The following is a 57,671-nucleotide window of genomic DNA, read 5'->3' on the forward strand; positions in this document are numbered from 1 at the left end:
GCAAGCAGCAGGGCTACCGCAAGTGAAGCAAGGTCAAACGTCGAGGTAACGGTTACTGTAAAGTGAACAGTTTGAATTGGCTGTAGTATACCGAGCCAAGAGTTATAACATGATGAACACAGCAGTGTATAATCGGATGAAAGATAAGGTAATGGCTTCACAATTCGACCTCATCGTGTACATTCAATGTGTACATTCAATAGCTAGGTTTCATTGCTGCGCATATGGCTAATACGTATGTACAATAAGTGCGCCAAATAAGCCAAGTACGCCAAGTACGCCAAGTACACCAAGTACGCCAAGTACACCAAGTACACCAAGTACACCAAGTACACCTATATTTGATAAGGAAGGGACTGCATATGACTGCGGTCCCTTTTTCGTGTGACGATCGATGGAGATGAACCATGAAGAGTCTCCCTTAAACGCATTTTATTTCATCATTAATACATTGTTATATGAAATTAATTTTATAAATTGTGACCAATGAGCTAGACTGTGGCAACATTGAATCTGTAAAATGCGGATTGGTATAATGGGGTTCATGCTCAGCGGAGACGGGTATTAGAGCGCAGGCGGTATGTATACACTGATTCACGGTACATTCACTATGTTGCTCGTAGCCTGCCATGAAGGGAGTGTAGTACGCATGACAAGAGATGCCTATTTTGACAATTTAAAATTTCTGCTCATTGCTCTCGTCGTTGTTGGGCATATGATTGAGCCTCTCTATGACGATCCGTGGCTACGGCCTGTATATGTGTTGATCTACACGTTTCACATTCCATTGTTCGTCCTGATCTCCGGTTATTTTGCCAAAAATATCGGCACTGGTGACTATTTCACCAAGGTGATTAGTAAGCTGATCATTCCGTATTTGATCTTTGAGACGCTGTATTCGCTGTTTGACTACTGGCTGTATGACAGATCCCAGCTTATTTTTTCGTATTTTACACCGTACTGGTTAATGTGGTTTTTCTTTAGTATGATTTTGTGGAAAACGGCAATGCCGTATATGATTCGGATCAAATATGCATTGCCGCTGTCCATTGTACTCGCTATTCTGGCTGGTTATGCAAATGATGCAGAATACTATGCTAGTGTGTCACGTACAATCGTCTTTTTCCCATTTTTCCTAGCTGGATATACTATGGATCGTACATGGATTACGCGACTTCAATTACCTATCGTGAAAACAATATCGGCTTTGTTGCTCATAATAGCTACTATATTGATTGCAGTCTATGCGCCACTTATTGTAAAAGAATGGCTGTATGGCAGTTTCTCTTATGAGTCGCTTGGTCATAATGAATGGTCTGCTGGTTTATATCGGATCGGTGTGTATGCGCTCGCGATTGTTATCGGTGGGGCTGTCATGAGTTTAACCCCGGCACGTCCGCTCGGTATGATCTCGGATATGGGTAGCAATACACTGTACACGTATCTGCTGCACGGTTTTATCGTGATGGCGATTACGGCAAGCGATATGTACAGTTGGCTTGGAACGGAGACAACAAGATGGCTTGTCATACCGATGAGTTTATTGTTAACGGTATTGTTATCACTTGGTAGCGTGCGCGTTGCTTCTGCCTGGCTCGTAGAACCCGGTGTAAAACGGATATTTAAACGCCACAACAGCCGTACAGATATGGGATAACAGAACAATAAACGTACAATCTGTAAAATGCTTCAACCGAATCTGTAAATTGTACAGTTCCATGATTGGGAAAAATTGCGTTATACTAAAGCATGTACGCAAACGTGTGTAGATGTAAGAGACACTTCACTACGGGAAGGAAATGAGGGGAAAGGACGACTTCTAGTGTTAGCGATCTCCTAACACGAGGTTCAATGAAAGAGTGATTTTTGCTTCAGCAAAATATCTTTCCTCTTCTAGTGTTAGCGATCTCCTAACACGAGGTTTAATGAAAGAGTGATTTTTGCTTCAGCAAAATATCTTTCCTCTTCTAGTGTTAGCGATCTCCTAACACGAGGTTCAATGAAAGAGTGATTTTTGCTTCAGCAAAATATCTTTCCTCTTCTAGTGTTAGCGATCTCCTAACACGAGGTTCAATGAAAGAGTGATTTTTGCTTCAGCAAAATATCTTTCCTCTTCTAGTGTTAGCGATCTCCTAACACGAGGTTTAATGAAAAAGTGATTTTTGCTTCAGCAAAATATCTTTCCTCTAAGCCGAGGAATCTACTATATAATCCTACTTCATAGATTCCTGGGCGAGACGGGAGTCTGTCCCTTATTCCTTACCAGACTGGTGTATGTCTCAAAATCTAAGTTTGCTAAATACGCGGTTATCCATTCACATCAGCCATTAACGAAGGAGGAATTATTGATGCTTCATTTGCAATCGACAACAACGCTGTCCAACGGTGTAGAGATGCCGTGGTTTGGTCTTGGTGTGTATAAGGTAGAAGAGGGCGAGCAGGTCGTGAACTCGGTAAAATGGGCGATCGAAGCGGGCTATCGCAGTATCGATACGGCAGCGCTGTATCAAAACGAAGAAGGTGTCGGTCAAGCGATTAAGGAATCCGGGGTAGCGCGTGAAGAACTGTTCATTACAACGAAAGTATGGAACTCTGATCAAGGCTATGATACGACACTGCAAGCTTTTGAGCAGAGCCTAAGCAAGCTCGGTCTGGACTATATTGATCTGTATCTGGTGCACTGGCCCGTTAAAGGCAAATATAAAGAAACGTGGAGAGCATTGGAGCAGCTGCATGCCGATGGAAAAGTACGCGCGATCGGGGTATCCAATTTTCAAATTCATCATCTGGAAGACGTACTTGCAGATGCTAAAGTTCGTCCTGTCGTCAATCAGGTCGAGCTGCATCCGCTATTAAGTCAGGTAGAACTTCGCCATTACTGCAAGGAACAGGGCATTCAGATCGAAGCTTGGGCGCCGCTGGCACAGGGAAGATTGCTGGATAATCCGGCATTGCAGACGATCGCGGATCAGCATGGCAAGTCCATTGCGCAGGTGCTGCTACGCTGGGATATCCAGAGCGGCATTGTAACGATTCCTAAATCGATTAATAAAGAACGCATTGTGCAAAATGCAGACATTTACGATTTTGAGCTGTCTGATGCGGAAATGAAGCAGATCGATGATCTGAACGAAAATCGTCGTTTTGGCGCTGACCCGGACAACTTTGACTTTTAAATAGAATGGATCATCAGCAAGGCGATACGACATAAACGCATACAGTCAACATACAAACAGTAACATACAAAAAGAAGCGATCTGCCGTTGAATGGCGTCGCTTCTTTTATATTTGTCGATGGTATGGTCGGTGTACATTGTGTGATGCTGGTATGTGATGCTATAGGATACCTGTAGCGGGATCGCTCACGTTTCAGGCAGCTGTGAAATAGAATCGTATCGGGCTGTTACACCGTAGAATATTGGTTTTGTTTGCAAATGACCCATACGCTGTTTTTAAATTTTGAACTGATCAACGACTTGCTGTAAGGAAGTCGACATTTGCTTAAGCTGGGAGGTTGTTGACACCATTTCAGCTAACGAAGCTGTTTGTTCTTCGGTCATCGCGGATACTTCCTGGGTGAAAGCAGCCATATCCTCGGTAATCCCGTTGATCTCCTGTAACGAAGCACCGACCGATTGATTGCCTTTTGACATTTCAGCTACCGAGTCAGCGACTTCGCTAATTTGTACATTGAGCTGTCCAATCTGACCCATAATCCGATCAAATGTTTCGCCCGCTTCGCCAAGCATAACGACACCGTCATCGACCTGGCTTGTCGTAGCGGTTACCAGCTCGACAATGCTTTGAATCGCCGTCGTCATCGATTGAATAATCCCGGTAATTTCCTGCGTGGAGTTAGATGACTGGTCAGCCAGCTTACGAATTTCTTCAGCGACAACGCTAAAGCCGCGTCCATGTTCACCTGCGCGAGCTGCTTCAATTGCTGCATTCAGTGCGAGCAGATTCGTTTGCGTGGACGTTTGCGAGATATAACTTGTAATGGATAAAATTTGCTGAGAGCGCTGAGATAGCTCGGTTACACTGGACTCAATGGCACGGAATGCTGTCGCCATGCTCTGTACGCTTTGAACGCTATTTTGAATCTTTTCTCCGCCGACCGTGGCGAGTTGCTTAGTTTGTTTGGCCATACTGGCTACAGCTTCACTGGTGTCTGCAACCATTCCCAGTCCTGCAATCGATTGTTCGACTACTGAAGAAATATCTTCTGTACGTGATACCTGACGTTCGGAGCCTAAAGCAATTTTTTGAATCGACTGGGCAATCTCATCGGAAGCACGTGAATTTTCATGCGCCCCTTTTTCAAGCTGTTCGCTGGCGCTAGCGAGCTGTAAGGTGCTCGATTGAATATCTTTAATTATGCGTTGCAGACTAACGAGCAGCGCATTGGTCGCCTGTCCCAGGTCTTTGACTTCGTCATTCGTGTTCACTTCGATCCGTCGTGTTAGATCACCGCCGGATGATGCGATATCATTAATCGTATGGGTAACGAGACGCATATTGCGTGTAATGCGGTACGCTATAATCGAACCGACGAGCATCGAAAGTATAATGACAATACCGAGGATAACATACAGCAATATTTTCAAATGGACGTTACTATCGTGGAGTGCAGCGACACGTTGATCGGTGAGCTGGTTCTCTGTTTCTAAAAACGTAGTCATATTAGCACGGAAGCTGTCCATATTCGTTTTACCTGGATCATCGACGAAAAATTGTTGGAGCGCGGCGGTGTTATTTTGCTGACGTAATGTAATGACCGGATCACCTGCGGTGCTAATCCAGCTCTCGATATTCGTTTTAATTTGATTTAACTTTTGCTGTTGAGCAGGGTTATCTGCTAACAGTGTATACAAATCGTTATAATTAGATTGCCACTGAGACTTACCGGTGTTATACGGATCAAGATAATTCTCATTCCCTGTAATCACAAACCCGCGTTGCCCGGTTTCCATATCGACAATGTTCAGGCGAATATCGTTTGCCAGCTTGTGCACATCCATATCGTGGCCGGCAATATAAACGATACTTTGCTCTAATTCGTTCATTTTCGTATGCATGATGACAACAGCCACGGCAAAGCAGCACATAATAAACAAATAACCTGCCAAAATTTTACTTGCAATGTTCAATCTAATATTCATAGGTCACCTCATGGAATAGTAGTAAGAAAGTATGGTTTGGAAAAGCTAGTAGGCAGAAAAAGGAAATAAGAACTAGGCTTAAAGTAGTGGTATCTGTCTGTTTTTAAGTTAACCTCATTTTGTAATGTTTAATCGACTACAGCCTATTTTCTTTTTCTTGATCTTCTCGTACAGATATGATTAACTTCTTCATATCCCGAAACGATAACGGATTATAAAATACATCATTCAGGGCAGTCAAAGGAGTGGTCGAGCTGGACAAGCTACAGATTAAACGGATAACGACAGAGGATAAGGAACGTTATGAACAGACATTAGAGCTACGTGATATCGTGTTACGACGTCCGCTCGGTAGGAGCATCCAGCAAGATCGTCTGGACGGCGAGGATCAGGCTATTCATCTATGTGCACTGTATGCGGACAAAGTGGTCGGTGTGCTGTTGCTCAAACATGTAGATGACCAAACTGTGCAGATGAAGCAGGTAGCGGTAGACGAAGCATTGCGTGGTCAGCAGGTGGGACGTCGACTGGTACAATATGCTGAACAGGTGGCTGTGAACGAGGGGTATGGATATATGATGCTGCATGCAAGACAGGTTGCGATTCCCTTTTATGAAAAACTGGCGTATGAGAGCTATGGGGAATCCTTTACCGAAGTAGGCATTCCACATCGCGCGATGCGTAAACGATTAGTAGATCGAGAGGTAACGGAAGGAGGCACAGAAGGATGAGTGAGCTTTATTTTGATTCTTCTTATTTGACAAGCTGGACGACAGTGTTAGAGGATAAATTTATACAGGATGGACAGTATTATGTGGTGCTGAAAGAGACGGCGTTTTATCCGCATGGAGGTGGTCAGCCCTGTGATGGAGGAACGATCGACGGCATTCCTGTACTGGATGTGTCTCGTGTAGAAGGACGAATCTGGCATCAGCTGCCGAGTTTACCGGAGCAGGAAACGGGTGCAGAGCTGTATTGTGAGATCGATTGGCAGCGCCGATTCGATCATATGCAGCAGCATAGTGGACAGCATCTATTATCAGCCACCTGTCTGGAGGTGCTGAACGCACCTACGCTGAGCTTTCATCTGGGCGAACAGGAGTGCACGATTGATATTGAGATGGCTGAGCTGGAGCCAGCCAGATTACAGGCGGTCGAGCGACAGGTGAATACATACATTTATCGCAATCTGCTCGTAAGCAGTTATACGGTGGACGAGGCAGAGCTGGCTAACATGACGTTGGTCAAATCACCGAGTGTATCCGGACGTATACGCATCGTTGAAATTGAAGGCATCGAGTATAATGCGTGTGGTGGTACGCATGTATCGCGTACAGGTGAACTCGGTATGATCAAGCTGTATAAGGCGGAGAAAAATAAAGGCCATGTACGGATTTATTTTCGCTGTGGCTGGAGAGTGTTAGACGATTATACCGACAGTCTGGCGGTGAATGACGCCATCGCCGCGAGATTCAATACCGGACGCAAAGATATTATAGGACGTTTTGAAAAATGGGACGAAGAGCAGCGACAGCAACGAGACGAGCTGGAACGTCTGCGACGGGAAAATGATCAGTTTGTACTAAATCAGCTACTCGGTCAGGTGCAGTCTGATGGTGCCTATCCGCTGGTGCAATATGAATGGGATTCACGCTCGCTTCAAGATTTGCAGCGGATTGCGAATATGTTGCTGGAGCAAGGCGAATGGATCATACTGCTATCCTCAGCAGACGAGCGTAAAATGGTGCTCGCTCAGCAGGGGCATCCCCATCTGAAATGTGGTGCTTTTTTCAAACAGCATCTGGCTCACTTCAGCGGTAAGGGTGGCGGTAATGATCGCATGGCTCAAGCGGGATTTGAGTCGATAGAGCAGTTGCGGGAATTTGTACATTTTGCGCAGGAGCAGTTATATGGGGACGATAAGGTGTGAATGAGGGGATTTGATCTTGAGTAAGGTGTAAGCGTACTTCTTGGATGTTCTTTTAAAAAGAACAAATTCGTAGGCTATACTATACGATTATTACTACATTATAAAAGCTTTTTCCCAGCATATTAGCGTATTCTTCGTTTAACATGCCTGTGGAAAAAGCTTTTATTTAGCTATTTTCTAACACAGGATTCAATGAAAAGTGATTTTTGTAAAAGCACAATAGGTAATCATATCCGAGCACGGGAATCTACCTTCAATTTTAATCTGTAAATTCCTATGCGAAACGGGAGTCTGTCCCCTTATTCCTTCTCGAAGTAGTGCCTGTCCCACAATCTACATGTGCATCCTAATCGTTCATCAGAAGAACTAATAGAACCTATAAGGCATTCTAATTGACCGTTTACGTGCACTATGATACCTTCAAATAAGCAGAATAAATCTGAGCACTATACTAGGAATTAGCATATTGTCGGAGATGACAAATGCTAGATGATGGGGTGGATATCGTTGGAATTTCAAGCAACTAACAGTCCTTTTACAGCGGAGCAGGCCGAGCTTCTAAATCGTTTATTACCTGGATTAACGGAAACACAGCGCATCTGGCTGAGCGGATATTTGGCAGCTTCTTTGCAGGCTGGTACAGTGGTAGCTTCCGCCGGAGCAGCATCGTCCACAGCCGTAGCCGCGCCAGTTGTGCCAGTAGCTGACGTACCGAAAGATGTAACCGTATTGTTCGGTTCACAAACAGGTAACGCACACGGGCTTGCGAAAAAGCTGGCACAACAGCTGACGACACAAGGTTTTGACGTTACACTATCGTCGATGGGCGATTACAAAACGAACAATTTGAAAAAGGTCCGCAATTTGTTCATTCTCGCCAGTACACAGGGTGAAGGTGATCCGCCGGATAACGCGATTCCATTTTATGAATTTTTACACAGTAAGCGTGCCCCACAGCTGGCAGAAACGAAATTTGCCGTGCTGGGGCTTGGTGATACATCGTATGAATTTTTCTGTCAAACAGGTAAAGACTTCGACAAGCGTCTCGAAGAACTAGGTGCCGAGCGCATCGTGCCACGTGCTGATTGTGATGTCGATTTTGAAGAGCAAGCAGGCGAGTGGATGGCACAGGTGTTGACTGCACTTGGTGAAGCCAGTGCTGCTTCCGCAGTCGCTGTAGCGCCACAAGCGACAGCAAGCGTAACGGAAGGGGCTTCCTCTTACTCCCGCACCCATCCATTTCCAGCCGAAGTGTTGGAAAATCTGAACTTAAACGGACGTGGTTCGGATCAGGAGACCCGTCATGTAGAGCTATCGCTGGAAGGCTCAGGCTTACAATATGAACCAGGAGATAGTCTCGGTGTATATCCGCAAAATCATCCACAACTAGTAGAGGACATTTTGCAGACTACCGGTTGGAATGGCGATGAAACGATCACATTAAACAAAAATGGTGATACCGCAACGGTTCGCGATGCGTTGCTACATCATTATGAGATTACCGTTCTAACTAAGCCGTTATTGGAAAAAGTAGCTGGATTGGCAGACAACGAGCAATTGGATGCACTATTGGAGGAAGGTCGCGAACAGGATTTGCGCGCCTACTTGCAAGGGCGCGATCTGCTTGATCTGATTCAAGATTACGGACTGGGCAGCATTCCAGCAGATGAACTGTTATCGCTGCTGCGCAAAATTCCGGCACGATTGTACTCGATTTCTAGCAGCTTTAAAGCTTCGCCAGATGAAGTACATCTGACCGTGCGCAAAGTGGAGTATGAGCAGCATGGTCGCCAGCGGTATGGCGTATGCTCTGTGCATCTGGCTGAGCGTCTGGAAGCAGGCGATACACTACCTGTCTATATTCAGCACAATGACAATTTCAAATTACCACATGATGCATCCACACCGATTATTATGATCGGACCAGGCACAGGTGTTGCGCCTTTCCGTTCATTTATCGCTGAACGTGAAGAAACCGGTGCAGAAGGCAAAAGCTGGCTGTTTTTCGGAGATCGCCGTTTTGCCACCGATTTTCTATATCAAACCGAATGGCAACGCTGGCTCAAAGATGGCGTGCTGACACGGATGGATGTCGCATTTTCCCGTGATAGTGATCAAAAAGTGTATGTACAGCATCGTATGCTGGAACGCAGTCGCGAACTGTATGAATGGCTTCAAGAAGGCGCTGTACTGTACGTGTGCGGCGATGAGAAGAATATGGCGAACGATGTGCATCTGACATTGGAGCAGATTCTAATTCAAGAAGGCAACATGAGTCAGGAAGCAGCCGCGGAATATTTAAGTACAATGTTGCAGCAAAAACGTTATCAGCGCGACGTATATTAAGCTTACGCTTGATGGGGAATGTCCGCGATTACGAGAGGAGAACTAACCAATGGTCCAGTATGAAAAATATCCACCGCATGATCGTCCTCATAGCGATGTTGAGGATATTAAGCGGAATAGTAAATACCTGCGCGGCAGTCTGGAAGAGACGCTGCGCGATCCAATAACAGGTTCCATCCCTGAGGATGATAACCGATTAATGAAGCACCACGGTAGCTATATGCAGGATGATCGCGATCTTCGTAACGAACGGAAAAAGCAAAAGCTGGAGCCGGCGTACCAGTTCATGCTGCGTGTACGTGCATCCGGTGGTGTCGTGACTCCTGCACAATGGCTCATGATGGACGATATCGCGCATAAATATGGCAATGGCACGATCCGCCTGACTACCCGTCAATCGTTCCAATTGCATGGTGTACTGAAATGGAACCTGAAAAATACGATTCGTGAAGTGAACGATGCACTGCTGAGCACACTCGCTGCATGTGGCGATGTGAACCGTAACGTGATGTGTAATACGAATCCAGATCAATCGGCTGTTCATGCACAGGTGTATGATTGGGCTTGCAAAGTAAGTACACATCTCGATCCGCGTACCCGTGCCTACCATGAAATCTGGCTGGATGAGGAAAAGATCATCGATAGCCGCGAGCTAGAAGCCGAGCAGGAACCGATCTATGGTGCGGTCTACTTGCCGCGTAAATTCAAGATCGGTATCGCGGTTCCACCATCCAATGATGTGGATGTATTTTCTCAGGATCTCGGCTTTATCGCTATTGTTGAAAATGGTACGCTTGTCGGCTTTAACGTAGCAGTCGGCGGCGGTATGGGCATGACGCATGGCGATACGGCAACATATCCGCAGGTGTCTAAAGTGATTGGTTTTATCACACCGGAGCAGATGATCGATGTAGCCGAGAAAGTGGTCACGATTCAACGTGATTATGGCGATCGTGCAGTACGTAAGCATGCTCGTTTCAAATATACGATCGATGATCGTGGTTTAGACTGGCTTGTTGCTGAGCTGCATGAGCGTCTGGGCTGGCAGTTACAAACAGCGCGTCCGTACCATTTTGACCATAATGGCGACCGATATGGTTGGGTAAAAGGTAAGGATGGTAAATGGATGTTCACACTGTTCATCCAAAACGGTCGTATTGTCGATCTGGACGATTACAAGCTGATGACGGGCTTACGCGAAATTGCCAATGTGCATACTGGCGATTTCCGTCTAACACCGAATCAGAATCTGGTGATCGGCAATGTGAGCAGCCAGAAGAAGAAAAAGATCGAATCATTAATTGCCCAATATGGTCTGACTGATGGTGCACACTACTCGGCGCTGCGCCGTAACTCGATGGCCTGTGTATCGTTGCCAACCTGTGGCATGGCGATGGCAGAAGCGGAACGTTACCTGCCAACGTTAATCGACAAGCTGGAGCTTGAGCTGGATCAGGCAGGTTTGCGCAATGAAGATATCGTTATCCGTATGACCGGTTGCCCGAACGGGTGCGCACGCCCGATGCTGGCGGAGCTGTCGTTTATCGGCAAAGGGCCAGGTAAGTACAATATGTATCTGGGCGGCGGGTTTGATGGTAGTCGTTTGAACAAGCTGTACCGCGAAAATATCGGTGAGGAAGAAATTCTGTCCTCACTCAAGCCGATTTTCCAGCGTTATGCGACAGAGCGCGAGCAGGGTGAGCATTTTGGTGATTTTGTCATTCGTGCAGGGTATGTGGAAGCGGTGTATGATGGCCGTCAGTTTCATGCTTGAGTGAGCAAATAAAGAAGGCTAAAGGATTTGAGCTAGAACTGTTATTGAGTAAAAACTAAATAAATAGTCAATGGTCTCAACAGATGGACAAGATCGGATCGTAACATATTAATGCTATCGTTTACGTCCGACAGGAACGTAAAGAAACCGTGAGAACAGGCGAATCGTCTGGATCTCGCGGTTTTTTGATTTTTGTATTTGGCAGCGATAGAAGTGGACATAGAGGGTTTAGATAAATGATTTTAATTGCATTTGTTGATGCGGTATAGCTAGGTTTTTTTGAATATTTTATAAAAAATCAACATATGAAAAATTCATAAATTCATAATAGAAAACAATAAAAAATTAATAATAGAAAATAAAAAAGTAACTTACAAACGAATAAATCTCTAAATGTCATTCTGCGTCCCCTACCATTTTAATAAGGTTTAAATTCGATTATTTCATTAGCACTATTAATTAATTAACGACATGAAACTCAACTTATTTTATAATTAACATAGATTACATAGAAAGCGCATATACATCAATTCAGAATGGAGCGAAATGCACATATGGAAATGGAGTATCCAGCGCATAAATCGTCATCACCGAAAATAGACACCAAAACAGAGCAAATATCATCTGCACATCCGCTATCTCAGACAGTAACGCCTTCCGGCAGCAGCCATGTTGTCGTTCCAGGGATCGATCGAATGCCACCCTCAAACTCGTCCAGCTTACTGTTAATGCAGCGCCAGCTGGGTAATCAAGCAGTCAAGCAGTTCATGACCCAACATCTACAATCTAGTTCTCTACAACCTTCACAACCTTTGCCATCATTAGAGACAAATCAGGCTTCATTAGCACTTGATAAAAATGAGTATTCAGAGCGATCGGAACATTTCCATGATAGCATCGGTGATGCAATATTCGATTCAATGCCGCACTCGGAAATGTCCAATACCCCAATCATGCAGGCACAATTTATTTATACAAATACAGTTCGCTTACGTCGAACAGATGGAGTGGATGTTAAAAGTGACGTTAATAATTACAGAGTGAACCGAATCAAATTACCAGCTTCTTATCGACCACCGACCCAGTTTGATCAAAAACAGATGGCGCATTCTATTTCATGGACCTTATTGAAAAAAGCTTATGAATCCGTCAATCAGATGGGAGCAAAAGACTTTATTGAGAATTACTTAAAAAAAGATTGGGAAGCTTTAAATCAGCAAGCTACTTTGGCAATAAACCAAGCAAGTGAGAAACAAAGAACGCTGTCTGATAATTTTCCGTCATTTGTGAATTATGTCAATCATTACAATAGCAGCTATTTTGATCAATTGCTTCAAAGTAAACACACTTCATCCGAATGGGTTAAAAAGATCCAAGAGGCAATTTCTAATTATTTTGTAGCCTTGCAGCTTGCGCCATTGACTACGCATACAGGTTTTACTGAAAAGAAAGATGAAGAAGGGATTAATGAAACAAGACCTTCTAGTCACGGAGAGCCTGCTGCCAATCAAGTATTAACGAAATTGCAAGCAGAAAAACCGATGGTTAGAAATGATGCGGATCTCAAACGTGTTACTCATGCAGCCGCAATGTATTGGGACCCAGGTACAGATTCTGTAAACGGAATCAAAGATGACCAGGAGCTAAATTTGTTGCGAAAAGAGTACGCCACTGCATTTTCTCGCGCATATCCAGACCTATGGAAGCTTTATGAACATGATATTAAACAACAGGTACTTCAGTCTGAATTCGATCGGGATATAAAATCTAAATTTGCTACAGAGATCATAAAGTTAGCTGAAACAGAGGATGACGCGGCGTTAGATGAGGATATCGCACAATTAGACGAAGAAAAGGATACAAACACTACCGAAGAAACCATTCAAAACAATAATGAAGAATCAAGTAATAGTCCACTTACTCGTTCTGACTTTCAGTCACTAATTGAATTAGAAGAAGATGGAGAAGAAAATAAAGCAACCGCTCATTCTTTCAACATAGATCAATTATTATTATCTAACGATCGGCCGCTAACTAAATACGGCCCAATCGGCCAAAAATCACATACCGTTTCCTGGTCACTTACACTGCAAGCATTAAGACAAATAGGTGAAAAAAAGCCATTAACTCAAATGTTGGCGCACATGTATGAAAAATGGACGATTTTAGAAAGTCAGGATTGGGCTAAAATGATTAATTCTCCACAGTTTTCTGCTGAAGATTTTGTGAAAAATAGGAAGAGAAATATATCACCGCAAACTTATAATCAGCACGTAGAACGCAATAAAACGAGATTAACAGAAGCCCAAAAATTAATTGAGATTAATCTTGAAAAAATAAAAAAAGCTTTGTCTAATGAGAAATTAAGCGAATTAGGCTGGCAAAATTTTGTGCAAACGATGATTTCTGATTATGTTGTGGCTTATCAGTCTGCTCCTCTTACTTCCGTTAAAGATGGTGCTGCAAGTGGCAAGGGTGAAGGTGATGCTAATTCTTACTTAGGTCTTTTGGAAGGAAATTTGGAAGGAAATATTGTTAGCAATGAGAACACTAGTGATGGTGTTTCATCATCAATTGACATGAATAATACAGTAATCTCTAATACGATTTCTGCAAAATATGATCAAGAATTGCACAAAAAATTCAATAAAGAATTTACTCCAGAAAAGTTGAGAAAATGGGATTCACAAACACAAAAGAAAATTAAAGAACTAAAAAAATTAGACGAACCTAATCGGCAACAGTGGAATAAGATGATGAACCTGTTAGGCAAACAAGAGTCATTAAAGCATTTAGATGTGAACTGGAAAATGTTTAGTAATATCAAAGATTCTACTAATGCTAAGAAACGCGAGCATATGGCAATTATATTATATGAGTGGGAACAAGGAATTATAAATGCTTATCCTAACATTGGGCGATTTATGGGTCAAGATTTGAAAAAACTTTCTGATGCAAAGTTAATCAGTAAAGGCATACAAGGGTCTGAAGAAGATCTACAGGAATCAAAAAACGAAGAAATGGAAGAAACAGAAGATATACAAGAACTACATGACGAAAATATAATACTAGATCAAACGACGATGATTAAAGAGATGCAAGCTATTCGCAATAAATATGCTCAACAGTATGAGGAAATGCAAAAGTTGATTTTTCAAAATAGTATATTGTTACAACCGAAGATCGTTCAAGAGAGTAACACAGATCACTTTATTAAAACAGATGAAGCACATGAAGCAAATGAAGTTGGGGATCCATTCCATTCTTCATTACTGATGGTAGGTCCAAGTGACGACTCTGAAGAGATTGCCGATGAATTAACTATTTATGATAAACAAACAGATGAGCAAAGTATGAATGATATAGAAGCAAACGAAAAGGTTGAATCGACTAATCAGTCTAATTTTTCATTACAAATGCCACTTCCAATTGGGAATATCAACCTGTTTTCAAATGAATTACTCGTCAATTCTATGATGGTAAACAATAATCCATCTTCAGTCACCTCTTCATTGGGAAGACAAAAATCAGCGTCTCCTAGCTCTCATAATAATAAGAGCAAACTCCCAAAACACTCACTCTTAAAACAAAAGTCACTAAAAAATAAACACAAAAACCAAAATACCATTGGAGGAGAACAACAGAATAGTGAAGAAATAGAAGAGATGTTTAAAAGACGAAAAATAAATAATTCGACCTACCAATCTGTATCTTCGCCTTCAATGATAAATTCTGAGATGACTCCAGATCAGAATGAAGCATTATTTGCAAGTCAATCTCCAATAGAGGATATTGAACTGCAAAATCAGCTGTTATCAAATTTGCCACCGGTATCTACATCTTTGATCAATATGGATCCGCTACAATTTTTAAATAGTCCCCCTAATTTAAATGGTAATCCTATTGTGCCTAGCAATGAATCGATGTCAGATTTGCAGCCTAATGGAAATTCTGAACAACAGGCTAACATAATGCAAGACGAAAATGAAATGAAAGAATAAATGGAGTATTAAGCTTACAGTTATAAATGATATGTGAATACAGATGCTATATTATGATCCTTTTGACGCGATCCATAGACATCTCCCGATCAAAATGGAGATCAAATATGGCGCTAAAAAGGATCTTTTATATTTAGATTAGCTACCCTAATTTATCATCTCGAATTGAAGCGATTTAAAGCATAATTGAAGTTTGTTTAATACAATGAATTGAAAATGAGGAGAAAGTGATTGTATTTTTCAGCATATCTGTACGACCTCATAATGTAAAAATATAACTTTCAACCTTTAAAATTAAAATTTCATTATATGAAAAATTCACAATAATAAAACCTAAAAACCACGTTTCAACGACCACTAAACAACCCAGCCCGATCCAATTCGAAACAATTCTCATTGCTAGGATCACACAAAAACCGTACACTTTTAATAAAGTAATCCCGATCTTATAAAACGGAAAAATAATCAAAACCAAACCACATCCCACGGGAGGAACCTATGACCAAACAAGCGCTCATCATCATCGATATGCAGGAAATCTTTTTCAATAGCGAGGAAAATGCTTTATACGAACGTAATTCTCTTATCAAGCAGACCAACACGCTCATTGAGAAAGCAAGAGCGGAGCAAGTGCCTGTTGTATTCATTCAGCATTGCGAGGAGCACCCGGACGACGAGTTTTATCCAGGTAAGCCCGATTGGGAAATATGTCATCAATTGAAGCGATTACCTGAAGATGTGGTATTCCGCAAAACACGCTGGGACTCTTTTTATCGAACCGGTTTGCTCGATTGGCTGCGCCGAAATGAGATTGAGCAGATCGTATTTGCCGGTGCGCAGACCGAATTTTGTCTGGATACGACATTGCGTAATGCGTATAGTATCGGTTACCAGCAAAACATCCTGGCGAAGGATGCCCACAGCACGCTGGATAGCGAGGTTTTATCAGCAGAACAGATTATTCGGCATCATGAATATGTATGGAACGGACGATTTGCTAACGTACAACCCGTTGAGCAGATTACATTTGGAAGGTAAGTACAATCAACACACCGATCAAACAGATCATCCATATACACGACTGCTAATACGCAAGATTGGCAGCATAATACATTTCTTTATTAATATTTCAAAATCCAATATGAACATTATTTTCAATAAAATGGTTATAAAATTGTGATAACAGCCGATGTATATGATATCCTCTATAAGAAGGCATTCATCTTGAGAGGTCAAGTGATGATAGCTAGTTCCCATCGTAAGTGTAGTCAATATGCAAAAGTAATTAGACAAAGTAAAAATTACAGTGATGTGATAAAGCAATTTTATCAAAGGTACATTTTAATCCATGTTCTAACTAATATATTGTACGTTTCCGTCTCAACATACCGAACAGAACAGCAAACGATAGGTTGATCCATTTAGCAGCTCCATTTTCGCTATGGACTGAGTAATGAATGCCTGTGCGAATGCTGTTCTGTTTTTGCTCGTCTGAGATTTTTGATTGTCTGATGTCGCGGAGAAGAATGTTTTCACAACATCACGGGGTATTAGCATCTTTCTCAGAACCACCACCAGCCCAACATTCATCAAAAAATGTTCCTTTTCTATCTTCAAGCTTTAGGGTCGCAGGTGCTATAATACAGTATCGTGACTGAAAAGAGGGGTATTTCATTTGCACAAAAAAGTAAGCGTTTTACTGGCGGCGGTCTGTCTGACCCTTTTAGCTTTTACTCTGTCTGCGGCGGTTCGGTTCGTCGAATCTGCACATGAACTACCACAGTCAGGTCATCCGCAACATGCCAAATACCGCCTTGTTCTGATCACCTCTGATATGGGTACTCCGTTCTGGCAAAAGCTAGGAACCAGTGCAGAACTAGAAGCGCAAAGTCTGGATGCGACACTGGAAATCTGGGGAAGCTATGGCGAGGATCGAGAAAGCTTTTTGAAGCAGTTGGAAATTGCAATTGATTCGCGTGTGGATGGCATCATTGTACAGGGCATCGATACGACTGAATTTAATAATCTAACGAAGGTGAAAGCGGCCTTTTACGGTATCCCGATTATTACAGTAGCTAGCGACGTACCTGTCGAGGAAAGTTTGCGTAAAACGTATGTCGGTTCCAGCCCTGTAGCCGCCGGACAGATGCTGGCACGTCAGCTTGTGCATAATCTAGGTGAGCAAGGCACCGTCGTACTCATGGGCGATAATCGCAATGAGTATGATCAGCGTCAGCGTCTGGCTGGAATCGAGCACGTACTGGATCAGTATCCGAAGATCCATTCGCTGTATGTACAGACACCGGAAATTCGCGAAAATATTATCGCTGCTACACAGGATGCGATGAACAAGCTACCTAATGTAAGCGCTTTTATATCAATTGATTCCAACCTTACAGAAGCGATGGTGCAGGAGATTAGTCAGCGCGCACGGGTAGAATCGTTTAAAATCTATTCGTTTGACGATAATCCGGATGTGCTTCCGTTATTGCGGAGCGGCAAAATCGACGGTATTTTGGAGCAGTCGCCTGAAATGATGGGAAAAGTGAGCGTGCAAATGATGATCAAATGGCTCAAAGGAAGCCCGCTCCCGATACAGAGCGAAGGCTATTTAACAGATATTCATATGCGAACGGCGGCGGATGAACAATGATCGGAATTCAACGGAAAATATGGACACTGACAGCGATGATTATGTTTATCATGCTTATGATCTGGATTACGCTGATGTACTACAACCAGAAGACCGAGAACCAGTACAATGAAATTTTACAACGATATTTACGCCTCAATGAAGTGACCACTTCCAGCCAGCAGGTCGTAACGTCGCTCAATAGTTATTTGATCACACCGGCAGAAGGCAATCTAAGCAGTCTTCGCCGTAAAGAAGAGATGCTTCGTAGTGCACAGCTGGATATTACGAATCTGCGTAATAGCGAAAATGATTTTGCTTTAACCGGCTATATTAATTTGATCGATAGCCTGATTGAAACGTCTGAACGGGCGGTCATGTTCCATTCGGAAAAGGAAAGCGAAGACTCGGCAGATGCGTTTGCCGAAGCGACACGCATATCAAAGTATATTTCCGATATGACGCTCACGCTGCTGGATAAGGAATTGAGCACCTACGAGCAATTTTATCGCGGTATTATTCAACAATCAGCTGAATTGAAAAAACTGGGCATTTGGATTCTCGTGACGATGACATTTTGGCTACTATTATTTACGTACTGGTTTTCGCTTAGCATTACACGTCCGATTCAGCAACTGACCCAGGCTGCACAGGAATTGGCGAAAGGACGCTTTGATTTGCAAGTACGGGTTCATTCCTCCGATGAGATTTCCTTTCTGGCCAAAATGTTCGAGCATATGCGTATTAGCATCAATGGATTGATCTCCGAAATTCAGCAAAAGGCACAGCTTGAAAATGAATTACAGCGTAATAAGCTGCTGCTACAGGAAAGTCAGCTTCGCAGTCTGCAAAGTCAGATTAATCCCCATTTCCTATTTAATATTCTGGATACATTATCGAAAAAAGCGTTTCTGGAAGGTGCCGAGGAAACGAGTGATCTGCTTGTCAGCGTGGCAGGACTGCTGCGCTACAATCTCAAGCGGATGGATCGTTCGGTGACACTATATGAAGAAGTGCGTGTAATGAAGCAGTATATGGAAATTCAGAAAGCACGCTTTACCGATCGATTGCGTTTATATACCGATATCGATGAGGAATGTCTATCGATCCAGATGCCAGGTCTTACGCTGCAACCGATTATTGAAAATGCGATTAATCATGCGGTCGAGCCGGATGAGCATGGGGGGACGATTGAAATGATCGTGCAGGATCAAGGAGAACATGTGATTATTGAAATCGCTGATGATGGACCAGGCATGAGTAGCGATAAAATCGAACAAATTTTAAATGAACAGCCGATCGAAAACGAAGGGCATTCGACAGGGATCGGTTTTACGAATGTAGTACAGCGGCTACGACTATTTTATGGTGTACATGATGTGATTGATATTCACAGTACCGAGGGCGCCGGTGTAAGAGTGCGACTAACTATACCGAAAACGAGGAGAATCGACGCTTATGATGAAGCTGCTTATCGTTGATGACGAGCAGGTAGGACGCGAAGGACTACAGGCTATTTTACACCGGGGCTTTCCTGACCTGACGATCGAGCAGGCGAAAAATGGCAAGATTGCAGTAGAGCTTGCCGAACAATTTCAGCCGGATCTCATATTGATGGATATTAAAATGCCCGGCATGGATGGACTGGAAGCAACCGAAATCATCGGGTCACGCTTTCCTGATATGAAGTTCATTATGATTACGGCTTACGATACGTTTGACTATGCACGCCGTGCACTCAAGCTGGGTGTGAAAGATTATTTGCTCAAACCGAGTAAAGCGGGGGAAATTATCTCTACTGTGAAACGAGTGCTCAATCAGATCAGTGAAGAGCGTGTTCATCGCGAGCACAATTTACAGCGTGATCATACGTTACAACGACTGCTGCCTGTGATCGAAACAGATATGGTAACACAGCTGTTATTTGATCATGTACATGAAGTACATCTGGACGAGATGGTAGGTTGGCTGCATGTGAACCCTGATTGCGAGAAGTTCGCCATGGCGGTCATTATTCCCGAAGAAGGAGAGCATCTGTATTTAGCGATACGAGATAAGGTGAGCCGAACCGGTAGCGGATTAGTCGGTGCACTCAATGGACGACAAATCCCGATTATCGCCTTCCGTCGTACCGGACAATCGTTACGTGCGCAGGCATCGGAGTTGGCACAGGAATTGCTGGCTGCCGCTGGACCGAAGCTACGCAGTCAATGCTTTATCGGGATCGGTAATGCATACGGTGTGCATGCACAGCTGCGTCAATCGTATCAAGAAGCATTGATTGCGACAAGTAATCCGAATCTGCCGGTAAAATACCGCTTTTATATGGATCATGCTGCTACGTATACTCCGGATAATAGCCATCGTGAAGCAAGGCTGGCGGAACAGCGTTTGTTTGATCAGGTGCGTGTGGGCGATTGGGAACATGTGCGTGAAGATACGATGCAATTTATTCGCTTTTATGAAGAACAAGGATTGGATCGTCTTCATGCGCAGCAGCTTATTTTGCAGCGGTTATGGATTGCATCAAGAATGCTAACCGAGATGGGGGTAGAGCTGGAAGCACCGGTATATTCGTCCAGTGTACAGGATTATCGCCAGCTGCGGTATGAGACAGCGCTCATACTGGAGCAAATGCGCAGTCAATCGGATGAATACAGTCAGAAGATCAAGCCGGATACGATTCGTCAGATTAAGCAATATATTATGGAGCATTCCAGTCAGGATATATCATTAGAAGGAATAGGTGATCAATTCGGACTGAGTCCTTTTTATATTAGTAAACTGTTCAAAGAGCAGCTGGGCGTGAACTATATCGACTTTCTAACAGAATGCCGGATTACGCGCGCGAAGAAGCTCATGTCTGATCCAAACTTAAGCCTGAAAGAAATTACGTATGAAGTCGGATATCGCGATCCGAACTATTTTAGCAAAGTATTTAAAAAGATGGCTGACGTATCGCCAACCGAATATCGTAAAACATTACTTGGTGCACGCGAATGAGCAGACAGCAACGACAATTAAGATCAGGTTGCTCGGATAAACGTTATGTTCAAGGTGACAGATTATGGATAGACACATTGCTTATTCTGCTTGTACTGCTGCTTGGTATGCTACTTACCTCTTGCTCCAGCAAGGAAGCCACATCCGGTGTGAGCACACAGGATTCGGTAATGACCAACAACACAGAACGTACAGATACGAAGCATCAATACAAGCCAGATACACAAACCGATACAGCCACGTCCAAGCAAGCGATAACTGCTTCCGATTCAAAGCCAATCCGAATTGGTTTTGCGATGGATACACTGGTGGAAGAGCGCTGGAAGAAAGATCGAGACTTTTTTGTACAGGCGGCAAAGCAAATGGGCGCAGACGTCGTTGTCACTTCTGCGAATAGTGACGATGCCAAACAAATCGAACAGGCAGAGCAAATGATCGCTGATGGTATCGATGTGCTTGTGCTTGTTCCACATAACGCGGATGCGACAGCAGCCATTGTGAATCGTGCCCATAAAGCAGGAGTAAAAGTGTTATCGTATGATCGACTGGTAAAAAATGCGGATGTCGATCTGTACGTATCTTTTGATAACGAGCAGGTAGGACGATTACAGGCTGATGCGATTACCGCGCTTGTACCTGAAGGCAAGTACGTCTACATTGGTGGTGCCGATACAGACAACAATGCCCATATGTTCAAGCAGGGCGTATTTGATATATTACAACCCAAAATCGATGCTGGCCAAATCCGCGTCGTTTATGATCAGTGGTCAAAAGATTGGAAGCCAGCTTCCGCACTTCAACATATGCGTGAAGCATTAAAAGCAAGTCATAATGACATCGATGCAGTGATCGTAGCGAACGATGGAACCGCAGGTGGTGTCGTGCGTGCTCTACAAGAGCAAGGATTAGCCGGCCAAATTCCAGTCGCTGGTCAGGATGGCGATCTGGCAGCAGCTCGCCGTATTGTACAAGGAACGCAGACTATGACTGTCTATAAGCCAATTGGTAAACTCGCACAGGTAACCGCTGAACTGGCAATCAAACTAGCCAAAAACGAAAAGATTGCAACCGATCGTCAGGTCAACAACGGCAAAATCGAAGTCCCTTCCGTCCTTTTAGCACCCATCGCCGTCGATATTTCCAATATCGACAACACCCTTATCGCCGATGGCTTCCATACTAAAGCAGACATATACGGCAAAGATAAATGACCGCAACCATTAAGGTGAAAATGAGATCCAACTCACCCAACTACATCAAACGTAACACACGAGCCAGACCGAACTATTAGCTGTAGTAGCTGGTCCAATTCTAGTTATCGGCTAAAATAAAAATCTAATAGCTGCTCAGCCTAGTGTCTACTATGCAAGGAACACAAACGATGGCCGTCTATAAGCGGATTGGTAAACTATCATAACTACAAATTAGTCAACTAGCATAAGTAACCAATAAACAGCGCTCCAGCTAGCAAAAAACGAAAATCGAAAATAACCTCAACAACTCTCCAATCCATAATCCATAAAATCAATTTAGTAAAATACTTTTTCAATTTCTAATCCTATTTCTATTCAAATACGCACTGCTTCTTTCAACCTGAAGTCCCTATACACAGCAAAAAAGTTCCTGTACACAGCGAAATAAGCTGTATACAGGAACTTTTTTTTCCACTGCTACCCCCTCCTCAGAAACTCTTATGTGTACTCCCCATGATGCGTAAGCACAGAACGGAGGGAAGGAAATAAGGGGAAAGGACGACTTTGGAGGGGCGGGAATCTTCATTTACTCCTCATCCCAAAGATTCCCGCGGCTCCACCCGAGTCCGTCCCCTTATTCCTTCCCGCAGTGATTGTTGCAACACCCATCATAAAGAGCACACATAAGCTTCCCCCCCACTATGATAAAAAAATACAGACAGTAACAAAAGAGTGCTATATTTAAGCGCTTTCATAAACGACTATCGATGCTATGATGAACTCGTAAGCAAAACAGACAAGCATCGAAAGGGGTAATACCATTGAAAAAACACGTTAAAGGTATTTCGCTGCTAATCATCATCTTGATGTTTTCCATCGTGATGTCCGCATGTAACAAAGGCGGGGGAGCAAGCAGTGGTAGCGGCGGAGACGGCGCAATCAGCGTAGGGATCGTACTGCCGACGAAGGATGAGCCAAGATGGGTACAGGATGAGCAACGCTTCAAAGAAGCACTCTCTGGAACGAAATATTCGACAGAGATTTTGTTCAGTCAAGGTTCTTCTGCTAAAGAAAAAGAAAACGTGGAAACACTGATTAATAAAGGGATCAAAGTGCTGATCATCTGTCCTCAAGACGGTGCAGCGGCAGCAGCAGCTGTAGAATCGGCGAAAAAAGAAGGCATTACCGTGATCTCGTATGACCGTCTGATCACAGACACCGATGCAGTAGATTACTACGTAACATTTGATAGCCTTGCAGTAGGTGCAGCACAAGCGAAATATCTGGTTGACCATGCAAAAGGTAAAGGCGAGCCACTGTACCTGTATGCTGGAGCATCATCGGATAACAACGCATTCCTGTTCTTCCAGGGAGCATGGGAAGTATTGCAACCTAAAATTGCGGATGGCACATTCAAAATTGCTAACTCCACACAAGCAGATGCAATGAAAGATACAAAAGAACTAACTCGTGACCAACTCGGCTCCATTATCGGTCAAGTAACGACGAACTGGGATCCAAACGAAGCGAAAAACAAAGCCCAAACTCACCTGACTGCGGCAGCAGCTGACATGAAAGGCGATGTAGCGATTCTGGCACCAAACGATGGTACAGCTCGTTCGATCGCTGACGTATTCGGCGCTGACTCGGCGATTAAGAGCTATGTGATCACAGGTCAGGATGCGGAGCAAGCTTCGATCCAGTACATCATTGATGGCAAACAATCTATGACAGTATTCAAAGATGTGCGCACACTCGTTAAAGATGCAATGGGTATGGCAGTTGAAGTGCTGGATGGCAAAACACCAGAAACAACAGGTTCTTACAATAACGGCACGGTAGACGTAAAAGCAAAACAAACGAACGTTATCGTTGTAGACAAAGACAATGTGAAAAAAGAGCTGATCGATTCCGGTTACTATAAAGCTTCTGATTTCACCGGACTGTAAGCGCAGCAGCGTTATAGCTACATGGCAAAACAGGGACGGGAGGCTGTTCCTGTTTTGCAATTCATCTGCATCATAGCTGACGGTCTGCAATCATTTTATCTGCTATTTAATTCGCTTCGGCGCCCCGGCGAGGGAGGAGTATTCCATGGACGGCAATATTCTGGAGATGCGTGGCATTTCCAAAAGCTTTACAGGTGTAAAAGCGCTATCTGACGTTAACTTCAAAGTAGCCAAAGGCGAAATCCATTGTCTGATCGGCGAAAATGGTGCGGGTAAATCGACACTAATGAAAGTACTCAGCGGAGTATATCCATATGGCACCTATGAAGGCGATATTATTTTTGAAGGTAATGTGCAAAGTTTTAATAAAATCAGCGATAGCGTCAAAGCAGGCGTTGCGATCATTTATCAGGAACTGGCTTTATTCCCTGACTTGAGCGTATACGAAAATATTTTTGCAGGGAATGAAGTGAAAAAGGGGGGCTTGATCGACTGGAATGAGACGATCATTGAAGCTCGCCAAATGCTGCAAAAGGTGAAGCTCAATGTGAATCCAGAAACATTAATCCGCGATCTAGGTGTTGGTAAGCAGCAGCTAGTAGAGATCGCCAAAGCACTTAGCAAAAACGTTAAGCTGCTCATCCTGGACGAGCCGACCGCTGCCCTGAATGAAAATGATAGCGAAAACTTACTTGAGCTGCTACGAGATTTGAAGGAACAAGGAATTACGAGCATTATGATCTCGCATAAGCTCAAAGAAGTCATTTCGATTGCAGATAAAGCGACCGTTCTACGCGATGGTAAAACGATCTGTACACTGGATGCGTCTCATGGCGAATTAACCGAAGCCGTTATTATCAAAAACATGGTTGGCCGCGATATCGAGGACATCTATCCTAAACGTCCAGATAAGAAAATCGGCGCCCCGATCCTGGAAGTGAAAAACTGGAGTGCTTATGATCAGGAGCTTGGTCGTCATGTTGTCAAAAATGTAGACCTACAGGTGAAAAAAGGCGAGATTGTCGGAATTGCCGGACTGATGGGTTCGGGACGTACCGAGCTGGCACTGAGTATATTCGGTAATCCAAAGCATTATAAATTAGAAGGGCAGTTATTCGTCGATGGACAGCCTAAAACGTTCCGTCATACGAGTGAAGCGATTCGTTCCGGTATTGCATATGTGACCGAAGATCGTAAGGGCGACGGATTGTTCCTCATTCAAGATATTAAAAACAATGTCACTGCGGCTAATCTGAAAGGCGTATCCTCCGGTGGGCTGATCAATGAGAACGAGGAGGTTCAGGTGGCTACCGGCTACAAAAGCTCAATGTACATCAAAGCATCCTCTATTGAGCAGGTGGTCGGCAATCTGAGTGGTGGCAATCAGCAAAAAGTATCGCTTGGTAAATGGCTGTTCGTTGGCCCGAAGCTGCTCATTCTGGACGAGCCGACACGGGGGATTGATGTAGGAGCCAAGTTTGAAATTTATACGATTATGAACAAGCTGATCAATGAAGGCATGAGCATTATTATGATCTCATCTGAACTGGGAGAAGTGCTTGGTATGAGTGATCGCATCTATGTTATGGCAGAAGGGCGAATCAAAGGCGAATTGCCAATTGAAGAAGCCGATCAAGAAAAAATTATGAAATTTGCAACTCAATAGGGGGATTCGCTGTGAACTTCTTAACTGAAGCCAAATCGTTGCTCAAAGTGAATATTCGCGATTACGGGATGTACATTGCGTTATTCGTTATTATGCTTACTTTCTCCATTTTGACAGATGGTTTGTTTATGTCTTCACGGAATATTAGTAATCTGCTCGATGCGACAGGGTATATCGCTGTGCTCGCAGTCGGCATGACGCTTGTTATCGTTATTCGCCATATCGACTTGTCGGTCGGTTTTGCAGCTGGTTTTATGGGCGCGATTGCAGCCATTATGTTATCCCAGCTCGGCATGCCGGTCTACTTTACGATTCCAATCATTCTCGTACTTGGTATCGTGATCGGGATGTTCAATGGTGTACTCGTGGCATCGGTAGGTATTCCATCGTTCGTGTCCTCACTCGCGGCGATGCTGATTTTCCGTGGTGCGCTCTTACAAGTCACCGAAAATACCGGAACGATCATCGTTAAGGATAAAACGTTCAATGCGATCGGTAATGACTATTTGCCAGCGATTTCGAATGTGGGCGGCTTGAACCTACTGTCACTCATTATCGGTGCGCTGATCATCCTGTTCTTCATTTACTCCGAATTTAGCAAGCGTCACCAGAAGTTGAAATACAAGTTCGACGTTGTATCCAAACCGATCTTTATGGTGAAAATCGTATTCGTATCGGCGATTATCGCTTATGTGACATGGATTCTTGCGGGTTACAATGGTTTCTCCTGGACGGTCGTGATTACGTTGATCGTTGTCGTGATCTACCATTTCTTAACAACTCGTACTGTGCTGGGTCGTCATATTTATGCAGTCGGTAGTAACCCGGAAGCGGCACACTTGAGCGGTATTAACGTGAAGAAGATTACGTATATCGTATTCGGCTCCATGGGTATGCTGTCCGCATTGTCCGGTATTATGTATACGGCACGTTTGCAATCGGCAACAACAACAGCAGGTACATTGTTCGAGTTAGATGCGATCGCTGCTGCTTATGTCGGTGGTGTATCCGCAGCCGGCGGTGTTGGTAAAATTACTGGTTCGATCATCGGTGCGGTTGTTATGGCCTCCCTGTCCAGCGGTATGAACTTGCTCGGTGTAGGGATCTCGTACCAATATATGATTCGCGGTGCGGTACTGGCACTTGCGGTTATCTTCGATGTGATGACTCGTAAAAAAAGAGGCTAAGCGGAAATTTGAGAGAGTTTGATAGTAATGCAAATAGGAGCTGCGGAGTTAATATGCGCAGCTCCTATTGATGCGTTTATAGTAGTATAATGGGTGATGACAGCGATCGATTACATGGAAGCCTTCTGTATGATAAAATACAGAAGGCTTTTGTTATACATTCAAACGAATACAGTAGACCCCCTATGAAATGATAAAATGAAATGAAAGGAGCCAGACTATACCTATGAAATTAACCCCTTATGTGAGTGTAGATGCCTACGTATTTGGCAGCAAACAAACACAAATCAACAAATCTGTCGGCAAAGCATCTGTAGTCGAGAAAGATACCATTATGGAGGAAATCCGTGAGATCCGAGATTTGATCACCTGTACATATATTGAAAAGAAGCTAACCGATGTGATTATCCGCAAAGGTGGGCAGTTACAAGTAGACGATATCGACATTTTTACCGCTGAGGATGTTGTGCAAAAGCTAGAACAGACGTATACGGTGACACGCAATAGCAAAGGAAGTTATGTGTTATTTGCTGAGCTAGGTTTATGTCTGGGTGGCTTTACCGGTAAAAAAGTGCCGGAAGGACAAATTGCGATCTGTTTTGCTCAGGAGCGATTGGACTTTTATGAGATTTATTTGGAAATGTGATCGCATTCATTCTACTTCATACTGAAAAACCTGTGCAATTGCTCAACTTTCCATTGAGTTGTCTCTTATATATCTCTATAATAGGACAAGATGAGCCTGCCTTTATTGATCCGCAATCCACGCAGACTCAAGTCCACTAGAAAAGGTGTAATGCATGAGTATATTAAATGTAGAAAAGCTAAGCCACGGTTTTGGCGACCGGGCTATTTTTAAAGATGTATCGTTCCGTTTGCTCAAAGGTGAGCATATCGGACTGATTGGCGCAAACGGTGAAGGTAAGTCGACGTTTATGAATATCATCACAGGCAAGCTGCAACCAGACGAAGGTAAAGTCGAATGGTCGAAGCGTATGCGCGTTGGTTATCTGGATCAGCACGCTGTGCTGGAAAAAGGCATGACGATCCGTGATGTGCTCAAAAGCGCGTTCCAATACCTGCTCGATATGGAGCAGGAAATGAACGATATGTACGGCAAAATGGGTGATGTTACACCTGAAGAATTGGAAGACCTGCTGGAGCAAGTCGGTACGATTCAAGATACGTTGACGGCACAGGACTTTTACCTGATCGATGCGAAGATCGATGAGACGGCACGTGGTCTTGGTCTGACTGATATCGGTCTGGACAAAGATGTGAACGATCTGTCCGGTGGACAGCGTACCAAAGTATTGTTGACCAAGCTACTGCTGGAAAAGCCAGACATTTTGCTGCTTGATGAGCCGACCAACTATTTGGATGAAGTGCACATTACGTGGCTGACTCGTTATTTGCAAGAATACGAAAATGCGTTTATCTTGATCTCTCACGATATTCCATTCCTGAACAGCGTAATTAACATTATTTATCATATGGAAAACCAGGAACTGAATCGCTATGTTGGCGATTACGACTATTTCCTGGAAGTGTATGAAATGAAAAAGCAACAGCTGGAATCTGCGTTTAAACGTCAACAGCAGGAAATTTCCCAGCTTAAAGACTTCGTTGCTCGTAACAAAGCGAGCGTAGCAACACGTAATATGGCGATGTCCCGTCAGAAAAAACTCGATAAGATGGAAGTGATCGAGCTGGCACAGGAGCGTCCGAAGCCGCAGTTTAACTTCAAGGTAGGACGCACAGCCGGTAAGCTTATTTTTGAAACGAAAAATCTAGTGATCGGTTATAATGATCCGCTGTCTCGTCCGCTGGATTTGCGTATGGAGCGCGGTCAAAAGATTGCACTCGTCGGTGCCAACGGTATCGGTAAAACGACGCTGCTGCGCAGCATTCTAGGCGAAATTCCGGCAATCTCCGGTACAGTCGAGCGTGGTGAGCACCAACAAATCGGTTACTTTGAGCAAGAAAGTAAATCCGATAACTACAATTCCTGTATCGAAGAGATCTGGAATGAGTTCCCAGGCTATTCCCAATTCGAAGTACGTGCGGCACTGGCGAAGTGCGGTTTGACGACAAAGCATATCGAGAGTAAAATCGCTGTCCTGAGCGGTGGCGAAAAAGCGAAAGTTCGTCTATGCAAGCTGATCAACCGCGAAACGAACATTCTCGTACTTGATGAGCCGACGAACCACCTTGACGTGGATGCGAAGGATGAGCTGAAACGTGCACTGCAAGCGTACAAAGGTACGATTCTAATGATCTCGCACGAACCGGAATTTTACCGTGATATCGTGACCGAGACGTGGAATTGTGAATCGTGGACGACGAAAGTATTTTAAGTCGCTGTGCTAATTCGCTTTACTAATTCGTTGTACTATTGACTGTCATGCTAGTATTTGCAGGGTTTGACTTGACCGCTTGCCAGATCGTTTGATGATTCACAGGATAGTCGAATAGAGATATACGTTGTTCCTCGAGATCGATAAGGCAGAGCACATGTAAGCTCAAGCGTGCAGTATGATCACAAATTTATATGTACTACGCAAAATACATGAAATCCTGTTTGAGTGCTGACTTGAACAGGATTTTGCTTTTACTAGTTCGTTGCAGGATCGAAGAAATACGCAAAATATTTTGATTACGCTGCAAAACACGTTATAATAAATAGCGTATAAATTCACAAGCAGAAAGAGAGCGGATAGTATGGGCCGTAAGTGGAATAATATCAAGGAAAAAAAAGCGAATAAAGACGCTAACACTAGCCGAATTTACGCTAAATTTGGTGTAGAAATCTATGTAGCGGCGAAAAAGGGTGAACCTGATCCCGTTTCCAACAGTGCTCTGAAAGTCGTACTTGAGCGTGCGAAAACATATAATGTACCGAAAGCGATCATCGATCGCGCGCTGGATAAAGCTAAAGGCAGTGGAGATGAACAATATTCCGAGCTGCGTTACGAAGGTTTCGGTCCAAACGGATCGATGATCATCGTCGATGCGCTGACAAACAACGTTAATCGCACGGCACCGGAAGTGCGTTCGGCGTTTAACAAAAATGGCGGCAACATGGGTGTAGCCGGTTCCGTAGCGTACATGTTCGATTCAACAGCCGTGATCGGTGTGAGCGGTAAAAGCGAAGAGGAAGTATTGGAACTACTGATGGAAGCTGATGTGGATGCGCGCGATATCGCAGAAGAAGACGAGTCCGTTATCGTGTACGCAGCGCCCGATCAATTCCATGCGATCCAGGAAGCATTCAAACAGGCAGGTATTGAAGAGTTTACCGTTGCCGAGCTGACCATGCTGCCACAAACATACGTTACATTGCCAGATGCGGATGCAGAAGCTCAATTCGAGAAGCTGATCGATGCGCTGGAAGACCTCGAAGACGTCCAACAGGTATATCATAACGTGGAATTTGCTGAGTAACCTTTATTCCAGTGTACCTTATTGAATTAATGAAAATAGTGCCTTGACCTTGTTACTTATTACCTTTGTTTATGTGCTGACATTATTATCATTCAGAATTTGAATCAGCTCCAAAGGTGAAATTCATGTCGGTCATCGCTCTAGCCTACCCTTTCGCAAGCTATATGGAGTAGCACTCACTTTTTGTGTAGATATTTCTGTACAAAAAGTGAGTTTTTTTATTTTAAAATATAATCGATTTTATATTAAAATAGGACATGAACAACCTGTGCAGTGCGAATCTATCTTCAAAGGAGACATCATGGTTAAACGACTTGTTAGACTTGCGGAGCATGTATACCGCCTGGCACTACCTTATGGAGACGGTACGGTGAACAGTTATCTGTTTGAAGGTGAACGGGGTTACACCGTCATGGATACAGGAGTTCATGATGAATTAACTCAGCGCGAATGGCTTCAGCTGCTTGAAGGCGGACTTCAAATTGAAAAGGTCATTATTACCCATATGCATCCCGACCATATTGGACTGGCTCCCTGGTTTCAACAGGAGCTTGGCATACGTGTCATTTGTTCTCAACATACCGTTGACTTAATGAAGCGATATGACACGTATACAAAGCAGGAATTGGCAGATGCCCATGCGCCTTATCTATTCAATCGTAAATATGACGGCCCGGAGCTGTCGGAGCGACAATTTTATCGCTTTATGGGCAGTATTCAGCTTGAACCGGATGAAGTGTATCAACATCATGATCATATTTTGCTGGGAGATGAAGAATACGAAGCATTGTGGACACCGGGACATGCCCCTGATCATTACTGCTTCTGGCATCGTCCAACCGGTTTACTCATCGCCGCAGATATGATGTTTGCCGATACAGCGCCGGTCGTGCCATTTTGGATGGAGGAAGATGGGAATCCGCTTTGCGATTACTTCCGTTCGCTTGACCTAATCGAATCCTATCCGGCACTACTCGTCTTACCTGGTCATGATCATGTAATCCACGACCTCGGTCAACGAGCGCGTGACATCCGTAACGGGCACCATTTTCGCATGCAACAAATTCTCGGCCACCTCGTTCATGGTCCAAGAACCGCCGGTCAACTGTGTGCGGACATCTACGGTAATGACCGTCCTGTAACACAAGAATTGCTCGAATTTTACACCTCACTCGCCAGACTCATGTATTTGCAAGAAGAGGGCTTTGTAGACATGATCGAGCAAGAGGGGAAAGTTTATTTTCAGCGGAAGTGACGTGGCTAATTCACCAATGTTATAGAAAAGAAATATTAAAAGATATCAATAACTTTCAACTATGCGTAACACGAACCCAAACCATACCCGAATTGGACAGATCCCCCCGTATCGGGTTAAGATGTTGAAGGGTCATGCTGACAACGACTAAGCTTAACATACAGGAGGAATAAACATGTCCAACACATTTATTTTTGATTGGCTGGCAAGAAATCGCCAAAATATGCTGAAGCATCTGGATCGTATTCCGACCGAGCAATTGAAGGTCATTCCAGAGGATTTTAACAATAATATTTACTGGCAATTCGGTCATATCGTTATGGTTGCCGATAGCATCATCTATGGTTTTTCCGGCCAAACCCGTAAATTGCCGCAAACCTATGCAACGTTCTTTGCACCCAACACACGTCCTTCCGAATGGCATGGTGAACCACCTGCATGGGAAGAAGTATTAAGCGTGTTTAATTCACAAATCGACGAGCTGCGTGCAGCTTTTGAAGGTAAGCTGAATGATCCGGTGGCGGTAGCAGATAACTTTGCTGGTGCCAAAACGATTCATGATCTGCTGGAGCTGAATCTGGCGCATGAAGCTTCTCATTCGGGCATGATTAACGCGATGACTCGCCTGCTCAAACGCGCAACTGTATAATATTGGTCAACATAGCGTAATCATAGGCGAACTACAAGCGAACTACAAGCATCCCCTTGATCGACAGGCAACACAGCCTCATCTCCAAGTAGAGAGCGGCAGCTGGTCGATGGAGGGGATGTTGTTATGTATACATAGAGTTAGATAAGGTATACACCTGCATATTACGCGACGCTGTTACACAATTGTCGAATATAAGCCCTGCCTTGCTTTTGTATCCATTTCAAATTGCGATTATAATAAGGGGAATAGGGGACTTACCCTCATATCAGTCGAAACACGAAATGGAGAAATGATATGTACAATAGCCTGGAACAATGTCTGCTGGATCTGGAGAAAAACGGTCATCTGATTCGTGTCAAAGAAGAGGTTGATCCGCATCTGGAGATGGCTGCTATACATTTACGTGTGTATGAAGCTGGAGGACCGGCTTTATTGTTTGAAAATGTAAAAGGAACCCGTTTTCGCGCGGCTTCCAATATTTTTGGTACGATGGATCGGAGCCGCTTTATTTTCCGACATACATGGGATTCAACGCGCAATCTGATTGCGCTGCGTAATGATCCGATCCAGGCGCTCAAGCGTCCATTTCATAATGTGAAAAATGGGCTAGCTGCGTATAAGGCGCTACCGAACCAGCATGGTAACAGCTTACCTGTGGCTGCCGAACAGATTCAAATTTCTGATTTGCCGCTGATCCAGCACTGGCCGATGGATGGTGGTGCTTTTGTCACACTACCACTTGTGTACAGCGAAGACCCGGACAAGCCGGGCATTATGAATGCAAATCTGGGGATGTATCGGATTCAACTGTCGGGGAATGATTATGAACTGAATCGTGAGATCGGTCTGCATTATCAGATCCATCGTGGCATCGGCGTGCATCAATCGAAGGCAAATCGTGATGGCAAGCCGCTTAAAGTGAGTGTTTTTGTTGGTGGGCCGCCTGCCCATACGCTGGCAGCAGTGATGCCTTTGCCGGAGGGTTTGAGTGAGATGACATTTGCTGGACTGCTGGCGGGTAGACGGTTTAACTATAGTTATCTGGATGGACACGCGATAAGCAATGATGCTGATTTTGTCATTACAGGTGAGATTTTTGGAGATGAGACGAAACGAGAAGGACCATTTGGTGATCATCTCGGTTATTACAGTCTGGCGCATCCGTTTCCTGTGCTGAAAGTGCATGGCGTGTACGCGCGTCCACGTGCGATCTGGCCGTTTACCGTGGTCGGACGTCCACCGCAGGAGGATACCGTATTTGGTGAACTGATTCACGAGCTAACAGGCGATGCGGTGAAGCAGGAAATTCCGGGTGTGAAGGAAGTGCATGCTGTCGATGCGGCTGGTGTGCATCCATTGCTATTTGCGATTGGTAGCGAGCGTTATACACCGTATCAGAAAGTAAAGCAGCCTGCGGAAATTTTAACGATTGCGAATCGGATTCTCGGTACGGGACAGGTAAGTCTTGCCAAATATTTATTCATTACGGCAGAAGACGGTCAACCGCTTGATACGCATAAGGAAGTCGAATTTATCGGCCATATTTTGGAACGTATGGATTTACGCCGAGACATTCATTTTCAAACGAACACAACGATCGATACGCTCGATTATTCCGGTACCGGTCTGAACACAGGGAGTAAAGTGATTTTGGCTGCGTATGGAGAGAAGCGGCGCGAGCTGTGTCGCGAAGTTCCGGAAGCGCTGAAAGGATTGCGCACGCTCCATGAACCGCATCTGGTTATGCCGGGTGTCGTAGCGGTGCAAAGCAGTACATTTACCGATTATACAGCTGCAAGGCAAGAACTGGCGGATCTATGTGCAAGTTTAGAGTCGCGCGCAGGATTAGGATTAGAGACGGTACCGCTCATTATTTTATGTGATGATAGCGCGATGGTGAGCGAGAACTTGAGCAATTTCCTGTGGGTGACCTTTACGCGCAGTAATCCGTCTCATGATATGTATGGCACGAATAGTAGCTATGAGTTCAAGCATTGGGGTTGCGACAATATGATTATCGATGCACGGATCAAGCCGCATCAGGCTCCAGCGCTCATACCGGATGCTGATGTAGAGCGTCGCGTCGATCGCTTGTTTGCAAGTGGTGGTAGCCTGAGTAGTATAAAGCGAAGTTAACTGATCGGACGAATAGGTGAAATGAGCTGAAATGAGCATTCCGATGTGTGAAACGGTCACTCCGAGTAGCTTGCAATGATCCACCCAGATTATGACGTGTTCAGTTCCTCTTTTAAATAATAAATTTTAAATAACAAATAGCTACTCCCTAGTTACTCTATCCAGCATAAATAGCTGCCGCATCATCCGGCGGCTATTCGTGTTGTTTCCAGCTGCCGATAATAAATAAAGCAAGTATGTACAAATTCATTTATAATATGGGATATATTGCTACATAAGAAAGAAAATAATATACATAGACTATAAGAGGCGAAACGGAGTACAGCTGTCATACTAGCCTATTCTGGCTTTCGCTATGGAAAGTGAGCGCAGAACCAATGGATCAACTGAGCAAAGTTTGTCAAATTAATCAATTAGTCGAACAGGTCAACAAGCATTTATTATCAGAACTCGTTTTGGAGGGCAAAGATCCACTGGAGCCGATCCAAGTTGTTCATTATCCTGAGCCGTGGACGCTGCTGGGTGCTGGCAACTATGCAGCTGTGCTGTCCCATCCGGATTATCCGGGTTACGCGGTTAAAGTGTATGCAGCTGGTAAACCAGGTCTTGAGGCAGAGCGTGAAGTGTATCGTTTACTCGGCGATCATCCATCATATTCGACCTGTTATTATGCGGATGGACCCTTTCTCGTGCTAAAACAGTTAATGGGAACGACCATCTATGATTGCTTTAAACGTGGCATTTTCATTCCAGAGCAGGCGGTATGCGATATTGAGCAAGCGATGCAATATGCACGATCAGTTGGTCTGCGCCCCCATGATGTGCATGCCAAAAATGTAATGCTCTATCAGGGACGCGGTCTCGTTGTGGATGTGTCCGATTTTCTGAAACAGGAGCCTTGCCGCATGTGGGATGATTTTAAAAAGGCATATGATCGACTGTATTATCCGATCGCCTCACGTATATTATTTCCGATTCCGTCATTTCTGCTAGAAGGAGTACGCAAAGGCTATCAGCTCTACCGTAGACGGCGGCGTAAAACCAAACAACTTCCGCCGCATGTGCCACAGGCGTAATGAGAACAATCGTAATGAGAATTGTAGAGTCGATTGAACTTTCAATGGAGTCGATCAGACGTTCAATTGAAGCGGGTCACGGTAAAAGACATATGTCCTGGTGATCCTCCTATCGGTGTTGTGTATAATGAACAGGACTGAAATGGAGGGGACAGCATGAATGGTGTGATTTTTGCAATATTGGCAGGCGTGTTTCTGGGTTTACAGGGCATCGTCAATTCTCATACCGGTGCGATTGTGGGCACATGGCATGCAGTCATGATGAATCAGCTGGGCGGATTTGTGCTAGCTGGAGTGATCTGGATGGCTACAGGTGGCGGAGGTTGGCGTCAATTCCGGGAAGTGAAGAAGCTGTACCGTTTGGGTGGTGCCTTTGCAGCCATTATTGTGTTTAGCAATATTACGGCGATGCATCATATTGGTGCTACATTGACGATTGCGGTGCTGCTGATTTCACAGCTATGTATGACTTTTGTCATCGATGCACGCGGCTGGTTTGATACGATCAAGCAGCGGATCGGTCGCGCACAATGGCTCGGCATCACGTTGATGATTACGGGGGTTTTTTTATTACGATTTTATTGAGTAGGGATGATCTTATACGCAATAATCTACTGTAAAATAATCTACTGTAATATGTAACAAACGAACTAATTTCATCCGTGCTCTGTATGATGCGAAGCATAAGTTAGTAGTGATCGATAAAACATCTAATCCAAACGTTAAGGCTATACCATAATAAATTTTCACACGATGGATACAGATATCGTTTTGCAAACACCAAACGTTAAGGCTATAGCATAGCAAAGCCACCGATTGAGCAATCTTGTTAATCCGGTGGCTTTGTTGCATGTTAGATCATAGTAAGTCCAGATGGATGTCCAAAGTTATGCTCTGGTATTATGTGGGGGGTATCTGTTTATGATTTTCCTTTGCGTGAACGAGTCGACGTCTTATTTTTAAGCTTGCGAAAAGATCGCTCATGAAAATCGGTAATTTGCTCAAAAATCTGTTGTCCATCATCTGTCACTTGGAAATCCGGCTGTAACGGCAATACAAGTGCCCGATACGTTTCCGGAATCCAAATGTAATGATGTACATACGAAGTAGGCTGAAAACCACATTTTTCCCAGAAAACAATCCGCTCCCGATTCTCCTGCGTGTCTTCTGCTTCAGCTTCAATAATGATGGCATTGATACGATGATGAGCGATCCCCCAATTACGTAACAATTCAAAAAATAAACGTCCTTCGCCCCGTCCGCGCCGATCATGACGAAGCGCCATGTAGTCGATAATCATCGTCTGCTGTGCGTCATTTTTACCGAGACCGGTCAATGCCATCGCGACCAGCTCATCGCCTTCATAACCTCCATGCAGAAAAGCGATTTGGCGATCAAGCATCTGGCGAATAATCTTCTCCGGCTTAGCGCCGTGGATAAAAGCTTCTTCATAAATGGGTTTGATTTGCTGCCAGATTTCATCATCCCAGCTATCCCATGTGCGTAGTGTAAGTGTCATCGATTCGACCTCCTGTCACTCTATCTTAGTTCATACCCTTGATCAGAACAACTGATACGTATGGACAGTTAAGGACATATGTCCTAGTCTCATCCCTATGGAGTTTCGGTATAATAAGACAGGCAACATCATGATCAAAATAGCCGTATGATGAAGTTCGTGATGCTTAAGGAACGAACGGATTGAGTATTTGAACAAATTAACATTTTCAACACAGAGAGCGGTGTCATCATGCAAGAAATTCGCGATCCAGCGCAGTTACAGGCATATTTGCAACAATATCGAATTGAAGACGTATTCCACGAACCTTTATTGCCTCATCTCGGTCTGTATCGATTTGAACCCGGCGAAGTGCTCTGTGCACAGGGTGAACGTTCAGAGGTGTTATATGTACTTGTCAAAGGCACAACCAAAACATCACTTACGTCGCCTGAGGGCAAAACACTTGTGTTATCGTTCAAAACGCCGCCGGAAATGATTGGAGATATCGAATACGTTGAGCAGGTGGAGCTGATGAATACGGTTGAAGCAGTGACACCGGTAGAAGTACTCGGTATTCGCTATCAATGGCTGTACCAATATGGACAGGATCATGCTCCATTTCTGCGTTTTTTGCTGCATATTATTACGTACAAATTTCGCGTTAAATCCGATTCGATGAGCTTTAATCTGATGTATCCAGTGGAAATACGACTGGCAAGTTATCTGTTATCTGTAACGACGGCACAGCATAACATCGTCATGACCGGCGATCCGGCAGATTATAGTTTGACTGACATTGCGAATTTGATCGGAACAAGCTATCGTCATCTTAATCGAGTAATCAGCCAGTTTAGCGAGGACGGATTCATTCAGCGCAGCCGTGGGAAGCTAGTTATTTTGGATCGAGCTGGTCTAGAGAAGTTGACAGGTGCTAGAGAAGTGACGTTTTAAAATTTTGAGACTTTGAGATTTCAGGGCTTCGAGAATGAAAGCTTTAAAACTTAAAGGCTTAAATAGTTGAAGATTTTAAGATTTTAAATTTTTGGAGTTTCTGTCATAGGGTGAGTGGAGATGTTGATAAAATGTTCTCGATGACTGGACGTAAACGTGAGCTTGTAAGGTATGAATAAGGAGAGCTATAGAATGAAGTGAATATGTTTAACGATATGATTAAAAAAATGAATACGAGTATGATAAATATTTTATGTACACGAGTTACACGCACTATTTTAAAATGAACAATCTGTGGTGCCATGACGGATAGCTTAGTTACGAAATTTTATAAAAATCAGCTAATCATCTAGCTAAAATCATCGCAAAATAAATTGATTACAAGCATGAGCGAAGGGAGCTTTTTATATGTCAACTATCATCGATAAAATAGCCTGGATTTCTCTTAATGAACGTAAGCTATTATGCGTCCGTTCAAAAGGCAAAGAGCTGTATTATATTCCAGGCGGTAAAAGAGATCCGGGTGAGGAAGATCAACAGACGTTGATTCGAGAAGTGCAGGAAGAACTCGGCGTGACGCTAGAACAAGAAACAATTATGCATGTAGGGACATTTGAAGCAGAAGCAGATAGCAAAGCGACCGGGACGATTGTCCGTTTAACATGTTATACGGCAGACTATGAAGGTACACTACAGCCAGATAGCGAGATCGAAGAGATGGCCTGGCTAAGTTATGACGATCAAGATCGAGTATCGGTAGCAAGTCGTCTCGTATTTGAGCAACTGAAACAACAGGAATTGCTGGATTGATATTGATCCAGTACTATACATACGAAGATATATAACAATACGTAATAGCAAACAAAATAATAATTTAACTACTAATAATTTAACTAGCAATGATGGAGCAACCTCGTATACGCTAGCAATAAAATAACAATGCGAATATAGTGTCAATGGCTCGACATCGCGTTGACGATTACGGGTGTCGTTTTATTACGATTTTATTGAGTATGGATGGTCTTATACGAAATAACTCACTGTAATAAGTAACAAACGAATTAGTTTCATTCGTGCTCTGGATGTGCTCTGTATGATACGAACTACAAGCTAGTAGAGATCGCCAAAATATGTAGTCCAAACTAACAAAGCCACCGAAGGTTGTTGAACGCACGATATAAGTACACACTCCATCTGTCTGTTGCCCTAGTAGTTGACATGATTGTACATCAGCTATATTATAGACCCATAAAGTCTGTAATATCCGTAATAAAGGTGGCGTTAGTCCATGAAGTTTTCTAAAGCAACCGATTATGCGCTACACACGATGCTCCATCTGGCTGTCGCTTCACCCCATCGTCTGATTGGCGTTCAGCAGCTAGCTGAGTTTCAAAAGGTATCACCGACATATCTGTCCAAAATTTTGACCAAGTTAGCGAAGGCAGGTATGGTGGAATCTTCACCTGGCGCACATGGTGGCTATCGATTGAAGCGTAACTGGGAGCAGCTGTCCTTTCTGGATATCATTCATGCGATTGAAGGTACAGCATCGCTATTTGAATGCACACTCGATCATGGGCCTGAATGTATGGTTCAACAGGTGATGCTTCAAGCGGAAGGTACGATGGAGCATTATTTACAACAGCAGAAGCTGGTTGATCTCGTTGCACGTATGCCAGTCACTGACGAGTCGATTTAACTCGCAGTGACGGCATACATGTAACTGGAGGAATGGCATAATAATATTCATATGAGCATAGTTAATAGATGTATGCAAACTAATACATTGACCATGCTACATGTTACCTTTGATATTATGCTGATAGAGCTATCTTTCAGGAACTGAAACAGACGTAAAGGTAAAATCAATCTCGATCAACATACTAACGCTTACTCTACTCTAATTACGGATATTAAGAGTCTTTAATGTATCTAATACGATTTTCGGTTATCTGATTATAATCATATCCCTAAAGGAGGAAAAGAAATGGTATTGGATTGTGTTATTATTGGCGGTGGCCCTGCGGGTCTGAACGCTGCACTTGTGCTGGGGCGTGCACGGCGTAAAGTTGTGATAGTAGACGATGGACAACCACGTAATCGCGTTACACATGAGTCACACGGTTACTTAACACGCGATCGCATCAAGCCAGCAGAGTTCCGCAAAATCGCTTATGAAGAGGTGCTTCGTTACCCTTCAGTTCAGCACATCGTTGCACTCGCTAACAAGGTGGAGCGACTGGACAATGGACATTTTCGGATTGAACTTCAAGATGGACATCAACTGATTGCGCGCAAACTGCTCATCACCGCCGGCATTAAGGAAGTGTTATCTTCTATTCAAGGGGTTACAGACTGTTATGGTAAAAGCTTATTTAACTGTCCTTTCTGTGATGGTTGGGAGCTGCGCGATCAGCCACTTGCCGTTATTGGCGCTGATAGCCGGATTATGCATCTGAGCAAAATGGTACACACCTGGAGTGAGGATGTCATCATATTCACAAATGGCGCTTCGGTACTTGAACCGGAACAACAGTCAGAGCTTCAGGACAAAGGAATTGAGGTTATCACCACGCCCATTGCAAAGCTACAGCACGATGAAGGTAAACTGCAACAAGTTGTGCTGTTGGATGGCCGTAGTATAGAGCGTAGTGGCGGCTTTGTAGTGCCACAATTTGTGCCTAAAGCTACTTTTCACGATACGCTCGGCTATGATTTGAATGAACACGGTTATATTCAGGTGGATTCGATGGGACGCACAAGTGTGGATGGTCTGTATAGTGCTGGAGATTCCGCATTCAATGGTCCATCCCAGCTCATTAGAGCAGCTGCGGAAGGAAGTTTAAGTGGTGCGATGATTCATGGAGCACTGATGGAGGAAGATTGGAGCCGTCACCCCACAGCGCAGTGATATAATCGATCTCTAAAGTAACAACAAGAGAACAAGAGAACAAGAGAACAAGAGAACAAGAGTAGTATAAATTGAATATGAATGATGGAACAATAGTATAAAAATAGTATTTTCGTAGCTTCCATGTACAATAAAAACCGTATGAAGTTGGCTTCCATGCAGGATGCTAAACTAATACGGTCTAATTAAAGTATCATTTTGATTCATATTACAATGTAAACGTTTGGCTAGAAAGCCGCTATTCCCGCCTGACTTGTGCTGTTTATGCTGGTGGGAATATCCGGTTTTTGCATACCTCTATAGTTTAGTTCCTCTATGAATACATATCGATTCATAATGAATATTGACACACACGAACAGGGGTTCTAAGATGGAATTGCACTGTATTATCGTGCGATGTGTACAATCAGGTGTAACTTAGTTCAGGTAGCCTGGCCGGAATGGAGATGTAGACGATGAACCCGACAATCAAGCTATACAATTATCATGTGTGGGCAAATAAGCTCGTATTTGAGCATTTGCGCACCATTCCTGAAGAAGCTTGGAGCCGTGAAGTGAAAAGCGTATTTCCTTCGATTCGACAATTGTTGTCGCATATGTATGCGATGGATACGATGTGGTTGAGTGTGATGTGTGAACGTCCATTTGATGAGTCCAGACAATTGATTATGAAATTGATGGATGAAACGAAGCTTGCTACTGCCCGGGAAATGGAGCAGCGCTTTGCTGAGACGGAAAGTGCATATCGTAGCTTTTTTGACGGACATGATCTGGAAGGCACGGTTACGGTTACGCATCCTGTATACGGAACAACCGATACACCGCTAAGTGAATTGGTTCAGCATGTCGTTAATCACGGTACGTACCATCGCGGCAATTTGACAGCGATGCTGCATCAGCTAGGATACCGTGGTATTCCGACCGATTACGCATTTTATATGTATACACCTTCTTAAACCACAATTGTCTTATATCAAAATGTATACGCTAACAATACCGTCTTGTACTAAGGCGGTATATTTTTTTGTGGAAATACTGGAACAATCATTCCGAAAAGAGTATACTATGTATAAAGATGATAGAAGGAAGGCGACAGAATGGGCAGAAATAAGGAGTTTGACCATGAACAAGTCCTTCATGCAGCAACGCTCGTTTTCTGGCAAAAGGGCTATGAAGCAACCAGCATGGCAGAATTGCTACAGGCGATGAACATTAGCCGCTCCAGCATGTATGAGACCTTTATCGATAAGGAGCATCTGTACTTGCAATCGATTGAGCATTACAAACGGCTTGGCGAAGATAAGCGCAGTCGACTTACGAATGCAAGCTCTGCAAAAGAAGGCATTCGAGCCTATTTTCAAAAGCACATCGATGGAGCATTTAATCCATCTTCTCCACGAGGCTGTCTGATTACGAATGCGATTGCTGCATTGGATGCACCGGACGAGCAGATTCGGGAGATTGTACAGAAGCGGTTTGAGGATCTGGGAGAAGCATTTTACCAATTGCTGCAAAAGGGACAGAAGAGCGGTGAAATTGCTGCGGATCGAGATCTTCGCACATTATCGTATTTGCTGTTGAATTTGAATCATGGTATTAATATCGCAGCTAAAGTGGATACGGATCGCACGCATGCTGAGCAGATGGTTGAATCAGTCATTGTTATGCTGTAAACGAACGTACATTGCAGCGTTCATTTCCGCATAGATTGAATCTGTTTATGTATGAAATGGATTGAACTCATATCGAAGTCGCACACATAGCATAAGCTTATCGTCTAATACGAATCGATTGGGTCTAACACATACATTTGGACGAACACATACGTTACTTGCATCATAGCATCATCAAAGACCATCATATCCAGAACAAGATATGATTTTATTTTTCAAATTTCTGGAACGAATGTTCCGAATATAACAGAGGATAGGATGTGTTCATTATGAATACCGAGCAACCACCTGCAACTCGCAAGGCAGAGCACCATACCGAGCAAACGATGCCTAACTGGTTAATGATCTTTCTCGCGATCGCCTGCGGCGTAATTGTTGCTAATCTATATTATGCACAACCGTTAGTTGGTTTAATTCGTGCTGATATCGGTTTATCAGCAGAAGCAGCCGGACTGATTGTCACGCTGGCGCAGATTGGATATGCGGTAGGATTATTATTTATCGTTCCACTTGGTGATATTATAGAAAATCGCCGGCTTGTATTTGTATCGCTCCTATTTACCGTGCTTGCCTTACTGATGGCAGCATGGGCAGGTCAAGCAACGATATTTTTAGTTGCTTCGATGCTGATCGGGCTTGGATCAGTAGCTGCGCAGATTCTTGTACCTTATGCCTCGCATCTCGCACCTGAACAATCTCGCGGGCGCGTCGTTGGTAATATTATGAGTGGGTTGTTACTTGGCATTATGCTGGCTCGCCCTGTATCGAGCCTGATTGCCGATCATCTCGGCTGGCGTGCCGTATTCCTGATCTCAGCCGTTCTCGTTACCGTTCTTGCGCTGGTGCTTATCAGAGCGTTGCCTTCCAATCGCCCGGCTTCCCGTCATTCGTATCCTCATCTGATCGCTTCGATGGCACAGCTTGTTCGTCATACCCCTGTGCTGCGCCGCCGTGCCCTATATCATGCTGCGATCTTTAGTACCTTTAGTCTGTTTTGGACGACTGTACCGTTGTTGCTGGCAGGGCCGGTATTTCATTTTTCGCAGACCGGGATTGCAATCTTTGCGCTTGTTGGCGTAGCTGGAGCTGCCGCTGCGCCAATTGCTGGACGTATGGCAGATCGTGGCTGGATTCGTCCGGGGACTGCGATTGCTTTTGCGATCGTGATCGTCTCGATGTTGTTGCCTCTGCTGGCGCGTGATGGCTCGATCGGAAGCGTTTTGTTGCTTGTGTTGTCTGCGATTTTACTCGATCTTGGTGTATCTGCGAACCTGGTGCTAGGACAGCGTGCGATCTTCTCACTGGGATCGGAAGTACGCAGTCGTCTGAATGGACTGTATATGGCGACTTTTTTCCTCGGTGGAGCGATTGGTTCATCTGCCGGCACATGGGCATTTGAAGCGGGGGGGTGGACAGCAGCTATTGCGCTTGGTATGGCATTGCCACTACTCGCGTTTGTATACTTTATGACGGAGTTTCGCCGCAGTCCGGTGCAATCTTCGGCAAAGTAAGATGCAATAAAAGGTTGCAGGTGAAATTCTTGCTTGTATATCGCCAATAAAGGATGAAAATAAGATAAACCAATGTATGAAATTAACGTTCAAAAGAGCAGGCGATGATCGCCCGCTCTTTTTTGCTACATCTTTTTTTGCTACATCTTTTGTGCTGCATCGTTTGATATCGTGCTACATATTATGTACATATCTAATATGATTCCAGTTAAGTATGTAGCTACATATCATCCTACTTATATGACAGTGAACAATATCTACAGGTTGACATGTAACCCGTTCCAACGGCTACAGTTAGGTAGACAGCTCATATCCAGTATCTTGACCAGATTAAATATGAGATTGTATCATGCGCGGAAATGTGTATCGTTCAAGATTAGAATAGGGTGTAAAGGGAAGCGAGGTCAAGCTACTCATATCTTGATCAACTTCAATTGAACATCTGATCTACAGCCTTTTATAAAAAATACAATTTTCTTACATTATGCGCTCCTCTCTGATGTAAAACATCAACATCTCTATATTAGACAGTTAAAAGACTGGTGCGTATACATCAACACCAACAATTCCATATAAGGAGTGTGATCCCATGCAACAAGCCCAAGATATACCTACGCCTAAAGTAACCCCTATCAACACTCAGCAAGTACCGAATACAGACGATCAATTTTCACGTAAAATTGTTTTTATCGATATCGACGGTACGCTGGTGAACGATGATGGAAGTGTGCCGCAATCTGCTCAATTAGCCTGTCAGCAGGCACGAGCGAATGGACATTTGTTATTCCTATGTACAGGACGCTCTAAAGCTGAGATTTATGATTCGATCTGGGAGATTGGCTTTGATGGATTGATCGGTGCAGGCGGAGGATATGTGGAGCTTGGCGAGCACGTATTATATCACAAAAAGGTACAGGCTCAGGATGTGCGACATATGGTTGACTTTTTCAACGAGCATGGCGTTCATTTTTATCTGGAAGCGAACTCCGCATTGTATGCAAGTAGCGGACTTCGCTTCCAGTTAGAGCGATTAATCTATGGCGATGTTGAAAATGATCCGGTAGCGAAGCAGCGAATGGAACATTCGCCGCATCCTTTTATCGAAGGGCTAACTTATGATGAGGCGGATCTGTATAAAGACGATGTGAACAAAGTCTGTTTTCTGGAAAGCAAACTGCCCTTTGAAGTCATTCAGCAGGAATTTCAGGGGAAGTTTGAAGTCATTCAGTGTACGGTGCCGATCTTTGGCAAAGATAGTGGTGAGCTAATGATTCCCGGTATCCATAAAGCGATTGCGATCGCCGATGTACTGGAGCATCTAAAGGCGTCACAGGCGGATACGCTGGCGATTGGCGATGGCATGAACGATGCAGAAATGCTCCAATATTGTGCGATTGGTATCGCGATGGGCAATGCGAAGCCCGGTCTACAAGCGATTGCGGATGATATTACCGATACAGTCGAACAAGATGGACTGTACAAAAGCTTTCTCAAATACGGTCTGATTAAAGTATAAATGTAGCTTATATCGTTTTGATCGCTTTATTTTGTTCACATTGCATTCAAAGCCTGATCAACGCCTGTAATTGGCGCTGTAATCAGGCTTTTTGCATGTTAAAAAATAGACTAATTTGCAGCAAATGAAAGATTGGCAAGAAGGAAAAAGACATTTTTATCGCTGTCCATTATTGCAATCTGGTGAAATTGGGTAATGGTAAAACAGAATGGCAAAATTTTTTGATAGTAAGAATAATCATGCACAATCAATTGTGAATAAAATGGAACCCAACCAAACGGAGGAGGAATTATAATGACAGCATTTGATATTCTATTTATTGGTAGCGGACAGGGCGCATGGAATGCTGCTTTACCGCTAAGTATGAGTGGCAAGAAAGTAGCTATTATTGAACGTGACAAAATCCTCGGTGTATGTACGAACTATGGATGTAATCCAAAGATTATTCTGGATGGCCCGATCAAGCTCATGGAAGATGCAGAGCTATTGGAAACAGCAGGCTTGCAAAGTGAGTTTAAGCTGGATTGGGGTAAATTGATGGATCATAAAAATAAAATTTTGGACGAGTTGCCAAAAACAATGGAAGCCAATCTGAAAAAAGCAGGGGTCGAGATCATTCGCGGTGAAGCACGCTTTACCGATGCACATACGGTAGAGGTTGATGGAGCTAGCTATACAGCAGAAACGATTGTTATTGCTACAGGACAGCGTCCAGCCGAGCTTCATATTCCAGGCGAAGAATGGCTTAAGACGAGTAATGAATTCCTATACCTGCCCGAATTGCCAGCAGAAATTGTATTGATCGGCGCAGGCTATGTCGCGATGGAGCTGGCATCGATCGCTGCACGCGCGGGTTGTCGCGTGCATATCGTTCAAGTTTCCGATCGCGTACTCAATGGTTTCCACCAGCCTTATGCACGTCAATTAACAGAGAAAATGAAACAAGACGGCATCCAATTCCATTTTAACGAAAAAGTAACCGCAGTGCAGCAAGCAGGCAATGAACTGCAATTGCAAACGGAAAGCGGTCTGACATTACAGGCAGGTCTAATCGTGAATGCAACCGGACGTATTCCGAATGTCGAACCGCTACAGCTGGAAACAGCCGGTGTGACGTATAACAAAAAAGGCATTGAAGTAAATGAGTATCTGCAAACATCACAGCCTCATATTTATGCGACAGGTGATATTATCGATAAAACACAGCCTAGACTTACACCAACTGCGGTATTCGAAGCTAAATATGTGGCAGGCAGGTTGCTTGGCAAAACGAGTGAGCCGATTCAATATCCACCGATCGCTACGATCGCTTTCACTTCACCACGCATTGCACAGGTCGGCGTGACAGCAGAGGAAGCCGAACAGCATAGCGATCAGTATAGTGTAAAGCCGATTGAGCTGGGCAAGCAATGGGACTTTGCCGGACGTGGTGAAACGAGTGCGCACCTGACCCTAATTTATGATAAGGATAAAAAGCTAGTAGGTGCGGCCGGTTACAGCCAGGAAGCATTGGAAATCATTAACAGCCTGACTCCATTTATTACGCTGGGACTGACAGCTGCCGATGCAGAGAAGCTGATCTATGCCTTCCCATCTTTCGAAACGATGATTCCACGTTATTTCCAATCTTGATCGGTTGAAAATACTGAACATACGTCGTTGAGCTAGTTCTCTTCTTCTCTAGCTCGTTCTGTTCTAACTACATCTTTTTCCAGCTAGATCTTTTCTAGCTATACAAGAAGGATCGCATCAAAGAAGGATGACAATTACACCCCAATCTTTATCTTAGAACAGTTCTATTCTCGCTATAGAGCAACTAAATAAAGGCAAATACCTTACAAAAGCCGCACACTTCTGAGATCATGAGATACCATGATGAACGAACCTCTCAGAAGTAGGCGGCTTTTGTGTATCGTAGTTTAGACCATCGATCGCTTATTCTCTATGCGGCACAAACGTATACGTATGCTAAAATAAAACAGTGCTTTATTAAAAAGCCGTTATACATACGAATCCAGGTCAAAGGAGCTATGACTGCATGTGTCTTATTTTATTCGCTTATGGCATTCATCCACAGTATCCACTCATTGTAGCAGCGAATCGCGATGAATTTTATGATCGCCCATCCGCATCTGTGCATCGCTGGTCAGATGCTCCACATGTCATTGCTGGCCGTGATTTATTGAAGCACGGTACATGGCTCGGTGTATCGGATCAAGGACGATTTGCTGGCTTGACGAATTATCGTGATCCACTGGAGCAACGGGAAGGGAAGCGTTCACGGGGAGAACTGGTCGCTAACTTTTTAACCGGAAATGCTGCGCCACATACGTACATGAAGCATATTCATGCACAGGCTCACGACTACCCCGGCTATAATCTGCTTGCTGGCGATCATCAGGAGTTGTATTACTACTCCAATATTAATCAGCAGCCACAGCGATTGGAGCGAGGAATTTACGGTATTAGTAACCATTTGCTGAATACCGACTGGCCGAAGGTAGAGCAAGGAAAAGCAGGCTTGCAACAGCTACTCCAGCTGCCACTGGCATTGGATACCGAGCAGCTTGGTGATGCATTGTTCACATTGCTACAACTTGCTGACCGTCCGGCAGATGAACGATTACCCGCAACTGGTGTTTCGCTACAATGGGAACGCATATTGTCTTCGATTTTTATTCAGAGTGAGGAATCGCGATATGGTACACGCTCTTCCACGGTAGTCATGATGAACGAGCAGGAAATTCGTCTGCGTGAACGTACCTATACGCCACAACTGGCAGAGGAGCAACATCTGGTGATCCCTTTACCGTCCTAGTGGTTATGAGTAAGTATACGTGTGTGAAGGTTAAAGTATAGATTCATATTCTGCCCTATAGAGAGGAGTTTTACCATGTCCGTATCTCCAATGTTTTTCCGTACAAGGATATGTAGTGTGCTTGGCATCCTATTACTATGGCTAGCGATCCCGTTCACAGCTTCTGCTCATACGAGTCTGGAAAGTGCCACTCCAGCGAAGGATGCCAAAGTTCAAAGAGCTGTAACCGAAATTCAGATGAATTTTAACACACCGATTGCAGAACTAAGCTCATTTACCGTTACGTCTTCGGGTGGTCAGTCTGTCACTGTACAAGATATTAAAGTAGATGGTTCTTCCATGTCTGGCCAGCCAGCTACACCGTTAACATCCGGCATGTATCGTGTGCAATGGAAAATAGTTGGCGAAGATAGTCATCCTATCGAAGGCAGTTATGCCTTTAGCGTAGATGTACCAGACAGTGAAGCTACCAACAATGCCACGGGTAATGCTACGGGTTCAACTGAAAATGGAAGTGAGCCGGCGGGAAGTACCGACGACTCGTCATCCAATGCTATAGCGTCAACAGAGAGCAACACTGAGGCAACAAGTAGTTCAACGGCTAACAGCGATTCAGAAGTAGCCAATCCAGCACCCGCAACGCCTGTAGAAACGGAGACCACACCGGCAGATGATGCGACAACCGATCAAAAGCCAACGTCGAGCAGCTCTACATCGACAGCTGATGATGAACAAGATGATGAACATGTATCTCCGGCCACTTGGATCATTACCATTGCCGTTATTCTAATCGCGATGATTGCAGCAGTAACCACGATCAGTAAGCGGAGGAAGAAATAGTGACCTATGGATGGATACTCGCTGATGGGCTTTTATACGTCTGTTTATCACTTGTGCTCGGTACATTCTTACTTGGAATGATTCATCCAGCTTATCAGCCCGGTATCCATATGCCCAAAAAAGCATTAACCGGCATGATTATCGGCATTATGCTGCTATCTGCGATGCCGATGCTTCAAGTGATTATGTTCTTCGTGACAGCGTTTGATTACACATTCGGATTTGTGCTCTCTTATGTGCTGGGTAGCTACAATGCCGGACATGGCTGGTTAGCGACAATCATTTGCGGTCTGTTGCTTATTATTGTGTTATATCAGCGAGTATGGAATGATCGTCCACGCCTCATGTCAGCGATCGGTCTGATGCTGGCGATCGGTATGGTTGCAGGGATTGGTTATACGAGTCATTCCTCAAGCTTATATGGGCTGACTGGCTTCTTAACCCATTCGGTGCATTTGCTCAGTGTGATGCTCTGGCTAGGCGTATTGTTTGTCGTCGCATGGTTTACAAAACAATCCGACCGATCCGAAAACTCAGAACGGTTAGGACACGGACAATCTGACAATTGGAAGGCGTGGCTCAGCTGGATGTCTCCATTTGCGATGATCTGTTATATCGCAGCCATTGCGTCCGGTTTGCTGATGATGCTATCGTTTACCGACAATTATGCAGGTAGTCTCGCCGTTCCATTTGGGCAGGCGCTCTTGATCAAGCATGCATTACTATTGCCATTGACTGCACTGGCTGCCACGAATAGCTTTTTGTTAAAAGGATATCTGGCACGCCAGCCTGATTGGAGTCCGGTACGCTGGTTGCGCGTGGAGACGGTGTTTGCTCTGCTCGTGCTGTTAGGTACGGCATATCTTTCCAACCAGTCGCCACCGCATGATCTGGTAGCAGCAGTGGACAGTCAGGCGATTGCGTTGTCTCCGTTATGGACGTTATTTTATGAACCGTTTGGCCAGGCAACGCTGTATGGCGTCTTGCAGCTGGGCTGGTCGTTGACAGCAATCGCAGTAGCGCTACTGGCACTCGTACTCGTCATCGCAGGGGTATGGATGCTTGTTCGTTTCCGCAGTACATGGACATCGCTCGGCTTGCTCATATGCTCAGCGATTTCGCTCTATACGGCTGTGATGTTGAGTGTGCATCCATAGCATATTAATCCAGCCAGTAAATCTAGTAAGCAAATGGATACAATTTAAAGGAGAAGGACGTATTTCGCGCTTAAATCAGGTTGAAGAATACCAAACGGTGTTTGATCTCATCGGTATCCAGACAAGATATTTAAAGTTACTGGAGGAGCTGGAATATTACGATTCACAACGAGCAAAGATGCTTGCATTGTATGCGAGATACAAAGAAGATAAGCAAGCTGGTATACAGCAGCCGTACTTACAGCGTCAAGCAGATATCGTGAACCATTTATCCTTTAATGTGATCGAAAAGTCGATTCAACACTCTGCGCCGATTCAGGAGTTTATCGACTATGTGGCCGAGCTGCATGACCAGATGTATGAATAAGCGTGTTACACACGATGCAGTCCGTCTTCCGTATAAGAAGATAGACTGCATTTTTGCAGCATAGCTCATATACAAGATGACGTTTAAGCGCATCAATGTTCTGTATATCGAAATCCATATTATTCAACTTGCCATAGTGGATATAGTTATAAACGACCTAAAATACGCGTTGTGAAAGCGTTCTCTTAGCAATAAGTAGCTGAAAATGCGCATCCTTTTAATGATGTTGAGATATAAAATAGACCATGCTATGATTTTCTCAAATCATTAATAACCATTATTTTGAATTCAATTACATCATTATGCTTATTGTGATGAAGCGTAAAACAGTGCAAATACGTTCCTTGTTGGGCACTCTTCTTTTACAGAATGCTTTTATACATCTCTTATGTAAGCGTTAACAAAATTCGAAATGGAGGTTAGTTCATGTTCAGGATACGCAAATGTTTCATTGTACTCATGTCTTTTATTGTATTGATGGGGACGTTCTCCGCATTACGTGCAGACGCAGCTACTCCATCACTCGCCAAGTTGCCCGGTAATTCGAATCCACTGATGGATCACAAGCTTGGAGCTGATCCGTATGTGCTTGTTTACAATGGCAGAGTGTATGTATACATGTCGAGCGATACATACGTATACAATAGCAACGGCACCGTGAAGGAAAACGACTTTAGTGCGCTTGATCGTGTACAGGTCATTTCTTCCTCCGATATGGTCAATTGGACCGATCATGGAACGGTCCCTGTCGCAGGAGCAAATAACAAAAACAACGGTAAAGGGATTGCCAAATGGGCTGGTAATTCATGGGCTCCCGCAGTAGCTCATAAGAAAATCAACGGCAAAGATAAATTTTTCTTGTACTTTGCCAATGGTGGTGCAGGCATCGGTGTCCTGACCGCTGATTCGCCAATCGGTCCGTGGTCAGATCCACTGGGTAAAGCGTTATTGACTCAAAATACACCAGGCATGTCTGGCGTAAAATGGTTGTTTGATCCAGCTGTCCTTGTTAACGATGACGGTACAGGCTATCTGTACAGTGGCGGCGGCATTCCAAACGAATCCGATCCAGCTTCGATCGCTAATCCGAAAACCGCACGTGTGATCAAGCTTGGAGCGGATATGATCAGCGTGAGTGGCAGTGCAAGCACGATCGATGCACCATATTTGTTTGAAGACTCTGGTATTCACAAATACAATGGCAAATACTACTACTCGTATTGCATCAACTTTGCCGGTAGTCACCCATCCCAATATCCGGCTGGTGAAATTGGCTATATGGTGAGTGACAACCCAATGGGACCATTTACGTACAAAGGTCATTTCTTGAAAAACCCGTACTCCTTCTTCGGAGTAGGCGGTAACAATCACCATGCTGTATTTAATTTTAATAACCAGTGGTATGTCGTATACCATGCGCAGACGGTGAGTAAAGCACAGATCGGTGACGGTAAAGGGTATCGTTCTCCGCATATTAACAAGCTGACGCACAATGGAGACGGCAGCATCGCTGAAGTGCAGGCCAATATGGCAGGTGTTCCGCAGCTGTTTAACCTGAATCCGTATACACGGGTCGAAGCGGAGACGATTGGCTGGCAAGCAGGAATTAACACCGAGGCAAGTCAGGCAAGCGGACCGGTTAACAATCAGAACGTAACAAATATTAATAATGGCGACTGGATCGCTGTTGGTAGAGCAGACTTTGGCTCCGCAGGTGCGCGTGCCTTCAAAGCGATTGTAGCTTCTACGGTAGGCGGTAAAATCGAAGTGCGCTTGGATAGCGTAAGCGGACCACTTGTAGGTACGCTGCAAGTCCCTTCTACAGGCGGCGTGCAAAACTGGAAAGAGGTTCAGACGAATATTAGCAACGCTACAGGTATTCACAATGTGTATCTCGTATTTACCGGTGGCGGTGGTAACCTGTTCAATCTGGATGCATGGCAATTCGTATCCAATGCAGGATTGGCAGCTGTTCCAGCTGAGACACAAAGTGCAGTTACCGAAGCACAGTCGACGCTTGCCGTTACAAGTCCAGCTGAAGCCGAGATAAGCGAAACGACTGGAAAAGAGCAGCCATCTGCTACAACGCCAGCAGCATCGGAATCCGTAGCATCCAGTTCTAGCGAAGCTGCTGGAAGTCAGCCTGCTACAGATAGCATGCAGACGAATGAAGTGTCTGCAAGTGAGTAATTGTACAAGTAGTATAGTGGCAGACGGAAAACCGAAGTTAAGCTGATGCGTTAAATCATGTCAACATGACCTGTTTATTACGAATCCGATCGTACGATTCGTTACCGCGATCGGATGTATAACGATGGTTATCCTTTACATTTACTATATTCAGATGGAGGTTTTGTATGAAAAGAAAATCCTGGTTGACCCTATTGACTGCTGTTGTCCTGTCTCTTGGTTTCTCAGCAAATACATTCGCAGCGACGGTGTTCTGGGAACCATTAACTTACTTTAACCCAAGCACATGGCAAAAAGCAGACGGCTACTCCAACGGCAGTATGTTTAATTGCACATGGCGTGGCAATAACGTCAGCTTTACAAGCGATGGTAAAATGAAACTCGGCCTGACCAGCTCTGCACCGAACAAATTCGATTGTGGCGAGTATCGCACAACCAATAAATACGGCTATGGTAAATACGAAGTGAGTATGAAGCCTGCGAAAAATACAGGTATCGTATCCTCCTTCTTTACGTACACTGGCCCAGCCAACGGTACACAGTGGGATGAGATCGATATCGAATTCCTGGGCAAAGACACAACTAAAGTACAGTTCAATTACTACACGAATGGCGTCGGTAACCACGAGAAAATCATCAATCTGGGCTTTGACGCTTCTCAAGGCTTCCACACTTACGCATTCGACTGGCAGCCAGGCTCGATTAAATGGTATGTCGACGGCGTACTGAAGCATACCGCAACCAGTAACATTCCGAAGACCCCCGGTCAAATCATGATGAATATTTGGAACGGTACCGGTGTGGATGAGTGGTTAGGATCTTATAATGGTGCGAACCCACTGTATGCGGAGTATGATTGGGTGAAGTATACGAGTAATTGATAAGTTGATGGATGATGATCGAGTGAGAAGGGCAGCCTGTGAAGGCTGTCCTTTTTATATGTCTACTATATTCGAAGTGTTTGTGAGCTACAGTCAATTTGTTAGTAAAACCATATATAGCTTATATATGGTGGAATAGTCATCATGACTTTAAGTCAATATTTCAAAAAGGCACTTCTTTGCTCATGGTGTCTTTTTGAGATGTATCATTTTAATTTTCTATATCTCCTACCCATTTATTTAGATTCATATAAAGGTAATGACATACTACTCATATAGCATCAAAAAATGAAACGTTTCGAATTTATATCAATAACTACACTGTACCTAAAACACCTATAAAATGTTTTTAGTAAACGCTTACAATTTACTATTTACCTTATCATTACTCTCATGCTATCATAAATGCGAAACGTTTCAATTTAAATTTGAAAGGAGAAAAGGCATGAGAAAAGTAAAGATATTCAGTATGATCCTCACTTTGTGTCTGATGGCAAATGTCTCATTAACTCCTATGGCTTCGGCGGCACCGGACTCTAAAAAGGCGCCTACCTTCAACAAAGAACTGAAAGCGATTGCAGATAAAACGTATCAATACTTTCAAGACTACACCGATCCCAAAACAGGCATGACATACGATGAGGTACGCACAACAGACAAAGGAATTGAGGAAGCCAAACGCACATCACCAACGAATATCGCTATGTACATGATGAGTACCGTATCCGCTCAGCAAATGGGTATTATTAGCAAAAAAGAAGCGGTATCCCGTCTGCAAACGACGCTTACTACGCTGGAAAAGTTGGATAAGTGGAACGGTCTCTTTTATAACTGGTACAATACCGACGATGGTTCACTCAAAAAAGATTGGGGGCAATTTATATCTCAGGTCGACAATGGCTGGATGTCCGCAGGCTTGATCGTGGTCGGACAGGCGTACAAGGAGTTAAATGGACAGACGAGCAAGCTTGTGAACAATATGAACTATACTACGCTGTATGATCCAGAAGTTGGACAATTCCGTGGCGGATATGACGTTGCTAAAGGCGCGCTGACCGATCACCATTATGGTATGTTTTACACCGAACCACGTGTAGCGAGCTATATCGCTATCGGGAAAGGCGATGTGCCACAGGATCACTGGTGGAAAATGTACCGTACCATGCCGGCTGAATATGACTGGCAGTCTCAGACCCCTCAAGGAAAGACTGTAAAGTATGATGGTGTTGATGTGTTTGAAGGCAGCTATGTGTATAAGAGTAAAAAGTTTGTGCCTAGCTGGGGCGGCAGTATGTTTGAAGCACTCATGCCAGGTATAGTGATTAATGAAAAAGGACTCGGTAAGAAGGCACTCGGTCTGAACAACGAGCGTCATGTACAACTACAAATCGAATATGCAAAGGAAAAAGGCTATCGTGCATGGGGATTTTCTCCTTCGGCGACGCCAACGGGCTATAGCGAATTTGCAGCGACACCGCTTGGAACGTCCGGTTATAAAGATGGAGCAACGGTAACCGCGCATGCTACGTTCCTTGCATTAGAATACGCACCTCAGGATGCTCGCCAAAACATCGAAGCATTAAAAAGCTTTAATATGCTCGGTAAATATGGCTTCTATGATTCGGTGAATGTAGAAACAGGCGAGCTGGCGAAAGCTTATCTGGCACTGGATCAGGGGATGATTATAGTATCGATCGCTAACTATTTGCAAGATGGCGTCATCCGCGATTATTTCCATAAAGATCCGATCGGTAAAAAACCGGAGGCATTATTGAAGAAGGAAGTTTTTTCGATTCAGTAAAATGATTTCATCATGGCTATCATTCAGTCGTTATTTAAGCGAAATAGATACGTAAGAAATAGATACAACGTAAATAGAAGCAGATGTATATGCATCAGAACTATATGTGTACGTACAAGGCAAACAGAACCAGGCAACGTGTGACCTCATACAACATTGTCACATGCTGCCTGGTGTTTTATTTTGCGTTGTTTTCAGTGTTTACTCTGATGATATATACTACTCATGTTCTAATCTTTTTCTTATTGGCTCATCTAAAAGATGACGTTTAAGCGCATCGCTGAACACCGACTGCTCGAAAGTAGAGCAAGGGCAAGCAGACTTGCTACAGCTGCTCCAGCTTCCACGGGCAATTGTATCCGTATAAGCTATGTTTTGGTTACATTATTCAAATGATACACAATATCAAAACGATACATATATAGAATGTTATATGAACGATCCGCTTGCTTAAAGTTATGAATATGGTAGGTTTTTCATGCTATCAGTGTTCGTGAATTGCTATACCATACATACAATAAATAGACAAATTCAAGATGCATGCCTACAATAAATGTAAGTATTTGCATGCCATTTATATAAGCATTGAGGTGGAATGGTTGAAAAATTCAAGTGTTCATTTAACAGATTACGATCATCGGCATCATCTGAAAGCAGATTGTGAACAATGCTTTGGATTATGCTGTGTTGCGTTAAGCTTCTCGGCTTCAGAAGGATTCCCGATGGATAAAGCAGCAGGACAGCCTTGTAAGCATCTACAATCAGACTGTCGCTGTGCGATTCATCCAACATTACATAAACGAGGTTTGAAAGGCTGTATTTCATTCGATTGCTTTGGAGCAGGTCAGAAGGTATCGCAGATGACCTATCGTGGAACCGATTGGAAAACGATACCGGATCAGGCAGACACGATGTTCAACGTATTTCTCGTTATGCTTCAGCTGCATGAGCTGTTATGGCATCTAACGGATGCGTTACATCAGCCAGCCACTCATTCGATCCGACAAGAGTTGCAGGAGCTTCTGGATGTGACCGAGCAATACACCATGCGATCTCCAGCGGAGTTACTAGGAATAGATACGATGGAGCATAAGGACAGAGTGAACGTATTACTTGTTCGAACGAGCGAGCTGGTACGTGCTGGAGCACGTAATAAGCAGAAACCTCAGCCCAAACCAAAACAACGTTCATCGTCTACCAAACAGAAGCGGATCGGGCGTGGTGCAGACCTGGTCGCTGCCGATTTGAGCAAAATGGATCTGCAAGGTGCTCACTTAAGAGGTGCACTTCTCATTGCAGCAAACTTGCAAGACGTGGATCTAAGTGGTGCCGACCTGATCGGAGCCGATTTACGCGATGCCAACGTAAGCGGGGCAGATCTGTCGCAAAGTTTATTTCTAACGCAGTTTCAGATTAGTTCAGCTAGAGGAGATGAGGCAACTAGATTGCCGGCATGGTTACAACGTCCAGAGCATTGGCATAGAAACCAGATATAGATTGATTTTGTATATGGAGTCTGGTTTTATTCGTGAAGGAGGAACACCTATTGATTCATGTTGAACTTCATCTGCCTATTCGCAATGACGAGGTGCCTTCGCTACGAGAAGCAGTTGGCTGGTCAAGACGAGATGACGATTCCCCGCTTTTATTTCAGCGCTGTAATTTCTGGGCGGGAGCGAGAGATACCGATGGAACACTTATTGCTTTTGGTTATATGACTGGAATGGGTTTGGAACACGGGTATATAGAAGATATTATCGTACACCCGACCTATCAACGACAGGGGATTGGACAGCAAATTGTAAAAAGGTTACTAGATGAAGCTCAGTTTCGTAGCATGGAGATTGTGACTGTGACGTATAGTCATCAGCATGAGGCATTTTATACGCAATGTGGTTTGCTACCGAGTCATGCTGGTATCTGGAGAGCATAACATCTGAACAATGTAAGGAATATAAGATGGTCGTTTATTTAGTTGATCGAGATTAAATTCCGTTCCGTTGTGATTCGATTTTACATGATGTCGTATGATCGTACAGCCATTATATTATACGTAAGGAGACTGCGATGATGAAAGAAGAAGAGCGTATTATGCAAGGGATTCTGTTCAGTCCTGCCCATCCGGATTTGAAAGCGCTAAAGCGTAAA

Annotated in this window: 45 protein-coding genes (2 of these 45 running past the window's edge); 43 read left to right on the forward strand and 2 right to left on the reverse strand. The window is 44.0% G+C overall.

Annotated elements, in window-relative coordinates:
* The 3 genes from AAHF22_RS04755 to AAHF22_RS04765 all read left to right on the forward strand — a co-directional run.
* Nucleotides 1-49, forward strand: partial view of an LLM class flavin-dependent oxidoreductase gene (locus AAHF22_RS04755; protein WP_347323814.1) — the final stretch only. 1,010 nt of this gene lie to the left of the window's left edge; the window shows 49 of its 1,059 coding nt (coding positions 1,011-1,059); its start codon lies off the left edge, out of view; the stop codon is at nt 47-49.
* 600 nt (nt 50-649) lie between these two features.
* Nucleotides 650-1,657 carry an acyltransferase family protein gene (locus AAHF22_RS04760; protein WP_347323815.1) on the forward strand — a complete coding sequence of 336 codons (1,008 nt, stop codon included), beginning with the start codon at nt 650-652 and terminating at the stop codon, nt 1,655-1,657.
* 691 nt (nt 1,658-2,348) lie between these two features.
* Nucleotides 2,349-3,176, forward strand: a complete 828-nt coding sequence (locus tag AAHF22_RS04765) for an aldo/keto reductase (protein ID WP_347323816.1) — start codon at nt 2,349-2,351, stop codon at nt 3,174-3,176.
* A gap of 276 nt (nt 3,177-3,452) precedes the next feature.
* Here the strand turns inward: AAHF22_RS04765 and AAHF22_RS04770 are convergent, their stop codons facing one another.
* Nucleotides 3,453-5,162, reverse strand: coding sequence for a methyl-accepting chemotaxis protein (locus tag AAHF22_RS04770; protein ID WP_347323817.1), 1,710 nt, complete (start codon nt 5,160-5,162; stop codon nt 3,453-3,455).
* Nucleotides 5,163-5,407: 245 nt separating this feature from the next.
* Here AAHF22_RS04770 and AAHF22_RS04775 point away from each other — a divergent pair, with 245 nt between their 5' ends.
* The 21 genes from AAHF22_RS04775 to AAHF22_RS04875 all read left to right on the forward strand — a co-directional run bounded on the left by AAHF22_RS04775 (nt 5,408) and on the right by AAHF22_RS04875 (nt 35,991).
* A complete protein-coding gene (locus tag AAHF22_RS04775) occupies nt 5,408-5,893 on the forward strand; it encodes a GNAT family N-acetyltransferase (RefSeq protein WP_347323818.1) in 486 nt (161 codons plus the stop codon).
* A complete protein-coding gene (locus AAHF22_RS04780) occupies nt 5,890-7,092 on the forward strand; it encodes an alanyl-tRNA editing protein (RefSeq protein WP_347323819.1) in 1,203 nt (400 codons plus the stop codon). The genes AAHF22_RS04775 and AAHF22_RS04780 overlap by 4 nt, the downstream gene beginning before the upstream one ends.
* 507 nt (nt 7,093-7,599) lie before the next feature.
* Entirely contained in the window at nt 7,600-9,438 is a 1,839-nt protein-coding gene (locus AAHF22_RS04785; RefSeq protein ID WP_347323820.1) for an assimilatory sulfite reductase (NADPH) flavoprotein subunit, read from the forward strand.
* Nucleotides 9,439-9,487: 49 nt separating this feature from the next.
* Nucleotides 9,488-11,212: an assimilatory sulfite reductase (NADPH) hemoprotein subunit gene (gene cysI, locus AAHF22_RS04790; protein ID WP_347323821.1), complete on the forward strand. Its 1,725-nt coding sequence runs from the start codon at nt 9,488-9,490 to the stop codon at nt 11,210-11,212.
* A 554-nt stretch (nt 11,213-11,766) separates the two neighbouring features.
* Nucleotides 11,767-15,213, forward strand: a complete 3,447-nt coding sequence (locus tag AAHF22_RS04795; protein WP_347323822.1) for a hypothetical protein — start codon at nt 11,767-11,769, stop codon at nt 15,211-15,213.
* 498 nt (nt 15,214-15,711) lie between these two features.
* Entirely contained in the window at nt 15,712-16,251 is a 540-nt protein-coding gene (locus tag AAHF22_RS04800) for a cysteine hydrolase family protein (RefSeq protein WP_347323823.1), read from the forward strand.
* 637 nt (nt 16,252-16,888) lie between these two features.
* On the forward strand, nt 16,889-17,866 hold the full coding sequence (locus AAHF22_RS04805) for a sugar ABC transporter substrate-binding protein (protein WP_347323824.1): 978 nt from the start codon (nt 16,889-16,891) through the stop codon (nt 17,864-17,866).
* On the forward strand, nt 17,863-19,326 hold the full coding sequence (locus AAHF22_RS04810; protein ID WP_347323825.1) for a sensor histidine kinase: 1,464 nt from the start codon (nt 17,863-17,865) through the stop codon (nt 19,324-19,326). The genes AAHF22_RS04805 and AAHF22_RS04810 overlap by 4 nt, the downstream gene beginning before the upstream one ends.
* A complete protein-coding gene (locus AAHF22_RS04815; RefSeq protein WP_347323826.1) occupies nt 19,304-20,848 on the forward strand; it encodes a response regulator in 1,545 nt (514 codons plus the stop codon). Before AAHF22_RS04810 ends, AAHF22_RS04815 begins: the two co-directional genes overlap by 23 nt.
* Complete coding sequence (gene xylF, locus AAHF22_RS04820; RefSeq protein ID WP_347323827.1) at nt 20,845-22,059, forward strand: D-xylose ABC transporter substrate-binding protein; 1,215 nt, start codon at nt 20,845-20,847, stop codon at nt 22,057-22,059. The genes AAHF22_RS04815 and xylF overlap by 4 nt, the downstream gene beginning before the upstream one ends.
* An 803-nt stretch (nt 22,060-22,862) precedes the next feature.
* Nucleotides 22,863-23,990, forward strand: coding sequence for a sugar ABC transporter substrate-binding protein (locus AAHF22_RS04825; RefSeq protein WP_347323828.1), 1,128 nt, complete (start codon nt 22,863-22,865; stop codon nt 23,988-23,990).
* 145 nt (nt 23,991-24,135) lie between these two features.
* Nucleotides 24,136-25,656, forward strand: coding sequence for an ATP-binding cassette domain-containing protein (locus AAHF22_RS04830; RefSeq protein ID WP_347323829.1), 1,521 nt, complete (start codon nt 24,136-24,138; stop codon nt 25,654-25,656).
* An 11-nt stretch (nt 25,657-25,667) separates the two neighbouring features.
* Nucleotides 25,668-26,843 (forward strand): sugar ABC transporter permease, encoded by a 1,176-nt coding sequence (locus tag AAHF22_RS04835; protein WP_347323830.1) that lies wholly within the window; start codon nt 25,668-25,670, stop codon nt 26,841-26,843.
* Nucleotides 26,844-27,069: 226 nt separating this feature from the next.
* The gene (locus AAHF22_RS04840) at nt 27,070-27,489 is read left to right on the forward strand and encodes a hypothetical protein (protein WP_347323831.1); all 420 of its coding nucleotides are present in this window, start codon (nt 27,070-27,072) and stop codon (nt 27,487-27,489) included.
* Nucleotides 27,490-27,643: 154 nt separating this feature from the next.
* On the forward strand, nt 27,644-29,200 hold the full coding sequence (locus AAHF22_RS04845; protein ID WP_347323832.1) for an ABC-F family ATP-binding cassette domain-containing protein: 1,557 nt from the start codon (nt 27,644-27,646) through the stop codon (nt 29,198-29,200).
* Between the two features lie 364 nt (nt 29,201-29,564).
* A complete protein-coding gene (locus tag AAHF22_RS04850) occupies nt 29,565-30,287 on the forward strand; it encodes a YebC/PmpR family DNA-binding transcriptional regulator (protein ID WP_347323833.1) in 723 nt (240 codons plus the stop codon).
* A gap of 301 nt (nt 30,288-30,588) precedes the next feature.
* On the forward strand, nt 30,589-31,542 hold the full coding sequence (locus AAHF22_RS04855) for an MBL fold metallo-hydrolase (RefSeq protein ID WP_347323834.1): 954 nt from the start codon (nt 30,589-30,591) through the stop codon (nt 31,540-31,542).
* 175 nt (nt 31,543-31,717) lie between these two features.
* Nucleotides 31,718-32,191: a DinB family protein gene (locus AAHF22_RS04860; protein ID WP_347323835.1), complete on the forward strand. Its 474-nt coding sequence runs from the start codon at nt 31,718-31,720 to the stop codon at nt 32,189-32,191.
* Between the two features lie 297 nt (nt 32,192-32,488).
* Nucleotides 32,489-34,330 (forward strand): UbiD family decarboxylase, encoded by a 1,842-nt coding sequence (locus tag AAHF22_RS04865; protein WP_347323836.1) that lies wholly within the window; start codon nt 32,489-32,491, stop codon nt 34,328-34,330.
* Nucleotides 34,331-34,707: 377 nt separating this feature from the next.
* Nucleotides 34,708-35,406, forward strand: coding sequence for a protein kinase family protein (locus AAHF22_RS04870; RefSeq protein WP_347323837.1), 699 nt, complete (start codon nt 34,708-34,710; stop codon nt 35,404-35,406).
* A 156-nt stretch (nt 35,407-35,562) separates the two neighbouring features.
* Nucleotides 35,563-35,991: a DMT family transporter gene (locus tag AAHF22_RS04875; protein ID WP_347323838.1), complete on the forward strand. Its 429-nt coding sequence runs from the start codon at nt 35,563-35,565 to the stop codon at nt 35,989-35,991.
* Between the two features lie 334 nt (nt 35,992-36,325).
* On the opposite strand, the gene AAHF22_RS04880 is transcribed toward AAHF22_RS04875, so the two are convergent.
* The gene (locus AAHF22_RS04880) at nt 36,326-36,925 is read right to left on the reverse strand and encodes a GNAT family N-acetyltransferase (protein ID WP_347323839.1); all 600 of its coding nucleotides are present in this window, start codon (nt 36,923-36,925) and stop codon (nt 36,326-36,328) included.
* Nucleotides 36,926-37,156: 231 nt separating this feature from the next.
* On the opposite strand from AAHF22_RS04880, the gene AAHF22_RS04885 reads away from it, so the two are divergent.
* The 19 genes from AAHF22_RS04885 to AAHF22_RS04975 form a co-directional block, all read left to right on the forward strand.
* On the forward strand, nt 37,157-37,858 hold the full coding sequence (locus tag AAHF22_RS04885) for a Crp/Fnr family transcriptional regulator (protein WP_347323840.1): 702 nt from the start codon (nt 37,157-37,159) through the stop codon (nt 37,856-37,858).
* Between the two features lie 408 nt (nt 37,859-38,266).
* Nucleotides 38,267-38,668, forward strand: a complete 402-nt coding sequence (locus AAHF22_RS04890; RefSeq protein ID WP_347323841.1) for an NUDIX hydrolase — start codon at nt 38,267-38,269, stop codon at nt 38,666-38,668.
* A 478-nt stretch (nt 38,669-39,146) separates the two neighbouring features.
* Nucleotides 39,147-39,557 carry an RrF2 family transcriptional regulator gene (locus AAHF22_RS04895; protein WP_347323842.1) on the forward strand — a complete coding sequence of 137 codons (411 nt, stop codon included), beginning with the start codon at nt 39,147-39,149 and terminating at the stop codon, nt 39,555-39,557.
* A 288-nt stretch (nt 39,558-39,845) separates the two neighbouring features.
* On the forward strand, nt 39,846-40,769 hold the full coding sequence (locus AAHF22_RS04900; protein WP_347323843.1) for an NAD(P)/FAD-dependent oxidoreductase: 924 nt from the start codon (nt 39,846-39,848) through the stop codon (nt 40,767-40,769).
* Between the two features lie 455 nt (nt 40,770-41,224).
* Nucleotides 41,225-41,725, forward strand: coding sequence for a DinB family protein (locus AAHF22_RS04905; RefSeq protein ID WP_347323844.1), 501 nt, complete (start codon nt 41,225-41,227; stop codon nt 41,723-41,725).
* Nucleotides 41,726-41,866: 141 nt separating this feature from the next.
* Nucleotides 41,867-42,442 (forward strand): TetR/AcrR family transcriptional regulator, encoded by a 576-nt coding sequence (locus tag AAHF22_RS04910; protein WP_347323845.1) that lies wholly within the window; start codon nt 41,867-41,869, stop codon nt 42,440-42,442.
* 269 nt (nt 42,443-42,711) lie between these two features.
* Nucleotides 42,712-43,953: an MFS transporter gene (locus tag AAHF22_RS04915; protein ID WP_347323846.1), complete on the forward strand. Its 1,242-nt coding sequence runs from the start codon at nt 42,712-42,714 to the stop codon at nt 43,951-43,953.
* Between the two features lie 589 nt (nt 43,954-44,542).
* Entirely contained in the window at nt 44,543-45,469 is a 927-nt protein-coding gene (locus AAHF22_RS04920) for a Cof-type HAD-IIB family hydrolase (RefSeq protein WP_347323847.1), read from the forward strand.
* 294 nt (nt 45,470-45,763) lie between these two features.
* Nucleotides 45,764-47,101: a dihydrolipoyl dehydrogenase family protein gene (locus AAHF22_RS04925; RefSeq protein ID WP_347323848.1), complete on the forward strand. Its 1,338-nt coding sequence runs from the start codon at nt 45,764-45,766 to the stop codon at nt 47,099-47,101.
* Between the two features lie 406 nt (nt 47,102-47,507).
* Nucleotides 47,508-48,287, forward strand: a complete 780-nt coding sequence (locus AAHF22_RS04930; RefSeq protein WP_347323849.1) for an NRDE family protein — start codon at nt 47,508-47,510, stop codon at nt 48,285-48,287.
* A gap of 75 nt (nt 48,288-48,362) precedes the next feature.
* Nucleotides 48,363-49,127 (forward strand): copper resistance CopC family protein, encoded by a 765-nt coding sequence (locus AAHF22_RS04935; RefSeq protein WP_347323850.1) that lies wholly within the window; start codon nt 48,363-48,365, stop codon nt 49,125-49,127.
* Nucleotides 49,127-50,284: a CopD family protein gene (locus tag AAHF22_RS04940; RefSeq protein ID WP_347323851.1), complete on the forward strand. Its 1,158-nt coding sequence runs from the start codon at nt 49,127-49,129 to the stop codon at nt 50,282-50,284. The genes AAHF22_RS04935 and AAHF22_RS04940 overlap by 1 nt, the downstream gene beginning before the upstream one ends.
* 97 nt (nt 50,285-50,381) lie before the next feature.
* Complete coding sequence (locus AAHF22_RS04945) at nt 50,382-50,651, forward strand: hypothetical protein (protein ID WP_347323852.1); 270 nt, start codon at nt 50,382-50,384, stop codon at nt 50,649-50,651.
* A 477-nt stretch (nt 50,652-51,128) separates the two neighbouring features.
* Nucleotides 51,129-52,841: a glycoside hydrolase family 43 protein gene (locus AAHF22_RS04950; protein ID WP_371834024.1), complete on the forward strand. Its 1,713-nt coding sequence runs from the start codon at nt 51,129-51,131 to the stop codon at nt 52,839-52,841.
* A 167-nt stretch (nt 52,842-53,008) separates the two neighbouring features.
* Nucleotides 53,009-53,722 (forward strand): beta-glucanase, encoded by a 714-nt coding sequence (bglS, locus tag AAHF22_RS04955; RefSeq protein WP_347323854.1) that lies wholly within the window; start codon nt 53,009-53,011, stop codon nt 53,720-53,722.
* A 445-nt stretch (nt 53,723-54,167) separates the two neighbouring features.
* Nucleotides 54,168-55,523: a glucoamylase family protein gene (locus AAHF22_RS04960; RefSeq protein ID WP_347323855.1), complete on the forward strand. Its 1,356-nt coding sequence runs from the start codon at nt 54,168-54,170 to the stop codon at nt 55,521-55,523.
* Between the two features lie 590 nt (nt 55,524-56,113).
* On the forward strand, nt 56,114-57,019 hold the full coding sequence (locus AAHF22_RS04965) for a pentapeptide repeat-containing protein (protein ID WP_347323856.1): 906 nt from the start codon (nt 56,114-56,116) through the stop codon (nt 57,017-57,019).
* Between the two features lie 50 nt (nt 57,020-57,069).
* Nucleotides 57,070-57,456 carry a GNAT family N-acetyltransferase gene (locus AAHF22_RS04970; protein WP_347323857.1) on the forward strand — a complete coding sequence of 129 codons (387 nt, stop codon included), beginning with the start codon at nt 57,070-57,072 and terminating at the stop codon, nt 57,454-57,456.
* A gap of 134 nt (nt 57,457-57,590) precedes the next feature.
* On the forward strand, nt 57,591-57,671 hold the 5' end (the start) of the coding sequence (locus AAHF22_RS04975) for a sugar O-acetyltransferase (RefSeq protein ID WP_347323858.1). 582 nt of this gene lie beyond the right edge of the window; only the first 81 of its 663 coding nucleotides appear in the window; the start codon lies at nt 57,591-57,593; its stop codon lies off the right edge, out of view.

The organism is Paenibacillus wenxiniae (assembly GCF_039822605.1).
GTDB lineage: Bacteria > Bacillota > Bacilli > Paenibacillales > Paenibacillaceae > Saccharibacillus > Saccharibacillus wenxiniae.

Coding starts and splice junctions, on each gene's coding strand:
- cysI (WP_347323821.1), top strand. CDS start 9,488: ATGGTCCAGTATGAAAAATATCCACCGCATGATCGTCCTCATAGCGAT.
- AAHF22_RS04760 (WP_347323815.1), top strand. CDS start 650: ATGACAAGAGATGCCTATTTTGACAATTTAAAATTTCTGCTCATTGCT.
- AAHF22_RS04780 (WP_347323819.1), top strand. CDS start 5,890: ATGAGTGAGCTTTATTTTGATTCTTCTTATTTGACAAGCTGGACGACA.
- AAHF22_RS04920 (WP_347323847.1), top strand. CDS start 44,543: ATGCAACAAGCCCAAGATATACCTACGCCTAAAGTAACCCCTATCAAC.
- AAHF22_RS04925 (WP_347323848.1), top strand. CDS start 45,764: ATGACAGCATTTGATATTCTATTTATTGGTAGCGGACAGGGCGCATGG.
- AAHF22_RS04895 (WP_347323842.1), top strand. CDS start 39,147: ATGAAGTTTTCTAAAGCAACCGATTATGCGCTACACACGATGCTCCAT.
- AAHF22_RS04870 (WP_347323837.1), top strand. CDS start 34,708: ATGGATCAACTGAGCAAAGTTTGTCAAATTAATCAATTAGTCGAACAG.
- AAHF22_RS04865 (WP_347323836.1), top strand. CDS start 32,489: ATGTACAATAGCCTGGAACAATGTCTGCTGGATCTGGAGAAAAACGGT.
- AAHF22_RS04795 (WP_347323822.1), top strand. CDS start 11,767: ATGGAAATGGAGTATCCAGCGCATAAATCGTCATCACCGAAAATAGAC.
- AAHF22_RS04815 (WP_347323826.1), top strand. CDS start 19,304: ATGATGAAGCTGCTTATCGTTGATGACGAGCAGGTAGGACGCGAAGGA.
- AAHF22_RS04950 (WP_371834024.1), top strand. CDS start 51,129: ATGGGGACGTTCTCCGCATTACGTGCAGACGCAGCTACTCCATCACTC.
- AAHF22_RS04935 (WP_347323850.1), top strand. CDS start 48,363: ATGTCCGTATCTCCAATGTTTTTCCGTACAAGGATATGTAGTGTGCTT.
- AAHF22_RS04770 (WP_347323817.1), bottom strand. CDS start 5,162: ATGAATATTAGATTGAACATTGCAAGTAAAATTTTGGCAGGTTATTTG.
- bglS (WP_347323854.1), top strand. CDS start 53,009: ATGAAAAGAAAATCCTGGTTGACCCTATTGACTGCTGTTGTCCTGTCT.
- AAHF22_RS04880 (WP_347323839.1), bottom strand. CDS start 36,925: ATGACACTTACACTACGCACATGGGATAGCTGGGATGATGAAATCTGG.
- AAHF22_RS04800 (WP_347323823.1), top strand. CDS start 15,712: ATGACCAAACAAGCGCTCATCATCATCGATATGCAGGAAATCTTTTTC.
- AAHF22_RS04900 (WP_347323843.1), top strand. CDS start 39,846: ATGGTATTGGATTGTGTTATTATTGGCGGTGGCCCTGCGGGTCTGAAC.
- AAHF22_RS04845 (WP_347323832.1), top strand. CDS start 27,644: ATGAGTATATTAAATGTAGAAAAGCTAAGCCACGGTTTTGGCGACCGG.
- AAHF22_RS04910 (WP_347323845.1), top strand. CDS start 41,867: ATGGGCAGAAATAAGGAGTTTGACCATGAACAAGTCCTTCATGCAGCA.
- AAHF22_RS04915 (WP_347323846.1), top strand. CDS start 42,712: ATGAATACCGAGCAACCACCTGCAACTCGCAAGGCAGAGCACCATACC.
- AAHF22_RS04960 (WP_347323855.1), top strand. CDS start 54,168: ATGAGAAAAGTAAAGATATTCAGTATGATCCTCACTTTGTGTCTGATG.
- xylF (WP_347323827.1), top strand. CDS start 20,845: ATGAGCAGACAGCAACGACAATTAAGATCAGGTTGCTCGGATAAACGT.
- AAHF22_RS04890 (WP_347323841.1), top strand. CDS start 38,267: ATGTCAACTATCATCGATAAAATAGCCTGGATTTCTCTTAATGAACGT.
- AAHF22_RS04765 (WP_347323816.1), top strand. CDS start 2,349: ATGCTTCATTTGCAATCGACAACAACGCTGTCCAACGGTGTAGAGATG.
- AAHF22_RS04875 (WP_347323838.1), top strand. CDS start 35,563: ATGAATGGTGTGATTTTTGCAATATTGGCAGGCGTGTTTCTGGGTTTA.
- AAHF22_RS04830 (WP_347323829.1), top strand. CDS start 24,136: ATGGACGGCAATATTCTGGAGATGCGTGGCATTTCCAAAAGCTTTACA.
- AAHF22_RS04850 (WP_347323833.1), top strand. CDS start 29,565: ATGGGCCGTAAGTGGAATAATATCAAGGAAAAAAAAGCGAATAAAGAC.
- AAHF22_RS04860 (WP_347323835.1), top strand. CDS start 31,718: ATGTCCAACACATTTATTTTTGATTGGCTGGCAAGAAATCGCCAAAAT.
- AAHF22_RS04840 (WP_347323831.1), top strand. CDS start 27,070: ATGAAATTAACCCCTTATGTGAGTGTAGATGCCTACGTATTTGGCAGC.
- AAHF22_RS04905 (WP_347323844.1), top strand. CDS start 41,225: ATGAACCCGACAATCAAGCTATACAATTATCATGTGTGGGCAAATAAG.
- AAHF22_RS04930 (WP_347323849.1), top strand. CDS start 47,508: ATGTGTCTTATTTTATTCGCTTATGGCATTCATCCACAGTATCCACTC.
- AAHF22_RS04885 (WP_347323840.1), top strand. CDS start 37,157: ATGCAAGAAATTCGCGATCCAGCGCAGTTACAGGCATATTTGCAACAA.
- AAHF22_RS04810 (WP_347323825.1), top strand. CDS start 17,863: ATGATCGGAATTCAACGGAAAATATGGACACTGACAGCGATGATTATG.
- AAHF22_RS04855 (WP_347323834.1), top strand. CDS start 30,589: ATGGTTAAACGACTTGTTAGACTTGCGGAGCATGTATACCGCCTGGCA.